This window comes from Flagellimonas yonaguniensis (genome assembly GCF_029193885.1).
Taxonomy (GTDB): domain Bacteria; phylum Bacteroidota; class Bacteroidia; order Flavobacteriales; family Flavobacteriaceae; genus Flagellimonas; species Flagellimonas yonaguniensis.
The window spans coordinates 230,686-288,356 of record NZ_JARFVB010000005.1 but is presented as its reverse complement, the minus strand read 5'-3'; the positions used below and the strand labels follow the sequence as shown (position 1 = coordinate 288,356).

General features: G+C 42.2%; 62 protein-coding genes (2 of these 62 only partly in view). 39 read left to right on the top strand and 23 right to left on the bottom strand.

The genetic code is table 11. The annotated features are described in order from the left end of the window. The 5 genes from PY092_RS11100 to acs form a co-directional block, all read left to right on the top strand. Positions 1–473 carry the 3' end of a sodium:solute symporter family protein gene (locus PY092_RS11100; RefSeq protein ID WP_275615894.1) on the top strand. It extends 1,243 nt beyond the left edge of the window, so only the last 473 of its 1,716 coding nucleotides appear in the window; its start codon lies beyond the left edge, outside the window; the stop codon is at positions 471–473. A gap of 84 nt (positions 474–557) precedes the next feature. Then, positions 558–752: a hypothetical protein gene (locus PY092_RS11095; protein ID WP_275615893.1), complete on the top strand. Its 195-nt coding sequence runs from the start codon at positions 558–560 to the stop codon at positions 750–752. Further along, the gene (locus PY092_RS11090; protein ID WP_275615892.1) at positions 745–3,432 is read left to right on the top strand and encodes an ATP-binding protein; all 2,688 of its coding nucleotides are present in this window, start codon (positions 745–747) and stop codon (positions 3,430–3,432) included. The genes PY092_RS11095 and PY092_RS11090 overlap by 8 nt, the downstream gene beginning before the upstream one ends. Then, positions 3,429–3,797, top strand: a complete 369-nt coding sequence (locus PY092_RS11085) for a response regulator transcription factor (RefSeq protein ID WP_275615891.1) — start codon at positions 3,429–3,431, stop codon at positions 3,795–3,797. Before PY092_RS11090 ends, PY092_RS11085 begins: the two co-directional genes overlap by 4 nt. A gap of 61 nt (positions 3,798–3,858) precedes the next feature. Beyond that, positions 3,859–5,766, top strand: a complete 1,908-nt coding sequence (gene acs, locus PY092_RS11080) for an acetate--CoA ligase (protein ID WP_275615890.1) — start codon at positions 3,859–3,861, stop codon at positions 5,764–5,766. 34 nt (positions 5,767–5,800) lie between these two features. Here acs and PY092_RS11075 read toward each other — a convergent pair whose 3' ends face one another. The 3 genes from PY092_RS11075 to PY092_RS11065 all read right to left on the bottom strand — a co-directional run bounded on the left by PY092_RS11075 (position 5,801) and on the right by PY092_RS11065 (position 8,727). Continuing rightward, the gene (locus PY092_RS11075; protein ID WP_275615889.1) at positions 5,801–6,451 is read right to left on the bottom strand and encodes a 3'-5' exonuclease; all 651 of its coding nucleotides are present in this window, start codon (positions 6,449–6,451) and stop codon (positions 5,801–5,803) included. Next, positions 6,451–8,370 (bottom strand): DUF294 nucleotidyltransferase-like domain-containing protein, encoded by a 1,920-nt coding sequence (locus tag PY092_RS11070; RefSeq protein WP_275615888.1) that lies wholly within the window; start codon positions 8,368–8,370, stop codon positions 6,451–6,453. Before PY092_RS11070 ends, PY092_RS11075 begins: the two co-directional genes overlap by 1 nt. A 168-nt stretch (positions 8,371–8,538) precedes the next feature. Beyond that, positions 8,539–8,727: a hypothetical protein gene (locus PY092_RS11065; protein ID WP_275615887.1), complete on the bottom strand. Its 189-nt coding sequence runs from the start codon at positions 8,725–8,727 to the stop codon at positions 8,539–8,541. Positions 8,728–9,039: 312 nt separating this feature from the next. On the opposite strand from PY092_RS11065, the gene PY092_RS11060 reads away from it, so the two are divergent. The 34 genes from PY092_RS11060 (at position 9,040) to PY092_RS10895 (ending at position 38,177) form a co-directional block, all read left to right on the top strand. Continuing rightward, the gene (locus PY092_RS11060; protein ID WP_275615886.1) at positions 9,040–10,248 is read left to right on the top strand and encodes a site-specific integrase; all 1,209 of its coding nucleotides are present in this window, start codon (positions 9,040–9,042) and stop codon (positions 10,246–10,248) included. 136 nt (positions 10,249–10,384) lie between these two features. After that, positions 10,385–10,654 carry a helix-turn-helix domain-containing protein gene (locus tag PY092_RS11055; RefSeq protein WP_094998964.1) on the top strand — a complete coding sequence of 90 codons (270 nt, stop codon included), beginning with the start codon at positions 10,385–10,387 and terminating at the stop codon, positions 10,652–10,654. Between the two features lie 2 nt (positions 10,655–10,656). Next, positions 10,657–10,950, top strand: coding sequence for a hypothetical protein (locus tag PY092_RS11050; protein WP_275615885.1), 294 nt, complete (start codon positions 10,657–10,659; stop codon positions 10,948–10,950). A gap of 185 nt (positions 10,951–11,135) precedes the next feature. After that, a complete protein-coding gene (locus PY092_RS19685) occupies positions 11,136–11,444 on the top strand; it encodes a DUF6660 family protein (protein ID WP_121848232.1) in 309 nt (102 codons plus the stop codon). 117 nt (positions 11,445–11,561) lie between these two features. Continuing rightward, entirely contained in the window at positions 11,562–15,965 is a 4,404-nt protein-coding gene (locus PY092_RS11040; protein WP_121848233.1) for a CusA/CzcA family heavy metal efflux RND transporter, read from the top strand. A 16-nt stretch (positions 15,966–15,981) separates the two neighbouring features. Continuing rightward, complete coding sequence (locus PY092_RS11035) at positions 15,982–17,226, top strand: efflux RND transporter periplasmic adaptor subunit (protein WP_121850653.1); 1,245 nt, start codon at positions 15,982–15,984, stop codon at positions 17,224–17,226. Between the two features lie 114 nt (positions 17,227–17,340). Beyond that, entirely contained in the window at positions 17,341–17,679 is a 339-nt protein-coding gene (locus PY092_RS11030; RefSeq protein WP_121848234.1) for a P-II family nitrogen regulator, read from the top strand. An 11-nt stretch (positions 17,680–17,690) separates the two neighbouring features. Next, entirely contained in the window at positions 17,691–18,113 is a 423-nt protein-coding gene (locus tag PY092_RS11025) for a Fur family transcriptional regulator (protein ID WP_121848235.1), read from the top strand. Between the two features lie 33 nt (positions 18,114–18,146). Then, positions 18,147–18,497 (top strand): SpoIIAA family protein, encoded by a 351-nt coding sequence (locus PY092_RS11020; protein ID WP_121848236.1) that lies wholly within the window; start codon positions 18,147–18,149, stop codon positions 18,495–18,497. A 14-nt stretch (positions 18,498–18,511) separates the two neighbouring features. Next, entirely contained in the window at positions 18,512–19,282 is a 771-nt protein-coding gene (locus PY092_RS11015; protein ID WP_121848237.1) for an AlbA family DNA-binding domain-containing protein, read from the top strand. Between the two features lie 92 nt (positions 19,283–19,374). After that, complete coding sequence (locus PY092_RS11010) at positions 19,375–19,731, top strand: SpoIIAA family protein (protein ID WP_121848238.1); 357 nt, start codon at positions 19,375–19,377, stop codon at positions 19,729–19,731. Positions 19,732–19,757: 26 nt separating this feature from the next. Continuing rightward, entirely contained in the window at positions 19,758–21,746 is a 1,989-nt protein-coding gene (locus PY092_RS11005) for a heavy metal translocating P-type ATPase (protein ID WP_121848239.1), read from the top strand. A gap of 39 nt (positions 21,747–21,785) precedes the next feature. After that, a complete protein-coding gene (locus tag PY092_RS11000; protein WP_121848240.1) occupies positions 21,786–22,220 on the top strand; it encodes a Fur family transcriptional regulator in 435 nt (144 codons plus the stop codon). 87 nt (positions 22,221–22,307) lie between these two features. Further along, positions 22,308–23,711 carry a dihydrolipoyl dehydrogenase gene (lpdA, locus tag PY092_RS10995; RefSeq protein WP_121848241.1) on the top strand — a complete coding sequence of 468 codons (1,404 nt, stop codon included), beginning with the start codon at positions 22,308–22,310 and terminating at the stop codon, positions 23,709–23,711. 18 nt (positions 23,712–23,729) lie between these two features. Then, entirely contained in the window at positions 23,730–23,939 is a 210-nt protein-coding gene (locus tag PY092_RS10990; protein ID WP_121848242.1) for a hypothetical protein, read from the top strand. Positions 23,940–23,982: 43 nt separating this feature from the next. Further along, positions 23,983–24,783: a cation efflux transmembrane domain-containing protein gene (locus PY092_RS10985; protein ID WP_121848243.1), complete on the top strand. Its 801-nt coding sequence runs from the start codon at positions 23,983–23,985 to the stop codon at positions 24,781–24,783. Positions 24,784–24,819: 36 nt separating this feature from the next. Beyond that, positions 24,820–25,731, top strand: coding sequence for a cation diffusion facilitator family transporter (locus PY092_RS10980; protein WP_081894367.1), 912 nt, complete (start codon positions 24,820–24,822; stop codon positions 25,729–25,731). Further along, positions 25,728–26,564 (top strand): sodium:calcium antiporter, encoded by an 837-nt coding sequence (locus PY092_RS10975; RefSeq protein WP_275615883.1) that lies wholly within the window; start codon positions 25,728–25,730, stop codon positions 26,562–26,564. The genes PY092_RS10980 and PY092_RS10975 overlap by 4 nt, the downstream gene beginning before the upstream one ends. 805 nt (positions 26,565–27,369) lie before the next feature. After that, the gene (locus PY092_RS10970) at positions 27,370–28,212 is read left to right on the top strand and encodes a universal stress protein (RefSeq protein WP_275615882.1); all 843 of its coding nucleotides are present in this window, start codon (positions 27,370–27,372) and stop codon (positions 28,210–28,212) included. A 365-nt stretch (positions 28,213–28,577) separates the two neighbouring features. Then, positions 28,578–29,777 (top strand): di-heme oxidoredictase family protein, encoded by a 1,200-nt coding sequence (locus PY092_RS10965; RefSeq protein WP_275615881.1) that lies wholly within the window; start codon positions 28,578–28,580, stop codon positions 29,775–29,777. Then, positions 29,778–30,218 carry a QcrA and Rieske domain-containing protein gene (locus PY092_RS10960; RefSeq protein ID WP_275615880.1) on the top strand — a complete coding sequence of 147 codons (441 nt, stop codon included), beginning with the start codon at positions 29,778–29,780 and terminating at the stop codon, positions 30,216–30,218. After that, the gene (locus PY092_RS10955; RefSeq protein ID WP_275615879.1) at positions 30,208–31,062 is read left to right on the top strand and encodes a hypothetical protein; all 855 of its coding nucleotides are present in this window, start codon (positions 30,208–30,210) and stop codon (positions 31,060–31,062) included. Before PY092_RS10960 ends, PY092_RS10955 begins: the two co-directional genes overlap by 11 nt. Before the next feature lies 1 nt (position 31,063). Continuing rightward, the gene (locus PY092_RS10950) at positions 31,064–31,423 is read left to right on the top strand and encodes a hypothetical protein (protein ID WP_275615878.1); all 360 of its coding nucleotides are present in this window, start codon (positions 31,064–31,066) and stop codon (positions 31,421–31,423) included. A 146-nt stretch (positions 31,424–31,569) separates the two neighbouring features. Next, complete coding sequence (locus tag PY092_RS10945) at positions 31,570–31,941, top strand: ArsR/SmtB family transcription factor (RefSeq protein ID WP_275615877.1); 372 nt, start codon at positions 31,570–31,572, stop codon at positions 31,939–31,941. A 1-nt stretch (position 31,942) separates the two neighbouring features. Further along, positions 31,943–32,566 carry a mercuric transport protein MerTP gene (gene merTP, locus PY092_RS10940; protein ID WP_275615876.1) on the top strand — a complete coding sequence of 208 codons (624 nt, stop codon included), beginning with the start codon at positions 31,943–31,945 and terminating at the stop codon, positions 32,564–32,566. Further along, positions 32,567–33,913: a dihydrolipoyl dehydrogenase family protein gene (locus PY092_RS10935; RefSeq protein ID WP_275615875.1), complete on the top strand. Its 1,347-nt coding sequence runs from the start codon at positions 32,567–32,569 to the stop codon at positions 33,911–33,913. Positions 33,914–33,929: 16 nt separating this feature from the next. Further along, positions 33,930–34,553 (top strand): class I SAM-dependent methyltransferase, encoded by a 624-nt coding sequence (locus tag PY092_RS10930; RefSeq protein ID WP_275615874.1) that lies wholly within the window; start codon positions 33,930–33,932, stop codon positions 34,551–34,553. 1 nt (position 34,554) lies between these two features. Continuing rightward, positions 34,555–34,770 (top strand): GDCCVxC domain-containing (seleno)protein, encoded by a 216-nt coding sequence (locus PY092_RS10925; RefSeq protein ID WP_275615873.1) that lies wholly within the window; start codon positions 34,555–34,557, stop codon positions 34,768–34,770. 66 nt (positions 34,771–34,836) lie between these two features. After that, a complete protein-coding gene (locus tag PY092_RS10920) occupies positions 34,837–35,199 on the top strand; it encodes a metal-sensitive transcriptional regulator (RefSeq protein WP_275615872.1) in 363 nt (120 codons plus the stop codon). Positions 35,200–35,354: 155 nt separating this feature from the next. Then, positions 35,355–35,624: a thioredoxin family protein gene (locus PY092_RS10915; protein WP_275615871.1), complete on the top strand. Its 270-nt coding sequence runs from the start codon at positions 35,355–35,357 to the stop codon at positions 35,622–35,624. Positions 35,625–35,641: 17 nt separating this feature from the next. After that, positions 35,642–36,511, top strand: a complete 870-nt coding sequence (locus tag PY092_RS10910) for a hypothetical protein (protein WP_275615870.1) — start codon at positions 35,642–35,644, stop codon at positions 36,509–36,511. A 25-nt stretch (positions 36,512–36,536) separates the two neighbouring features. After that, the gene (locus PY092_RS10905; RefSeq protein WP_275615869.1) at positions 36,537–37,022 is read left to right on the top strand and encodes a heavy-metal-associated domain-containing protein; all 486 of its coding nucleotides are present in this window, start codon (positions 36,537–36,539) and stop codon (positions 37,020–37,022) included. A 5-nt stretch (positions 37,023–37,027) separates the two neighbouring features. Further along, on the top strand, positions 37,028–37,369 hold the full coding sequence (locus tag PY092_RS10900) for a hypothetical protein (RefSeq protein WP_275615868.1): 342 nt from the start codon (positions 37,028–37,030) through the stop codon (positions 37,367–37,369). Continuing rightward, a complete protein-coding gene (locus PY092_RS10895) occupies positions 37,359–38,177 on the top strand; it encodes an NHL repeat-containing protein (protein WP_275615867.1) in 819 nt (272 codons plus the stop codon). The genes PY092_RS10900 and PY092_RS10895 overlap by 11 nt, the downstream gene beginning before the upstream one ends. Before the next feature lie 25 nt (positions 38,178–38,202). On the opposite strand, the gene PY092_RS10890 is transcribed toward PY092_RS10895, so the two are convergent. The 20 genes from PY092_RS10890 to PY092_RS10795 form a co-directional block, all read right to left on the bottom strand. Then, positions 38,203–38,709 carry a hypothetical protein gene (locus tag PY092_RS10890; protein ID WP_275615866.1) on the bottom strand — a complete coding sequence of 169 codons (507 nt, stop codon included), beginning with the start codon at positions 38,707–38,709 and terminating at the stop codon, positions 38,203–38,205. Between the two features lie 199 nt (positions 38,710–38,908). Further along, complete coding sequence (locus PY092_RS10885) at positions 38,909–39,361, bottom strand: pyridoxamine 5'-phosphate oxidase family protein (protein ID WP_275615865.1); 453 nt, start codon at positions 39,359–39,361, stop codon at positions 38,909–38,911. 176 nt (positions 39,362–39,537) lie between these two features. After that, complete coding sequence (locus tag PY092_RS10880; RefSeq protein WP_275615864.1) at positions 39,538–40,731, bottom strand: phospholipase D-like domain-containing protein; 1,194 nt, start codon at positions 40,729–40,731, stop codon at positions 39,538–39,540. A gap of 2 nt (positions 40,732–40,733) precedes the next feature. Further along, the gene (locus PY092_RS10875) at positions 40,734–41,993 is read right to left on the bottom strand and encodes an MFS transporter (protein ID WP_275615863.1); all 1,260 of its coding nucleotides are present in this window, start codon (positions 41,991–41,993) and stop codon (positions 40,734–40,736) included. Next, positions 41,993–44,125, bottom strand: a complete 2,133-nt coding sequence (locus tag PY092_RS10870) for a copper-translocating P-type ATPase (protein ID WP_275615931.1) — start codon at positions 44,123–44,125, stop codon at positions 41,993–41,995. Before PY092_RS10870 ends, PY092_RS10875 begins: the two co-directional genes overlap by 1 nt. A 65-nt stretch (positions 44,126–44,190) precedes the next feature. Next, positions 44,191–44,484 carry a phosphoribosylpyrophosphate synthetase gene (locus tag PY092_RS10865; protein ID WP_275615862.1) on the bottom strand — a complete coding sequence of 98 codons (294 nt, stop codon included), beginning with the start codon at positions 44,482–44,484 and terminating at the stop codon, positions 44,191–44,193. A gap of 6 nt (positions 44,485–44,490) precedes the next feature. Further along, a complete protein-coding gene (locus PY092_RS10860; RefSeq protein ID WP_275615861.1) occupies positions 44,491–45,105 on the bottom strand; it encodes a hypothetical protein in 615 nt (204 codons plus the stop codon). A gap of 32 nt (positions 45,106–45,137) precedes the next feature. Then, entirely contained in the window at positions 45,138–46,031 is an 894-nt protein-coding gene (locus tag PY092_RS10855; protein WP_275615860.1) for a ribose-phosphate pyrophosphokinase, read from the bottom strand. Positions 46,032–46,043: 12 nt separating this feature from the next. Then, a complete protein-coding gene (locus PY092_RS10850; protein ID WP_275615859.1) occupies positions 46,044–47,558 on the bottom strand; it encodes a thymidine phosphorylase family protein in 1,515 nt (504 codons plus the stop codon). Continuing rightward, a complete protein-coding gene (locus PY092_RS10845) occupies positions 47,558–47,956 on the bottom strand; it encodes a DUF6010 family protein (RefSeq protein ID WP_275615858.1) in 399 nt (132 codons plus the stop codon). Before PY092_RS10845 ends, PY092_RS10850 begins: the two co-directional genes overlap by 1 nt. A 5-nt stretch (positions 47,957–47,961) precedes the next feature. Then, positions 47,962–49,344 carry an MBL fold metallo-hydrolase gene (locus tag PY092_RS10840; RefSeq protein ID WP_275615857.1) on the bottom strand — a complete coding sequence of 461 codons (1,383 nt, stop codon included), beginning with the start codon at positions 49,342–49,344 and terminating at the stop codon, positions 47,962–47,964. 13 nt (positions 49,345–49,357) lie between these two features. Further along, positions 49,358–49,612 carry a hypothetical protein gene (locus PY092_RS10835; RefSeq protein WP_275615856.1) on the bottom strand — a complete coding sequence of 85 codons (255 nt, stop codon included), beginning with the start codon at positions 49,610–49,612 and terminating at the stop codon, positions 49,358–49,360. 36 nt (positions 49,613–49,648) lie between these two features. Continuing rightward, positions 49,649–50,488: an ATP cone domain-containing protein gene (locus PY092_RS10830; RefSeq protein WP_275615855.1), complete on the bottom strand. Its 840-nt coding sequence runs from the start codon at positions 50,486–50,488 to the stop codon at positions 49,649–49,651. Continuing rightward, the gene (locus PY092_RS10825) at positions 50,481–51,035 is read right to left on the bottom strand and encodes a potassium channel family protein (RefSeq protein WP_275615854.1); all 555 of its coding nucleotides are present in this window, start codon (positions 51,033–51,035) and stop codon (positions 50,481–50,483) included. Before PY092_RS10825 ends, PY092_RS10830 begins: the two co-directional genes overlap by 8 nt. A gap of 20 nt (positions 51,036–51,055) precedes the next feature. Beyond that, positions 51,056–51,886, bottom strand: coding sequence for a universal stress protein (locus PY092_RS10820; RefSeq protein ID WP_275615853.1), 831 nt, complete (start codon positions 51,884–51,886; stop codon positions 51,056–51,058). 57 nt (positions 51,887–51,943) lie between these two features. Further along, positions 51,944–52,939 carry a 2-hydroxyacid dehydrogenase gene (locus PY092_RS10815; RefSeq protein ID WP_275615852.1) on the bottom strand — a complete coding sequence of 332 codons (996 nt, stop codon included), beginning with the start codon at positions 52,937–52,939 and terminating at the stop codon, positions 51,944–51,946. Positions 52,940–52,953: 14 nt separating this feature from the next. Then, positions 52,954–53,928 (bottom strand): ATP-dependent 6-phosphofructokinase, encoded by a 975-nt coding sequence (locus tag PY092_RS10810; RefSeq protein WP_275615851.1) that lies wholly within the window; start codon positions 53,926–53,928, stop codon positions 52,954–52,956. Positions 53,929–53,967: 39 nt separating this feature from the next. Then, complete coding sequence (locus PY092_RS10805) at positions 53,968–54,186, bottom strand: hypothetical protein (RefSeq protein WP_275615850.1); 219 nt, start codon at positions 54,184–54,186, stop codon at positions 53,968–53,970. Between the two features lie 24 nt (positions 54,187–54,210). After that, positions 54,211–56,751, bottom strand: coding sequence for an alpha-glucan family phosphorylase (gene glgP / locus PY092_RS10800; protein WP_275615849.1), 2,541 nt, complete (start codon positions 56,749–56,751; stop codon positions 54,211–54,213). A 37-nt stretch (positions 56,752–56,788) separates the two neighbouring features. Then, positions 56,789–57,671, bottom strand: the 3' portion of a protein-coding gene (locus PY092_RS10795; RefSeq protein ID WP_275615848.1) for an alpha/beta fold hydrolase. Its footprint extends 35 nt past the window's final position; the window shows 883 of its 918 coding nt (coding positions 36–918); the start codon falls outside the window, past its right edge; it ends in the stop codon at positions 56,789–56,791.

The following is a 57,671-nucleotide window of genomic DNA, read 5'->3' as shown; positions in this document are numbered from 1 at the left end:
ACCTTTCTGAAAAAGGGGAGCTTTGGGCTGCAAGACTTTCAGCTGCAGTAGCTGTTGTTATTGCTGGTTACTTCGGAATCAATCCGCCCGGATTTGTGGCAGCAGTTGTTGCATTGGCCTTTGGTCTGGCCGCAGCATCGTTCTTCCCTGCGATCATCTTGGGTATTTTTTACAAAAAGATGAATAGTAAAGGGGCCATTTCAGGAATGATCGTAGGACTTTGTCTCATGCTTTTCTATATGTTGAAATTCAAATTTGGAATTTTTGATGGAGGAAAAGATGCCGTAGCTGGTCTTCAAGAAAGCTGGTGGTTTGGCGTATCGCCCGAAGGTTTTGGAACTATCGCTATGATTGTCAACTTTATAGTGGCTATAGTGGTGAACCAATTTACTCCGGAGCCTCCTGCAGAAGTACAAGAAATCGTAGAGCATATAAGAATTCCTAGTGGTGCTGGAGAAGCAGCATCACATTAATTTAGTTGGTTGTGAAAAAACGGTGCGGGCCTCTTTAACCGCGCCGTTTTTTGTAATTTTAAGACGCGGACCATGCAAATAAAAATGAAGAAAAGGCACCAGCAGAAATTGATACTTATTTCCATCGTATTGTTTTTTTTATGGAATGTGCCCTTTGTAACCATTTTTGATGGAGAAGCACAAATTTTTGGCTTCCCCATGTTCTACGTATTCATATTTCTAAGCTGGTTGGTTTCCATCGTGCTTACCTACATTATTCTAAAAAAGTTCTATGAGTAATTACGTAGTAGGACTTGTCATAATTTTTTATTTGGCCATGCTTTTTGTACTGGCCTATTTTGCTGAAAAGAACCAAAAGAGCAAATGGACCAATAACCCGTATGTATACACGCTTTCTTTGGCAGTGTATTGTACAGCATGGACCTATTACGGAAGCGTAGGTATTGCTTCTAGCTCAGGAATCAGCTTTTTGGCCATTTATCTGGGGCCGGTAATTGCCCTACCACTTTGGATTTTGGTAATGCGCAAGGTCATTCGAATTTCCAAACAACACAAAATATCCAGTATTGCCGATTTCATTTCCATGAGATATGGCAATAACCGACAGCTGGGAGCCTTGGTAACACTAACCTGTTTGTTTGCCATTATTCCATATATTTCCTTGCAATTAAAGGCAGTCTCGGAAACATTTTCCTTGATTTCGGCAAAGGGAAGTTATGAGTCTACTGGTTTTTTTGACGATTCCACTTTTTATATTGCCTTGCTCATAGCTGTATTTGTTGCCTTTTACGGTACATTGTCCACAGATACTTCGGAACACAGAAAAGGTATTGTGGCAACTGTTGCTTTGGAATCCATTTTAAAATTAGGCTTTTTCTTGGCCATTGGTATTTACATCACTTTTTATTTGTTTGATGGGACTAGCGATCTTTATAGTCAGGCTAGCCTACAGGAAAATTTTGAGCAATTGACCACTTTTGGTGGTTTGGAGAATGGATTTAACTGGCTTTTTACCATTTGCCTTTCCATTTTTGCCATTTTTTTGTTGCCCAGACAATTTCACGTAGCAGTAGTGGAGAACGATAACGAAAGCTATTTGCGTAAAGCCATTTGGTTGTTTCCGTTGTACTTGCTATTGTTCAATGTGTTTGTGATTTTTATAGCTTGGGCGGGAAATATCAGCCTCCCCAATACCGTAAACCACGATTATTATTCCCTTTTGTTGCCTTTGCAAGAGAACAATTATGGATTGGCACTCCTTGTTTTTATAGGTGGATTTACCACCGTTATTTCTATGATTGTTGTCTCAACCTTGGCATTGTCCACCATGGTGAGTAACAATATTGTAATCCCCTATGGATTCATTAAAACCTTGGTAGAGGGCAATCCCGAAGAAAACACCAAGCGTATCAAAAACATTAGAAGGGTTGCGATTTTTTTGTTGATAATCATTGCGTATTTCTTTTACATTCGGTTTTCTGCCCAACTCTCTTTGTATTCCATTGGATTGATTTCTTTTGTAATTATTTCCCAGTTGGCACCATCGTTCTTTTTGGGGTTGACTTGGCGCAGGGGAACGGCCAAAGGAGCCCAAATAGGTATTTCAATAGGACTGGCGATAGTATTCTATACATTGCTTTTGCCCATAGTAAGTCAAGTGGCCATGCCCAATGTAAGATTTGTGGAAGAAGGTCTCTTTGGCTATGCATGGTTGCAACCGGCACATTTGTTTGGTCTGGATTACCTAACCCCGGAAAGCAATGCCTTTTTATGGAGTATGTCCTTTAATACCCTAACTTTTGTTGGATTTTCTCTCCGTACCAAAGGCAATTATAGGGAACGGAATTATGCAGAGATGTTCGTAAATCACGAAAACTATGGAAATCTTCAAGAAGGCGGTTTTATTTGGAAGGGAGAGGCATATGTAGCGGATATTAAGCGATTGTTAAGTAGATTCCTGGGGGAAGAACGAACTAATAGGGCACTTCGAATCTTTAACCGAAAATATAATATTTCAGAAACAGAAGAGCGAGCTGATGCTAGGTTGATCAACTTTTCAGAAAAACTCTTGACCGGAAGTATCGGAAGCGCCTCGGCAAAAATCTTGTTGGCCTCAGTTTCCAAGGAAACTCCCATAAGCTTGGTAGAGGTGCTCAATATTCTGGAAGAGAGCAAAGAGACCAAGACAAGCAATAAATTGCTCAGGGAGAAGTCAGAGGAGCTTGCTGCCATGGCCCAGCAATTAAAAGCGGCAAACGAGGAACTCCGCATTCAGGATAAACTAAAGGATGAGTTTCTGGATACGGTGGCCCATGAGCTCAAAACTCCGATAACTTCCATAAAAGCTGCTTCGGAAGTATTGGAGGATGAAGGTATGCCACCCGAACTTAGAAATAGATTTCTTGAAAATATAAACAGGGACAGTGACCGATTGGACACCCTGATCCATAATATCCTGGACCTTGAAAAACTATCGGGGAACAGATCGGAATTGGACATTGGCGAACACAATATGTCCAATACCATTCACAAGGCCATAAAGGGCGTGGAGCAAATTGCATCGAAAAAGGATATAAAAATTGAATTTTTGAAAAAGGAAAAGGTGTTTGCCCCCTATGATGAGGACCGAATTTTGCAAGTATTGACGAATTTGCTCTCGAATTCCCTTAAATTTACGGAACCCCATAACGGAAGAATCAAAATTCTGTTGGAGGACCTCGATGAAGAGGTTTTGGTCACTATTAAGGATAATGGTAGGGGGGTACCTGATGAGGATAAGGATTACATCTTTGACAAATTCTATCAATCTAAAAATCAAAATGTAAAGAAACCACAGGGTAGTGGACTTGGCTTGGCCATTTGCAAGAAGATAGTGGAAAGTCATAAAGGAAGCATAGCGGTTGACAAAAAGTTCAATAAAGGAACCCGCATGATGTTTTCAATACCCAAACAACAATGAAGCAGAAAAAAATACTGATAGTGGATGATGAGCCCAACATTGTGATGTCGTTGGAGTATGCTTTTAAAAAGAAGGATTTTGAGGTGTTTATTGCCCGCGATGGAACTGAGGCTTTGGAAATATCCGATCGAGAAAAACCAGACCTTATCCTTTTGGATATCATGATGCCCGAAATGGATGGATATGAAACCCTAAAACGTGTCAAGGACAACGAAGACCTAAAACATACCAAGGTGGTGTTCCTATCCGCAAAGAGTAAGGAGAAAGATGTGGAAAAGGGATTGAAAATGGGGGCGGACAGTTACATGACGAAACCGTTCTCCGTGAAAAAGGTCATTTCTGATATTGAAGACTTATTGGGTTAAGACCCAACGAAAACAATGAAACTGAACTAATTATTTACATATTAACTAAACGTAGCGTTACATGAGTAATTATCATATCAAGCACTTGGAGGAATATTTTCAGGTGTATCGAAAATCCGTTAGAAACCCCGAAGGATTTTGGGAAGAAGTGGCAGAAGAGCACTTCCATTGGCGAAAAAAATGGGACTCCGTCTTGGAATGGGATTTTACCAAACCAGAAATAAGCTGGTTCAAAGGGGCCAAGTTGAACATAACCGAAAACTGTATCGATCGCCATCTTCGTATCCGTGGAGATAAAACCGCTATTCTTTTTGAACCCAATGACCCTGAAGAAGAAGCAGAGCACATTACATACCGTCAACTGCATGAACGTGTTTGTAAATATGCCAATGTGCTGAAGGGAAAAGGGGTCAAAAAAGGAGACAGGGTGGTGATTTACCTTCCTATGATTCCGGATTTGGCCATAGCATTGCTGGCCTGTGCCCGTATCGGTGCAATTCACTCCGTTGTTTTCGCTGGATTTTCATCTACAGCCCTGGCAACGAGAATAAACGATTGTGGAGCCAAAATGGTATTGACTTCTGATGGGTCTTACCGAGGCAAAAAAGTAATCGATTTAAAAGCCATTGTGGACGAAGCTTTGGAGAATTGTCCAGATGTGGAAACAGTATTGGTTACCAAACGTACTGGCGGCGAAGTTACCATGAAAGAAGGCCGGGATACCTGGATTCAACCACTTTTGGATAAAGCCTATTCCGATTGTGTACCAGAGATCATGGATGCCGAAGACCCATTGTTCATATTGTATACTTCAGGTTCTACCGGTCGCCCGAAGGGTATGGTTCATACTACGGGAGGCTACATGGTGTACACAGCATACACATTTAAAAATGTATTCCAATATCGTGAAGAAGATGTGTATTGGTGTACCGCCGATATAGGCTGGATTACGGGACACTCTTATATTGTGTACGGACCATTGGCCAATGGTGCCACTACGGTTATGTTCGAAGGAGTTCCATCATACCCTGACTTTGGAAGGTTTTGGGATGTGGTACAAAAACACAAAGTAACCCAGTTCTACACAGCACCTACAGCGATTAGGGCATTGGCCAAGGAAAACTTGGATTTTGTGACAGAATATGACCTTTCCAGCTTAAAAGTTTTGGGCACGGTGGGAGAACCCATTAACGAGGAGGCATGGCACTGGTATAACGACCATGTAGGGGAAAAGAAATGCCCAATTGTTGATACATGGTGGCAAACGGAAACAGGAGGCATCCTGATTTCCCCCATCCCATTTTCCACGCCAACAAAGCCTACCTATGCCACTTTGCCCATGCCAGGTATCCAGCCTGCGCTTATGGATGAAAATGGCAAGGAAATCAAAGGAAACCAAGTGGACGGTCGATTGTGCATCAAATATCCATGGCCATCAATCGCTAGAACTATTTGGGGCAATCACCAACGATACAAGGACACCTATTTCTCAGCTTTTGAAGGCAAATATTTCACTGGGGATGGAGCTCTCCGGGATGAGGTGGGTTACTACCGAATTACCGGTAGGGTAGACGATGTGATTATTGTTTCTGGCCATAATTTAGGAACGGCTCCGATTGAAGATGCCATTAATGAGCACCCTGCCGTGGCCGAATCCGCAATTGTCGGTTTCCCACACGACATCAAAGGAAATGCCCTGTACGGATACATTATTTTGAAGGAAACAGGGGAAACCCGTAACCGTGATAACCTGAAAAAGGAAATCAACCAATTGATCACAGAACACATTGGTCCAATTGCGAAGCTGGATAAAATTCAGTTTACCGAAGGCTTGCCAAAAACTCGAAGTGGTAAGATCATGAGAAGGATCCTCAGAAAGATAGCATCCAAAGATACCAGTAACTTAGGGGATACTTCAACCTTGTTGAACCCAGAAGTAGTGGAAAATATTATAAAGGAAAGTCTTTAATAGGATTTCAACTTGTAAATAAAGAAGGGCCTCTTTACTTAAGGAGGTCCTTTATTTTTTTTGGCCTTAGCTTTTCTATGCTCCGTAAAAAGGCAATCGCGGTAATAAAGGCATCTCCCAAGGCTGTATGCCTGTCCTTCCTGGAAATACTGAACTTTTTGGCGAGATCATCAAGGGAATACCGCTCTTTTTTTTGGACAACGGTGGATATCAACAATGTCCTGATGTAAAGTGATTCGGTATCCAAGGTCCTGTTTTTCAATTTCGGTAACCCGTTTCTTTTTAAAGCGGCATTGATCATATTGACATCGAACATCACATGATGCCCCACCAAAATATGGTTTTTGGCATAAGCCAAAAATTGTATCAAGGCATCAAGCTCAAGAATGCTATCTTTTTTGCTTTTCTTTAAAATCCCGTGGATTTCTGCACTTTCCGAGTCGTAGTGCTCTTGCTGAATATAGACTTCAAAACTGTCCTTTACCACGATATTGTTATCCAAAAGTTTCAAGGCCCCGATGCACAGCATCCGATCTCTTGTCAAGCTAAAACCCGTGGTTTCCGTATCCAATACCACAAAAGTGTTCTCATGGATGTCTTCTGGGAGCTTTTCTTTGAAATACTCTTCATACTCCCACCAAAAATCGGGAAGCTCCAGCGGTTTCTTTTTGGAGAACGGCCACATTAACGCAACAGGTTTTTTACTTGGAACCTTACCTCAATCAATGACTGGATTTCCTTTACTGTTTTAAAGGTTCTTTTCAGTTTGATTTTTTCTTCCTTGTTCAATTTGTCCAAGGCAATGTACCTGCCCGAATCGTTGTGCAAAAGGCCCTGTCTAGTCCTAAATTTGAGCAATGCTTTGCTGGCGTAGGAACAGGCCATATAAAGCTCTCGATTATTGGGTTCCAGTTCGGCTAACTTTTCGTAGCGTTCCGCCGTATTGTTTATGGATTTGATGGAATGCGACAGAATCAGTACCCGTGCCGCATCAATAATGGGCATAAGGGCTCGTAGCTTCAAATCAAAGAAGTCCTTGTGCTCCCCATCCTGTTCCACCAAAAAATCCCTGAAAAAACCTGATGGTGAGGGGTTTTGCAATGCACCACTGGCCAAATGCGTAAAGAATTGAGGATAGTGGTTGGCATGGTCAAAAATGCTGTGTGATAATTCATCCGCAAGTGATTTGTCGCCATAGGTAACGTTGTAATCGAAAAAGATGGAGGACAGTAGGATTTCATCAGGCCCAGGGTTGTGAATCCAATGGGCGGTAACTTGTTTCCACTCGGTCAAGCTATGGCACCACGATCGGTTGGATGCCATCATGTCAGCCGGACAATATTCAAACCCGATGGTATTGAGCATTTTGGAAATCCGTTCGCCCAGTTTTAAAAAGTAGCTTCTAGTTTCTTCCAATTTTTCCTCTGGTACATCTTCAAAAATAATGGCATTGTCCTGGTCCGTGTTCAATAATTGTTCCCCACGACCTTGGCTGCCCATGCTGAGCCACGTAAATTTCGCAGGGGGTTCTTCATCCATTTTGGCTAGAGCAAGCTGGATGGCCTGTTTTGTGGAAGCATCGTTCAGTTCTGAAATAATTTTGGATACCAATCCCAAAGGGATGTTTTGGTCCAGATACCCTTGCAAGAGATTCATGATGCCATGCCGTATCCCACGTAATCTTTTGGCACTGGTAGCTCTTTTGATGGCCCGTAGCAAAACGGCAGGATTGTTTCCGACCGCAACCATAATATCATGTTTGGACAGAATCCCGACCGATTTCGTATCCGTTGTTCCATCCTCCGTAAGAATCAAATGACTGATATTACTTTTCATCATGGCCATTTGGGATTGTGCGAGGGTAAGCCCTTTTGGATAGGTAATAATCGGCGAGGACATGATGGTCTTTGCCGTTGCTGTGATGGGAAACAGTCCCGTGGCCACTTTTTTCCTTAAATCTTTATCGGTAATAATGCCGACGGGGAGACCATCCCTTTCAACCAAAATACAGCTTACATTATGTTTGGTCATTTTGTTGGCAATCGTCTTGATTTTGGTGCCTTCTTTACAGGTAATGAGGTCCGTGGAATATTTGATGGGCTGTAAATCCAGAATCTTATCGCTGGAATATTGATTGGAATCACTGCTGGCACCGTATAATTTCCCGCGGTGTTTAATGGAGTAGGGGTTTCCTGTATTGGAAGCAAAGCTTTCTATCAAAAAGTTTCCGATACGTTTATTTTCTAGGGCCAAGGGTTTAAAGTCCTTGATCGGAATGGCATAGAGAATGGTCTCTTCATAGGCCTTGGCCTCTAATTTATAACTCTCATTGGCCAATAGGGGCCGGAGTCCGAATACATCACCTTCGTCACAGATATCCAAAATTTGACTAGATCCTGCTTTGGATAGGGCCACGGCACCTTTGTTGACCACGTAAAAATTGTCGTGCGGATTCTCGTTTTGGGAAAAAACTAGGGTATTGGTCTCCTTGTGGATAATCACTACCTCAAGGGATAACTGCTCCAGTTGTTTGGCATCCATGGCGTTGAATGGAGGGTAGCTTTTAAGGAAATCGGCAATACGTTCGGATATGGTGTTTTTCATGGTACTTTAAAAGTACGGGTAAATTCTAAATTTTTTTACCGTATTGCATAGATGATAGTATCAAAACCCGCTTATTTTCTGTTGCTAGCCTTATTGTAAGCACGAATCATAAGTATGGCCCAAATGGCGACCAGTACAATGACTATAATGGAAAACCATAAAACGATATCATTTGCTGTCATTGTCCACAAGTTTTAAGTAAATCATGACACCTAAAAGGGTAGGGGCCCACAGCCCTACAAAAAGGCCATGTTCGGGGTATCCATTAAGAAATAGGTATTCTGCCACAAGTATGATCAATGCACAAAGAATCAGCATCAATAAATTGGCTGTTCCTAACTTTTTGAAGTAATTCATTCGAAGGTTGGTTTGAAAGCTTGAATTTAGGAAAAAAAATACGGATAAAACAAAAAAGCCATTCAACTGAAAAACAGCTAAATGACTTTCGTATTTGTAGCGAGAGGGGGACTTGAACCCCCGGCCTCCGGGTTATGAATCCTGAGACATTTGAACCCATTTGGTCTAATATGAATTGATAATCAATTGTTTATGAGTTATTTGACTATTTCTATTTGCTCAATAAAGTCATAAAAATTCAAGAAAAACCACCAAATGTTTTACCTATGTTTTACCTAAAATTTGTATCTTTAGGTAATAAAATAGGGGTTTATGGCTACTATACAATCATTTTTAATGAAAAAACCAAATAGCGCTGGCCTTTTTCCAATCGCTATTCGAATTACCAAAGATAGAAGGTCGTCATATTTATTCACTGGACAGTATATTGAAAGCAAATTTTGGGATGATAAATTTAAACGCGTTAAAAAATCTCATCCCAATTCAAAACGTCTAAATAGTTTAGTCGCAAAGAAGATAGCGGAAGCAAACGACAGATTAATTGACAATGAAAATCAAAACAATTCCCAGTCCGCAAAAAAGATAAAGAAAAAGATTATTGGAAAAACCAAAATGGATTTTTTTGAAGCTAGTAAGCTGTTTTTGTCCAATCTCTTAAAACGAAAGAAATTCAATCAGCACTATAATCAAGAAAAAAGACTAGACATTTTCAAAACATTTTTAGGGCGTAAAAAACTTTCTTTTACGGATCTGGACGTTACTCTGCTAAAGGATTTCAAAGCATATCTCTTGTACGATAGAAAGGTTGCTGAAAGGACTGCGATAAATTACCTGATGCTTATTCGAACCATCTATAATTTTGCCAGAAAAGAATATCATGTAGATGATGGCAATTATCCATTTGGTAAAGGTAAAATACAGATCAAATTTCCCGAAAGCGAAAAGATTGGATTGAATAGGGAAGAGGTTCTATTGCTTGAAACGGCTAATAATTTAACAAAAGCACAACTTCATGCCGTCTACGCTTGGCTAACTAGTTTTTACTTTGCAGGTGTTCGTGTCGCCGATGTCATAAAGCTAAAATGGAAAGATTTTAAAGATGGTCGTTTATATTATCGTATGGGGAAGAACAGAAAACTTGTCTCATTGGTCGTTCCAGATAAGGCCAAAGAAATACTAGCATATTTTGCTGCTCAGAAGACAGGAAAGGATGATTTAGTTTTTCCTTTTTTAAAAGGTACCGATTTGAAAGATGAGAAAAGGGTGGCAACCAGAGTTAAGACCATTACCCGTAATCTAAACCGTCGATTGGAAATTGTCGGCGAAAAGCTTGGTATTGAGAAGAAGATATCTATGCATATTGCGCGGCATAGTTTTGGAAATATTTCCGGTGATAAAATACCTATTCAAATGCTCCAAAAATTGTATCGCCATTCTTCGATTACAACTACGGTTAATTATCAATCGAATTTTATGCACAAAGAAACTGATGACGCTTTGGAAAAAGTCATCAATTTCTAAATCGCTAAAGTTCCATACAACCAATAAATCGACCGATGGACTTCTTTACGGGGAACAGATTTCGGAAAATCTTTAGATTACGGGGATAATAGACCCAAAAAAATGGGGTAATCCATTTTGGCAAAGAATTAATACAATGCAAGTAGTTTGCCTACAAGAAGAAGCTTTCTACGCCTTATTTGATAAGGTAATCGAACATGTAGAATCCAAAAGAAAAGATAAACCTGACAAATGGATCGATGGGGAAGAGGCAATGTTCCATCTAAAAATAAAGTCTACCACTACTTTGCAAAAGCTTAGGGACGAAGGTAAAATTAGATTTTCCCAACCTCAAAAGAAAGTAATTCTATATGATAGGGATTCTATTAATGAATATATCGAGGCACACGTTCGTGAAACTTTTTAGCCATGGAAGAAAATATTAAAATTGATGAGGAGTATAAAAAGGCATTTAATCTTGGCTATGAATTGGCGAAAGAGTTGAATCTAACAACTCCGATGTTCAAAAACGTTGCGTCAACCGACGATCACATGAATGCTATGCAAGCAGGAATGATGCAATACAGTAACGAACTAAATAAAAATCTACATAAAGGAAATGTCCAACATCAGGAATCAAATGTAAAACCACAAAATATTGCCATTGTTGAATCAAACAAGAATAATAAGGATATAGGAAAGGGATTAGACTTTTCCAATTGAGAAGACCATTGCTAAATACCCTATATCCTGATATCTTGAATTGAAACATGATGAATCTGTATGGTAGTTGAATTAGCACCAAAGGATTATTTCTTGTGTTTTGATGCGTAATCATAAATTGCCAATTCTTCAGTCTTTCAAGTTTTTGCATAGCCGTTGCATCAATTTTTTTATATTTTTGTACCGTGAAATTTTTAACAATCATATTGTCCTTTTACTTTTTGGCACTCAATGTAGTGCCCTGTGGCGATTCGGGAACGGCTAAAGACGATGCCCAGGTCGTTTCGGTAATGGACTATGATGGCGACCACGATCAAGATTGTGAGCTGTGTTCCCCATTCTGCCAATGCCATTGCTGTCACGTACATACGATTGATTTTGGTATAATCGCTTTCACACCCTTACCAAATCCTATTTCACAGGAAAACTTCTCGCACTTCGAGAGCGTTTCCGATGGAGTAGTATCTTCAGTATTACAACCACCTAGAGCTTAATTCAGTTTTTTTAAGGATAGCTATGTCCTAACGTGATGCTTTTCAAAGCAAGCATCGCATCATAAATGCATTGCATCTCTTGTATTGCGAAGTTTAAACTGAATTAAATCTCTTTCTATGATTAACAAAATCATTTCATATTCCATTAATAACAAGTTCATTATTGGGCTTTTTATAGTGGCTCTTGTGGGCACGGGCATTTGGTCTATGGCCACTATAAATCTGGGTTCCGTACCCGATATTACTAATAACCAAGTACAGGTTATCACAGTTGCACCAAATTTAGGAACTGAAGACATTGAACAATTTGTAACGTACCCTGTTGAGTTGGCAATGGCCAACCTTCCTGACGTTATCGAGCTGCGTTCAGTATCCCGTTTTGGACTGTCCGTGGTTACCATCGTCTTTGAGGACGAAGCAGGCACCTATCTTCCTCGGCAATTGGTACAAGAGAAATTAACCGAAGTCGCCGGGGAAATTCCCGAAGGTTTTGGTACGCCATTTATGGCCCCCATTACTACAGGTTTGGGAGAAATCTTTCAATACACCCTAAAGGTAAAAGAAGGTTACGAAGATAATTACGATGCTATGGAGCTTCGTACCATTCAGGATTGGATTGTTAAACGCCAAATGGCATTAGTGCCTGGAGTTGTCGAGGTCAATGCTTTTGGTGGCTATGTTAAGCAGTACGAAGTGGCCATAAATCCTGATAAACTAAAAAGTTTTGGCATTACAATGAATCAGGTTTTTGAAGCCCTGAAAGTGAACAATGCCAACACGGGCGGTGCTTATATCGAGAAAAACCACCAAGCAAATTTTATCCGCGGCGAAGGTTTGGCTCGTAGTCTAGCCGATTTAGAAAATACGGTTGTTACCTCACAGAACGGTAGCCCTGTTTTAGTTAGGGATGTAGCCGAAAAAGTGGGCTACGGGAATCAAGTGCGCTATGGTGCGTTTACCCAAGATGGACACGAAACTGTTGGCGGACAAATTTTAATGCTGAAAGGCGAAAGTCCTGGCACTGTTATAGATAATGTACAAAAGCGTATCGATGAAATTCAAAAATCACTTCCAGAAGGCGTTTACATTGAACCATTTTTAAGCCGAAGTGAACTTATTGGAAGGACCACAAGCACCGTTGAAAAAAACCTTATTGAAGGTTCATTGATTGTGATTTTTGTGCTTGTCCTGCTTTTGGGAAGTTTCCGTGGCGGTTTGATTACGGCGTCGGTAATTCCGCTATCATTACTCTTTGCCTTTATTTTGATGAAACAATTCGGTGTGTGGGCAAATTTAATGTCCTTGGGAGCAATCGATTTTGGGATCATTGTGGATGGTGCGGTGATTATTGTGGAAGGAATGGTATTCCACATTCATCAACGGATGAAAAAAACCACAACCGCCATTGGCCAATCTGAAATGGATGAAATCGCCTATGAATCGGCGAGTACGATGATGAATTCGGCATTTTTCGGTCAGCTTATTATCCTTATTGTATTTACACCGATTCTCTTTTTGACCGGTGTGGAAGGAAAAATGTTCCGTCCAATGGCATTTACTTTCGGATTTGCAGTTTTAGGAGCGATTATCCTATGTCTTACTTACGTGCCAATGATTTCGTCAATGTTCCTTAAACCTGCTAAAAATCAGAACAGTTGGTTTGCCAAATTTGAAAACAAGATTGATAGGTTCAGTGATAAAATAATGTCCGGTTTAAACAAGGCGTATGTACCGTTTCTCAATTTCGCGCTTCGGTTTAGGGCTGGTGTCGTTATTGTTGCGGTCGGGTTGTTGTTGATTGCAGGATTTATTTTCAGCAATATGGGTGGCGAATTTATCCCAAAATTTGATGAGGGCGATATTGCGTTTCAGGCCTTGATAAAACCGGGGAGCAGTCTTACAGAATCCATTGAGGCTTCAAAAAAACTTCAAAATTTAATCAATGAATTTCCAGAAGTAAAAACAGTAGTTTCAAGGATTGGCGTGGCCGAAATCCCTACGGACCCAATGCCTATGGACATAGCCGATAGTTACATCATTCTTGAAAAAGATAAAAGTAAATGGACTTCAGCAGATAGCAAGGAAGAACTCATAGAAAAAATACAGGAAAAAATTTCAGTAGTACCCGGTGTAAATTTCGTATTTACGCAACCTGTTGAACTTCGTTTTAATGAACTGCTTACAGGTGTTCGGGAGGACGTGGCTATAAAATTGTACGGAGAAGATTTGGATGTGTTAGCTGACAAGGTGCAAGAAATCGCCGCCGTCATCAGAACCGTTCCCGGCGCAGCGGACCTCAATGTGGAGGCCACGAGCGGTTTACCACAAATGACAGTGGAATACAATCGCGCGAAAATGGCACAATACGGTATAACGGTTAATAAGCTGAATGATTATGTGAGTGCTTCATTTGCTGGAGAGCAGGCAAGTGTAATCTTTGAAGGCGAAAAACGGTTCGATGTGGTCATTCGTTTGGCAAAGGAATTTAGACAGGATATCAACAACCTTAAAAATCTGTATATAGACCTGCCCAGCGGCAACCAAGTACCCTTAAAAGAAGTGGCGGAAATCAGTTACAAACCTGGCCCGATGCAAATTTCAAGGGACAATACCTCGCGTCGTATTTCGGTAGGGGTAAATGTTCGTGGGCGCGATGTAAAATCAATGGTCGAGGAAATACAGCAAAAACTGGAAGCACAAGTAAAATTGCCACCTGGTTATTTTGTGACCTATGGCGGTTCGTTCGAAAACCTGCAACGTGCGACCGACCGATTGATGATCGTAGTGCCCATTGCACTCTTCCTAATATTCATATTGCTCTACTTTGCGCTGAGTTCGTTCTCGCAATCACTTATGATTTATATGGCAGTACCGCTGGCAGCTATTGGTGGTGTATTTGCCCTTTGGATAAGGGGAATGCCTTTTAGTATTTCTGCAGGTGTCGGTTTTATCGTGCTCTTTGGAGTGGCGGTATTGAACGGATTGGTACTGATCAACAAATTCAATGAATTAAAGGAAAGTGGAATGACAGACTTAAAAAAACGCATATACGAGGCAACTCACGAGCGCTTGCGCCCAATTTTGTTGACGGCAACGGCAGCTATTATGGGCTTTATACCAATGGCGATTTCTACCTCGGGAGGTGCTGAAGTGCAGCGACCATTGGCAACCGTCGTTATTGGCGGATTGCTTACGGCAACGTTTTTAACGCTTGTTGTCCTTCCGGTATTATATTATTGGCTGGAAGCCCGCAAAGAGCGTAACGGTAAAGGAGATGATCCAAGCTATATCAACAAAAGCACAACAGTTCTGGTGGTGCTATTGTGCTTGGGAGGATTTTTCACTTCCAATACAGTAAATGCACAGGAAAGTGGAATCGCCCAGACCGTAACATTGGAGGAGGCTATTTCCCTAGCAAAACAGAATTATCCATCGCTTAAGGAAAGCCAGGCTTTTATCGAGCGCGAGCAGGCGATGAAAGGAACAAGTTTCGATCTGGGTAATACCCAAATCTTTACGGGCAAGGAAGAATATGGCAATGACCTGCCCGGGGTACAGACCACGATCGGGGTGCAGCAGCAAAATGTTGATTTGCTCTCTGGGTTTTCAAAATCCAAGTTCTATAAAGAGCGTGTTCAGCTCGGCGAAAAGTTCTATGCCCTCAACGAGCAACAGTTGATCCGTAACGTGATGCAGGCCTATGACCGTATCAATTATAACAAGGCACAATTGCGCTTCGCGGAACAGTTGGACAGTGTTTACGCCAATTTCAGGACGGCCGCGGAACTACGTTACGATACGGGTGAAACCGGAAAACTGGAGTTTATTGCGGCGTCCTCGGAGTATCAACAGATACAGGTGCTCAGACAACAGGCCTATGACGATATCGAGATTGCAAAGCGCGCGCTAAAGCAATATTTGGGTATAAACCAAGACATCGAAACGGTGGGCCGATCCTATACACCGCTAAATTATCGGGCCGTTTTGGATTCCACATCAGTGGCCGACAACCCAATATTGCAATATTCACTGCAAAATGCCAAAGTGAGCAAAGCAAACGTGGGCGTGGAAAGATCACAGTTCCTGCCCCAGTTCAACCTCACGTACGGAAGGCAGATCGTAGACGATGTATCAGGGTTCAACACCTATCAGGCGGGTATCAGCATTCCGCTCTGGTTCTTCCCTCAAAAATCCAGGGTCAAAGCCGCCAAAGCAGACGCAATGGTAGCCGAAAATCAGTATCTGGAACAGAAGGCCATAACCGAAAGTAGGGTTTCCCAACTTTTAAAATCCTTGGAGAAGACCCAAAAGACGCTTGATTATTATCAAGAAGGGGCTTTGCTCTTGGCGGAAGAACAGATAGCAACGGCGGAACTGGCCTCAAGGGAAGGGGAAATCGATTATGTGAACTATATCACGATCCTGAACAGTGCCATAAGAATCAAACAAAACCATCTACAATTTATAAATCAGTATAACCAGCAGGCCATTGAGCTGCAATATCAATTGGGCAATCTATAATCTTAAAAAAGGAAAAATGAAGAATATAATCTTAATAAGCACCGTATTATTTACACTTATGTTCATGAGTTGTAACGATGCCCCAAAATCTGAACTTGGGCATAATGAAGCTGAAGGTGTATCAAAAACCGAAGCAGGTGGGGAAGAAGCCCACGGCGAAGAGGAAGGCGGCCACGGGGAAGAAGGAGAAGAAGGTGTTGTAGTACTTTCTACACAACAAATAGAGACCATTGACCTGGAGACCAGAACCTTGGAAAAAAGAAACCTCGGTAACAATATCAAGGTAACCGGAAGGCTTGAGCTATATCCTCAGGACAGGGCCAATATTAGTCCTTTCGTAGGCGGAAATGTACGTTCCATCAAAGTAATCGAAGGAGATGAAGTGCGAAAAGGAGAGGTTTTGGCCTATTTGGAACATCCCGATATTATCAGTATGCAACAGGAGTACCAAGAAAAAAACGATGAACTCGTTTTCCTTAAACAGGATTTTGAGCGAAAGCAGACCTTGTACGACAAAGGCGTTTCTTCCGGGAAGGAATTTCAGATGGCACAGTCAAAGTTCCGTTCCACTACCTCAAGTGTCAACGGCCTAAAATCAAAATTGCGCTTGCTCGGTATCGATCCTTCCAAGGTGGAAGAAGGACAGATCTACTCGGCCATACCCATATCGACACCTATATCCGGTTTTGTGGATGAAGTAATGGTAAGCCTGGGGGATTATGTGGCCCCACAATCAAAAATGTTTACGGTTAGCGATAATTCAGAACTCCATTTGGACCTTAAAGTGTATGAAAAGGATATCCCAAAGGTTCAGGTAGGTCAAAAAATCCATTTTACCGTTGCCTCGAAACCGGATGAACTGTTAACTGCAGAAGTGCACTCGATAGGTAAAACCTTTGAGGAAGATCCAAAAGCCCTGCACGTCCACGCGGATATCGATAACAAAAATGGCGACCTCTTACCAGGAATGTATGCAGAAGGAAGAATCGTGCAGGGAGAGAAATCGGGCTTTGCAGTACCCGAGGAAGCCATTGTCAAAGAAGGCGAACAGTCCTATGTTTTTATCGTGGATGAGGATGGGGCACCAGAAGAAAATAAAATGAAATATAAACGCATTCCCGTGAGTACAGGGGTCAACGACTTGGGTTTTGTAGAAGTAAACCTGCCTGCAGGAACGCCCGAAAATGTCAAAATAGTAACAAACGGGGCCTACACCCTTTCTTCGGAAATGGTCAAGGGCGAACTGGAGCACGGACATTAAACAACAATATAGATAAAGGTTTTGATTCCGGGTTTGTTATCGTCTTAATTAGTTAGTTGAAAATCAGAAAGCAGGCCCGGTTCACAATCGATTAAAAATCTAAATAGTATCATAATGAAAGAAATAAAAGCATTTGTAAAACCAAACCGCATCCAAAGGGTCATCGAAGCCCTTAGCGACAATGGTTTTAAAAGTATGACGCTTTCACAAGCGGAGGGTACCGGGGCGTTCAAGGCAAAAGGCGCGAAACCCTCATTGGATTTTCACGTATCCGATAGCCCGGTGGTAAAAGTGGAGCTGGTGTGCCAAAATGAGGAAGCACAAATGGCAATCGAAATTATTACGGAAAACGGAAAAACGCCCGACCCGGGCGATGGGATTATTTATCTATCTAATATTGAGGATGCCTTCCAGATCAAAACAGGCGAATCCTTAAAACGCTATGACCTTTAACCCCTTTTAAAATGGAAAGAATTGTCAAAAAACTGGAGAGCAAGGGAATACGGCCCACGCCGATGCGACTGTTAACCTATAAAAAGCTGCTGGAAAGCGAGGTAGCCATCAGTTTGGGAGAGCTGGAGAATTTTTTCGAGAAATCGGAACGGAGCACCCTTTTCCGGACGATGAAAACCTTTGAAGAAAACGCCATCGTACACCAAATTGAGGATGGTACAGGAGTTATAAAATACGCCCTTTGCGAAGAGAATTGTGAATGTGAGGTGGGCAACGACCTGCACCTGCATTTTCATTGCACCCGGTGCAACGAGACCGTTTGTTTGACCGACCGTAAAATTCCACAGGTCAATCTGCCCCAAGGATATATGGCAGAGGATATCAATCTGGTCGTAAAGGGTATATGCAATAAATGCAGTGACAATTTGGATTAGCCTTCAGGCGCGGAACATTAAAAGAATACAACGATGATAGCAATCTATAAAAAAGACCGAATCATATATACCATCGCAGATAAAGAGCTGGATACCGATGATAGGGCAACCCTGATCAAAGCTCTTAACGAACATTTAAAAGAAAATGAACAAGCCGCTTGGTATATGGAAATGGGCCTTCCCGAAAAAAGGGTATGGAAAAGTAGCGTTGAGAGGTTAGATTTTTCATTTTCCGAAGAGGCACGGTTTAAGAAAATAGCCTTGGTAGGCGATAAAATATGGCAAGAACGGTTTACCGAATCGTTATTGCCATTTAGCGAGGCTCATATAAAATTTTTCGGGCCGGAAGATGGAGATATGGCCAACAACTGGCTCGAACGATAATAACACCCCTATCGATGCAAAGAGGTAAAATAGGGATATGGCTTTTGGCAGGTTTTGCCTTTGGGGTCTTTATACTGCAACCCTTGGGCCTATCCCTTTTTCTCTTTGACCGGTCGGGCGATTCCGGTCACTGGCCAAGCTATTTTGGCGAGGCCTTCAAAACCGCATGGAACGTTGCCGATGTTGACCAAATTCTTGGAAACCTGTTGTTCGGGACAATGGGAAGCAGCCTTGCCCTGATGTTCTTCCTCAGAAAAAAGATTTTTCAACTGAACAGGCAACGGATGGACAGGCAAACCGTTCTCGAACTCATAAACAAGGGAGAGAGCAGCCGGGTGGAATTCAAGTCAAGCTTGCGATGGGACGTGCAGCAGGGCAAGGTCAACAAACAACTTGAGTTTATCATATCAAAAACCATTGCCGGGTTTATGAATACCGAGGGGGGCAAGTTGCTCATAGGTGTTGATGACGGGGGAACCATTCTGGGCCTGCAACAGGATTTCGATACGCTTAAAAAGCCGGACAGCGATGGCTTTGAGCAGTATTTGATGCAATTGATCGCTCTAAAACTGGGAACCCATCTTTGTACGCTAGTGAACGTAGCATTTTTTGGGTTTGGTCTAAAGCAAGTGTGCTGTATCGAGATTTTACCAGCCCAAATGCCGGTATATGTGACCCTTGAGGGACGGTCACGGTTTTATATACGCACGGGCAATGCCACACGCGAACTCGATTTGCCCGAAGCCCTGGTGTATATAGGTAAGGAAAAGGCACAGTACAACTAAAAACGGGAGGTTATTGGGCCATGCAGGAAGGATTATTTGCACTTCCGTTGCACAATTGTTTTAATTAGATTGATTTAAAAAAATATACAAATATGGTACAGATAATAAACTTGGAACAGGAACACCTAATTGCCGCTAAAATCAGTGGAAGACTTACAGAAAAGGATATGGAAAAGATGCATCCGCTTATCCACAACATCATAGAAAAAGGGCATAGAGTGGATTTCTATTTTGAAATGAAAGATTTTGAAGGCTATACCCTTAAAGGCTTTTGGGAAGACCTAAAGATTGATTCGGCTCACTTGGGAGATTATGGCAAGATGGCCTTTGTGGGCAACAAAAAATGGCAGGAATGGGCCGCGAAGGCAACTGATTTTTTCATAAAGTCTGAAGTTAAATTTTTTGATATTTCCGAGAAATCACAAGCCCAAAAGTGGATTAAATCTTAATTAACGATAACAAAACCATTAATAATATGAAAGACAAGGAAAAACACAGCAAAGGCGATGGCCACAATCACGACCACGGTGGCATTTTCGGCAAAAACACGGAGCTCTATTTTGCAATTTTAAGTGGGGTCACACTAATAACAGGTTTCCTGTTGGAAAAGTATTCAGGGGTTTCAGCTAACATCCCTTTTGGGCTCTATATTGCAGCCTACTTTTTTGGAGGTTATTTTACCCTAAAGGAGGCCATTACCAAAGTGTCCAAAGGCGAATTTGAAATCGATTTCCTGATGCTGGTCGCAGCTGCAGGAGCCGCCTATTTGGGTGAATGGGCAGAAGGTGCCTTGTTGCTCTTCCTTTTCAGTCTGGGTCACGCACTTGAAAACTATGCGATGGGCAAGGCCAAGAAATCCATTGCAGCGTTAACAGACCTAGCGCCTAAAACCGCACTATTAAAGAAGGATGGCGATACTGTTGAAGTAGGTATTGAAGAGTTACAGATAGGTGATATCATCGTGGTACGCCCAAACAGTAAAATATCTGCTGATGGTGTTATTGTAAAGGGCAATAGTAGTATAGACCAGTCACCCATTACTGGGGAAAGCGTTCCTGTGGACAAAACACCAATAGAAAATCCCGATAAGGAATATACAGCAAAAAGCGATATTCCCGACGAGAACCGTGTTTTTTCAGGAACCATCAATGGCAACAACACCCTCGAAATAAAGGTGATTAAAGAGGCAAAAGATTCTACCCTCAACCGCTTGGTCACTATGGTTCAAGAGGCCCAGGACCAAAAATCGCCCACACAATTATTGACCGACAAGTTTGAGCGGTACTACGTGCCATCGGTAATCTTATTGGTCATACTATTGAATTCTGCTTTCCTGGTCATTGATGAAACGTGGAATGAAAGCCTGTACCGTTCCCTGGCGGTACTTGTGGCAGCCAGTCCTTGTGCCTTGGCTATATCTACGCCATCTGCTGTATTGAGTGGTGTGGCAAGAGCAGCACGAGGCGGGGTTTTGATAAAAGGCGGTCGCCCCTTGGAAGACTTAGGGGTACTTACCGCTCTCGCTTTTGACAAAACGGGAACACTTACCGAAGGAAAACCAAAACTTACCGATGTCGAAAGTTTTGGCAACATAGATAAAAATGAACTGTTGGAAATTGCTATTGCGGTTGAGGAACTGAGCGACCATCCCCTGGCAAAGGCTGTTGTACGTGACGGAATGGAACGGCTTGGGAAGGACGCCAAAATTCCCGATGCCGATGATTTGGAGGCCGTACAAGGCAAGGGCATAAAGGCAAACTATCAAGGGGATTCCATTTACATAGGCAATCTTGAGCTTTTTGAGGGTATTGATAAGGGCGTTCCCAGCGATGTATCAGAAAAGGTAAGAACTCTTGAAGGGGAAGGAAAGACCACGATGCTAATAAAAAGGGGCGATGAATTTATAGGGATGCTCGGGCTGATGGACACCCCACGGGAAAAAGCCAAGGAGACCCTTGCCCAACTAAAGGAAATAGGCATCAAGAAAATGATAATGCTTACCGGAGACAACCAGAAAGTGGCCGACGCTGTAGCCGAGGAAATTGGGTTGACCGAAGCACGCGGAAGCCTGCTTCCCGAAGAAAAAGTGGAGGCCATCAAAAAACTTGCGGAACAGGAAAATAAACTGGCAATGATAGGTGATGGGGTCAATGACGCCCCTGCTATGGCAAACAGTACCGTTGGTATTGCAATGGGTGCGGCGGGAAGCGACGTGGCTTTAGAAACCGCAGATATAGCACTAATGGCAGACAAACTGGAAACCTTGCCTTTTGCCATCGGTTTGAGCAGAAAAGCGAAGGCGATAATCAAGCAAAACTTATGGGTTAGCTTGGGGGTTGTTGCCCTTTTAATTCCTGCGACAATTATGAGTTGGGCAAGTATAGGGATAGCCGTGGCCATTCACGAGGGCTCTACGTTGGTAGTGGTGGTCAATGCATTGCGTTTGCTCGCCTACAAAAAATAAATTCAATAAAGGAGATTGCCTTTGAATCAAGATTAAAAAATGAACAAAACGGAAAAAATATTGTCAAGTCACGGTATTCGCCCTACTCAAATGAGGTCCAAGATATACAGGTATCTGAGAAGGAAGCAAAGTGCCGTGTCCTTTTCCGATTTAAAAAAGGTCTTTGCCGAAAAGAGCGAAACCAATAAGACAGCAAACAGAACGACCTTTTATCGCAACCTTAAGATTTTTGAGAATAAAGGACTTATTCATCAGATAAATGATGGAACCGGAGTGGCAAAATTTGCGATTTCTAATGAAAACGTTAAAGGTAAGTATGGTTCAGATTTACATCTGCACTTTCATTGTACCGAATGTAAGAAAACAATCTGTTTGCCAAATAAAATACCAGAAGAAAGTTTGCCAGATGATTATAAAATAAACGATGTCAACTTGGTATTAAAAGGGATATGCGTGAAATGTAAGGAAAAATAACAGGTGGGAGTTCCAGAACTTTGAACCCTTGCGCCCAAGAGTCAAGTTCAAGGTTCTTCCACCTTATTTAACCAAAAAAATACAATTATGGAAAAATATGATATAACAATTATTGGTTCCGGTCCAGGTGGCTACGTGTGTGCCATACGTGCTGCACAACTGGGCTTTAAAGTGGCCATAATCGAAAAGTACAGTACCCTTGGCGGCACTTGCCTTAACGTGGGCTGTATCCCTTCAAAAGCCTGGCTGGAAGCATCGGAACATTACCACAAGCTCAAACACCAATTCGAGGATTTCGGCATTGATGTCAAGGAGGCGAATGTAGATATTGTAAAAATGAACCAAAGGGTTCAAGACGTCGTGGGGGAAATCATCAACGGGGTAGCCTACCTGATGAAAAAGAACAAGGTTACCGTTTATGAAGGCCACGGAAACATCAAGGACAAAAACACCATTGAAATTAAGGGCGAGGACAAAACACAAACCATAGAAACCGATAAAATGGTCATCGCCACCGGGTCAAAACCTGCATCCTTGCCCAACATAGAAATAGATAAAAAAAGGATTATTTCCTCTACGGAAGCCCTTGCCCTTAAAGAAATCCCCAAACACTTGATGGTCGTTGGAGGTGGTGTCATTGGGGTCGAGATAGGTTCGGTTTTCGCCAGGTTAGGTTCAAAGGTTTCCATCGTAGAGTATTTTGATGGGCTTATTTATACAATGGACAAATCCGTAGGGCATCAATTGTACAGGTCCCTAAGAAAACAAGATATCGAGTTCTATCTGGAACACAAGGTCACAAAAGCTTTGGCAGCAGATGATAAAGTAACCCTTACGGCACAGAACAGGAAAGACGACAAGGAAATGCAGTTGGAAGGAGACTATTGCCTGATGGCCATTGGGAGAAAACCTTTTACATCAGGTCTTGGCCTTGAAAACGTGGGAGTGGAAACCAACGAAAAAGGACAAATAAAAGTAGATGATAACCTGGAGACCAATGTAAAAGGGGTCTATGCCATTGGAGATGTAGTCCGTGGGGCGATGCTCGCCCATAAGGCCAGTGAAGAAGGTGTTTTTGCGGCCGAACGCATTGCGGGACAAAAGCCGCATATCAATTATTCCCTCATACCAAACATTGTCTATACACAGCCCGAAGTGGCCGGTGTAGGACGTACCGAAGAGGAACTTAAAGAAGCAGGAAGAGCAATAAAAACGGGCTCGTTTCCCTTTAAGGCCAATGCACGGGCCAAGATAAGTATGGACACTGACGGCTTTATAAAAGTGATTGCAGACAAGGAAACCGATGAGATTTTGGGCGTGCATATGATAGGTCCGCGCATAGCCGATAGTTATACGGAAGCTGTCGTGGCGATGGAATTCAGGGCAGCGGCAGAAGATATTGCCAGAATGTCCCACGGACACCCCACATTTTCAGAAACCTTTAAGGAAGCCTGCTTGGCCGCTACCGAAGACAGGGCGTTGCATATATAAAAATATAAAAAAACGAAGATGAGGAAAATTCAAAAACTAACCCAAGAAATCAACGAATTGACAGTAAGGATTGAACACGAATATCCCGAACTCTATCGCTATTTGGATGAGAATCCCATAACTATTCCCATAGATGATGAAGCAAAACTGACTTATAAATCGTTCGCTGATTATTTGGAGAGCTTAAAATCGATTTTGGAAAAATATATGGAATACCATAATAAGTAAAGATTTAAAACACCAAACTTAGAATTTAATACAGATTATTTAAATGTCCACTATAAACAAAAGCACTTTTAAGGTAAGTCAAATGGATTGCCCTTCCGAAGAACAGATGATAAGGATGAAACTGGAGTCAAATCCTCAAATCAAATATCTGGACTTTGACATTCCGAAAAGAAAATTAGATGTGTACCATCAGGGGAATGCCCAAGAAATAAATGTGGCATTGGGTGCATTAAAGCTGGGGGAAAAACTCTTGGGAACAGAAAAGGCGGAAACACCTATTGCCGAAGACGAGACCAAACAAAAGAAGATACTCTGGTGGGTCTTGTACATCAATTTTGGGTTTTTCGTTATCGAAATGACCACGGGATGGATTTCTTCCTCGATGGGCCTTATTGCGGATTCACTAGATATGCTGGCCGATTCCATTGTGTACGCATTGAGCCTTTTTGCCGTAGGCGGCGCTATTTCCAGAAAAAAGAAAGTGGCGAAGTTCAGTGGCTATTTTCAAATGGCCTTGGCCCTGCTGGGATTTTCGGAAGTCGTGAGAAGGTTTTTGAGCAGTAGCGAAACCCCTTTGTTCCAATGGATGATTATCGTTTCCATTTTCGCCCTTATCGGCAACCTCGTTTCCCTATGGTTGATAAACAAGGCCAAAAGCAAGGAAGCGCATATGCAGGCAAGTGCCATCTTTACCTCAAACGACATTATTGTGAACGGCGGGGTAATACTGGCAGGGGTGCTGGTTTATTTTTTAGACAGTAAATGGCCCGATTTGGTCATAGGCGGTATTGTATTTGCCTTTGTGATGCGAGGAGCCATTAGAATTTTAAAATTGTCCAAATAACGTATTGGGAAGAAAAGAAATAGCAAAAGAAAGATTTTGGAAAGGAATCCAAATGCCATATCCCGAATAGGACTCAAAACTACCCTCGTAGGTATTTTGATCAGTGCATTATTGGCATTGATCAAAGGTTTGGGCGGGGTGTTCGGGCATTCTTATGCCCTTATTGCCGATGCGATCGAATCCGGGGCGGATGTGCTGACATCCGCACTATTATGGGCCGGGTTGAGATGGTCGTCAAGGCCACCGGATGAAAACCATCCCTACGGACACGGTAAGATAGAGGCCCTGGTGGCGGTGGGTATTGCCATAGCCCTAACCATTGCAGGTGGTATAATCATAAGGGACAGCATCGACCATATTCTGGTACCCCACAAAACTCCTGCACCCTTCACACTCTTCATACTGGTATTTGTTGTCCTCACGAAAGAGGCGTTGTATCGCTATGTCATGAAAACAGGTGATGAAATCAATAGTTCGGCCGTCAAGGCCGATGCATTTCACCATAGGAGTGATGCCATTACGTCGATAGCCGCTTTTATAGGGATTTCCATAGCATTGATCGGTGGCGAAGGGTTTGAGATAGCGGATGATTTCGCGGCACTCATTGCAGCGGGCATTATTCTGTTCAATGCCTATAAAATAGCTAGGTCATCGGTAAGGGAGTTGCTGGACGAAGCTGTTGAGCCCGAATTTCGAAATGAGGTTATCCGACTGGCCGAAGCCGTTCCTGAAGTGGTAAGGGTAGAGCGCTGCCATTCCCGAAAGATGGGAACGGCCTTTCATATCGATATGCATATTTGGATCGATGGGGAATTAACTGTGACCGAGGGCCATGATATTGCACACAAAGTAAAGGAGAGATTGTTCAGGTCATATTCCGAGATACTTGACGTGCACATCCATATCGAACCTAGCAAAGAGAGAAATGTTAAAATGACAGAATTATGAACATATGGCCATGGGTACTCGTTTTGGGCCTAGCGGCCTGGGCAGCACACTGGGGTGCGGATCGATTGTTGACTCCTTTAAAGTTGCTCCGCAAGCAATGGGGGCTTACCGCATCCGCTGGAGCCGCTTTTCTTGCCCTTGTAACGGCCAGTCCTGAAGTTGCCATCAATATAACCAGTGCGGCACGGGACGTTTCCGATATTGGCCTGGGCAACTTATTGGGTTCCAATATTATTTCCATTCCCTTGATGGTGACCATAGCTTATTTTGCTTCCAGGAAACAATTCAAGAACAACAAGGAACATCAAGAACATCTTGATAAAAACATTCTGGCGTTGAACAAACGTTCGGTTTCCGTACTGTCCCTTCCTTATCTGGGCATTATCGCCCTTGTGGCCATTTTAACTCTGCCAAAGCCCTGGCGTGGCCTGCAACCTGTGGACGGGTGGATTATGCTGGCGGCCTATGCTGCGTTCTTGACCCACGCAATCATAAAAGGCAAGGAAAAGGGCAAAAAAGTAGAATGGAACAAAAAACAGGTCTGGTTATCGATTGCCGGGGCCTTTGCGATAGCAGTTGGCGCTTTTTTCATAGTGAAGGCGACCGAAAATATTGTTTCTGCCCTAAATATTTCTGAAATCGTGGGAGGCCTTTTCATCACGGGCATAATGACCACGGCACCGGAAATATTCAAGACCTGGAGCGTGGTAAAAGGGGGCGAGGTGACAGCGGGCACCACCAGTGTTATTGCAGACAATGCCGTAACGATGACGGTGGCATTTTTTCCGCTGGCTTTGGTAACCACCCCCATTGAGGACTTTGAACTGTTCTAGGTCAACCTGGCCTTTGTCGGGCTTATGCCGCTGCTTTACACATTGTTTGTGCATCAAAGCAAGGGACTACACGGTTTCGCAAAGTGGCAGATTATTGTGTTTGACGCTACGTATATCGCCTATTTACTGGTCATGGTTTTTTACGTGTTGAAACTTTTTTGATAGATGAAAAATAAACTTTTAAAGATTGCTCGATGAGGCTCAATATGCTGAATGAAAACATCCGCAAATTGGCCGTAAAGTATGCTGAAGAATACTATTGAACAAACCTATGTTCCAAGGAGGAAGCCCTTGAACGCGGCATTGTAAAAGCAGAAATGGAAGGGCGAAAGCTCTAAAAAAAGTATAGAATATGGACTGGACATTTGAAGATTTCAAAACAAATCTTGATGGCTTACAGCCGTCAGTTCGGAAGAAGGCCCTCAAAATTGCGCAAGAATTGGTAAAGGAGAATGGGTATTCTCGTGAGAAGGCCCATTACGGAGGGAATCAAAGGTGCAGAAGAATGGTTTTATGACCTTAGGGGATAGCATTGGTGCGTTGATTTAAATAAAGCACAGTATATTATGTCACGGGAAAGGAGAAAGCGGAGAATAGAGGAAAAAAAGGGTAATTCAATAAACAGGAAAGTGAAAACCAGAAAGGAGAAAGGGTATTGCCTGTTGGTATTTGTGGCAATGTTCCTTGCGGTGCTGACAATTGCCTTTCTAGATTCAATTCTATATGGTTTTTTCCTGCTTTTCAATTGAATAATTAAACCTAAAAAGAAAGATTAATGGAGTCAAATCAATAACAACAAAATGATATGAAAGATAACGGTATTTTAATACCTGTAGATTACACACAGGTTTCAAAAAATGCGGTGAGCTACGCAATAGGGCTAGCACAAGAATTGAAATCAAAACTGGTTTTTGTCCACGCCTATTCAGTGGTAGATCCATCAGGTACGCCCATCGGCATGGCAACTATGGCACACAATGTAACAGATACCACAGCATCACAAGAGAAAATCAATAAAGAAAAATTGGATAAGTTTCTAAGGGGCTTTCCTGAATTGGACAAGTTGAAATTTCAAGCAATGGTCGGTTTCGGGGCAACGGTCGATATGATTTCTGGCCTGGCTAAGGAAATGAATACCAGTCTTGTCGTTATGGGTACCAAGGGTGCGTCTTCGGGATTTGATGAAATTTTTATTGGAACCGTTACCGAAAAGGTGACACAAAAGGCACCTTGTCCGGTACTGGCCGTACCTGAAGATGCCAGCTATACTGCATATAAGCGTATCGGGGTCGCAGTGGATACGGATAGTATGGATAATAAAATAGATTTTGAAATGTTGTCCAGATTATTGGAAAACTATAATGCACAGTTGCACTTTGCACATATAGCGGACAAACAGGAAAGGGTGCTGGAGAAAGCATTTATTCGTGAAAGATTTGGCAAACTTCTTGTACCTAGGCAATGGTCTTTTACAGTTATTCAGGAAGACAAAACCGAAGAGGGTATCGATGAATTTTTGACTGAAACCCCAATTGACCTATTGGTTTTGCTTTATAGGGAACACGGATTTTTTGAGGCACTTTTCAAAAAGGGGCTAAGAAAAAAAATGTTGTATGCCTCTAAGGCCCCATTGCTGATAGTTAAGTAGCCTTTCTACCTATGTGCTGCTCTAGTAAATATTAGGTATAGCTTACTATGCGAAATTATCGTGCTTATTCTTGGCGCAGGTGGATTGGCTACGATGTGGGAAGCCGTTTTTGCGGATGTTGGTGTGGTGTTGTTAGCGATATTGAATGCGGTGCGGTTGCAGAAGATGAAATGGACTTAGGAATAGTAAGTATCGAAATATAGTATTTTATTCTAGCCAACTATCAATATCCGATAGCACAGGATTTGCATAATTAAATCAACAACCCTTTTAAGATGTAAACACTTCCTTCTTGGCAAATTACTATAAATAAATTTAGACTAAACTAAAAATATATTTATATTTACAAAAATATAAATATAGTAATGCCTAAAATCATTCAATTTTACATTGGCCTGTCCTTAATCGCTCTACTTGGCTGTGAAAATTTCGGCCCCGAAGAACCTATGGAGTTTGAGTTATTGGATGGGCCGTTGGATGGATTGTCCGTTAGTGAGCAACAGCGTTTTTTAGCCGGGGATATTGCCTTTAACGATGATGTTTTTACCGTTGAAAAAGGCCTTGGTCCCTTGTTTGTTGGCACCAGCTGTGCAAGTTGCCATTCAGGGGATGGAAAGGGTCATCCTTTCAATCAACTTATCAGGTTCGGTAACAATGACTTGAACTTACCCTCGATGTTATCCTTTGGTGATGGCAGGAATCAAATTCAAAATAAAGCCATACCGGGTTTTGAACCGGAGACCGTGCCAGACGGCTTCCCATTTTCCATTTTGGTCGCTCCGGCAGTGACGGGATTGGGTTTGTTGGATGCTGTCCCTGACACGGATATTTTGGCTCTCGCAGACCCTTCTGATGCAAATCAAGACGGTATTAGTGGAAGGCCTCACTACAATATTCCTCCTGAATTCACCAAGATTCGGAATAATAGTGTTCCCCAGGGAAACAATTATATCTTCAGGTTTGGAAAGAAAGCGGGTAGTTATGATTTGTTGCACCAAAGCGTCAGCGCATATAACCAGGACATAGGAATTACATCCCTTTATGACCCTATAGACCCGTTCAGTGGACTTGAAGAGGATCCTGAAATAAGCACCCAGACCTTGAACGATGTCGTTTTCTACCTTAAAACCTTAAAAGCACCAATTCCCAGAAATCAAGCAGACCCCGATGTCATTGCTGGAAAAGAACTCTTTGAATCGGTACAATGTGCTGTCTGTCACACCCCCAAGTTGACCACAGGATTTTCCCCAATTGAATCGTTATCCTTTAAGGAATTTCATCCCTACTCGGATTTGTTGTTACATGACATGGGGCCTGAATTGGATGATGGATTCACCGAAGGAATTGTCGAGACTTCGGAATGGAGAACCCCACCGCTGTGGGGAATCGGTTTATCGGCCAATTCCCAAGGGGGGCAAATGTTCCTGTTACATGATGGAAGGGCTTCGAGCATTGAAGAGGCTATTGAATTGCACGGCGGCGAGGCCGATAATTCAAAAGCCCGGTATGTGTCCCTGACCCCAAAAGAAAAATCACAACTGATAAAATTCATTAATTCCCTATAGGTGCATAGAAAAGATTTTATTAAACAATTTGGATATCTGATTGCAGTCCTGCCAGCTTCCTCCGCTTTACTCAGTAGTTGCGCAGGCCTGTATTATGCATCCTTTGTTGAAGAAGGAGGAGTGCTACGAGTTTCAAAGGGTGAGTTTCAGCAGGTGAAAGGGGGAAAGCAGATTGAACGAGATTTCGTGGTCATCCAGGGCGATTCCATGCGATACCCCATCGGAATTTTCAAAACACAAAACAATGTTTATCTGGCCAGTTTGATGCAATGTACCCACAGGGGCTGTGAACTCAACATTGGCGGCGGCATATTCAATTGTCCATGTCATGGCAGTGAGTTCGACCGTTCAGGCAGGGTTTTAGAAGGGCCGGCCGAAGAAAACCTAAAATCATTTGAAACAACCGCCGATAATGAAAATATTTATGTGCATGTCTCATAAAATATATGCAGCCCTTGCTTTAATGAACATTTGCGTTTCAACCCTAAGCTCGCAAACTAGCGACAGGGACAGTATTCAGGAATCGATGAATATGGATGCGGTTTATGACCGTCCGTTTTTGACTTTCGATAAATTTCCAGTCAATCTGGGTGGTTATCTAGAGGCGAACTCAATTTACAGTGTTGAGGACGGATTGTCGGAGGGGCTTTCTTTTCAGGCCCGAAGATTGACCCTTTTTGTCTCGGCTTCTATTTCAAAGCGCATTAAGTTTTTGACCGAATTGGAATTTGAAAACGGGACAGAGGAAATTGCCATTGAATTCGCCTCAATGGACATTTCCTTGCACCCCTTGTTGAATCTTAGGGGAGGTATCGTACTGAATCCAATAGGATCCTTTAACCAAAACCACGACGGTCCAAAATGGGAGTTTGTCGAACGGCCAGATGTCAGCACCAATTTGTTGCCCGCCACTTTCTCCAATGCCGGATTTGGTATATATGGAAAGGCATATAAGGGAGCTTGGACCTTGGGATATGAAGCATACCTCACCAATGGCTTTGATACAAGCATTATAGATAATGAGGAAGAAAGGACATTTTTGGCCGCAGTCAAGGAGAATTCCTCGCGTTTCGAGGAGAATTTTAGCGGCAATGCGCTCCTCAATGGAAAGTTCGCCATCAAGCACAGAAAATTAGGGGAATTGGGCATTTCTTATATGGGCGGGGCATACAACAGGAAAGAAGTTGATGGGCTTCAGGTTGATACAAAATCAAGAAGGGCAGATGTTCTTGCGCTGGATTTAAATACTGCCATAAAAAAAAACGGGAACAAGGTTTATTGGTGAAATGGCCTATATATGGGTTGATGTTCCGGACACTTTTACCCAGCAGTTTGGCAATCGGCAGGTTGGTTTTTTTGTGGATATTGTTCAACCGGTACTAAAGACCGAAGTATTGGACTGGGAAGATGCCGTACTCAACCTGTCGCTCAGAACGGATTATGTGGACTACAACATGGGCAAGTTTGCCCAAACCAATACGAATATTGGGGATGACCTGTTCGCTATAACACCGGCACTAAGCTTTAGGCCCACGCCACAGACCGTTCTAAGGATCAACTACAGATACCAACGGCAACAGGATATTCTTAACAATCCAGCCTCAAGAACGGCTACATGGTATTTTGGATTCAGCACCTATTTTTAATAAAATATTCTACATAGCTGCTTTGATTTCATATCGGGTAGAATGTACTTAAGTAAGGTGTGATTTTAAAAGAGCATCGATGGATAATATTATTTAAGTATTTGCTTAAATAATTATATTAATATATCTTTGTCAAAAACAGTACTATGGCACTTGAATTAAGTTGTACGCGCGCCGAGGCCGACCAAAAGCAGCTAATGCGTTGTCGCGAAACCTTGGGAACAAACTCAGAGGCGATTGTCGAAATCAGCAAAGTGCTAGCCTTGGCCGGTAACGAAACGCGATTAAGGATACTATTCCTGTTAAATGAGGAAGGCGAGCTTTGTCCCTGCGATTTTGCCGATATACTTGAAATGAGTGTCCCTGCGATTTCCCAGCATATCCGTAAAATGAAGGATGTGGGATTGATTACTTCGAGACGTGAAGGGCAAATCTTGTATTATTCATTGGTCCAGAATCATAACGAAGTATTGGACAATGTATTTACCAAAATTCAGAAAAACAAAAAGGTAGCATAAAATGGAAACAGGAAAAACCTCGAACAAGGTCGCCTATGCAGGAATATTGACGGCCATAGCGGCATCAATATGTTGTATAACCCCAGTTTTGGCATTGATTGCCGGAACCAGTGGAATCGCATCCACGTTTTCTTGGGTGGAACCATTTCGGCCTTATCTTATCGGCATCACTATACTCGTTTTGGTCTTTGCCTGGTACCAGAAACTACGACCAAAAACACAGGAGGAAATTGACTGTGCCTGTGAGGATGATGCAAAACCCTCCTTTTGGCAATCCCAAAGCTTTCTTTTAATAGTTACAGTTTTCGCGGGATTGATGCTGGCATTTCCATATTACTCCAATATGTTTTATGCACAGCCCAGTAAGGACATTGTCTATGTCTCGCAATCCAATATTGTAAAGCACACTTTTAATGTTGAGGGAATGACCTGCGCAGGGTGTGAAGCCCACGTAGAGAGCGAGGTCAACAAACTGGGTGGCATATTATCGGTCAAGGCAAGTTACGAAGGTGCGAATACCGTAGTGGAATATGATAAAACCAAAACCGATTTTGTCGCAATCCGAAAGGCCATTAACAGCACAGGTTATAAAGTAATCGATGGTGAAAATAAAGAAAACGAGTAGATGAAAAAGTACGATGTCTTTGTTATCGGTTCTGGGATGGCAGGGATGACCGTTGCAAATAAATGTGCTTCCAAAGGCCTTAGGGTAGGCATTACGGATGAATTGCCATATGGTGGAACCTGTGCGCTAAGAGGTTGCGACCCCAAAAAGGTAATCATCGGTGCGACCGAAGTAAGGGATTCTGCTATGCGCCTAAAAGGAAAGGGTATCGATACGGTTCCCGTTGTCAATTGGCGGGATATAATGGCTTTCAAGCAGACCTTTGTTGACGAAATGCCGCCCAAAATAGAAAAAGGAAACAGGCATAATGATATAGACACCTATCATTCTTCGGCAAAATTTCTGTCCAAAAATACCCTACAGTTGGGAACAGATACTATCGAAGCCGACAAGATTGTGATTGCAACGGGCGCAAAACCAAGGGTACTGGATTTTGAAGGTGGGTACTTGGCACTTTCGAGTACCGATTTCCTCAATCTAAAGGAGCTGCCCCAATCCCTGCTCTTTATTGGCGGAGGTTACATCGCCTTTGAATTTGCACATATCGCCGCCCGTTGTGGTGCCGATGTAACTATTGTACATAGGGGCAAACGACCTTTGGAAAACTTTGAACAGGATATTGTAGTACACTTGATAAATGCCACGAAGGAATTGGGAATAAAACTGGTTCTAGCGACCGAAGTTTCTAAAATCGAAAAGAGAGATAACCACTATACAGTTACAGGAACTACCGACGGTAAAGAAATGACATTTAGAACGGAAACCGTTTTCAATTCGGCCGGTCGCCAGCCTGCAATTTTTGATTTGGAGCTGGACAAGTCCGGAATATTCTTTTCAAAAGAAGGGGTTGCCGTCAACGAATATCTTCAAAGCGCATCGAACCCAAATGTTTATGCGGCCGGAGATGCGACAGATTCAAAAGGACTGCCCCTGACACCTGTAGCCGTTATGGAAGGACATATTGTAGCTTCGAATATCATCAAGGGGAACACGAAAAAAGTGAGCTATCCACCGATGCCCTCCGTGGTTTTCACTTTGCCAACATTAGCAGCCGTAGGTCTGACCGAGGCAGAGGCCAAATCACAAAAAATCGAATATCAGGTCAATTATAACGAGGTGGGCAATTGGTTCAACGCAGAGCGGTTGAATGTTAAGGAATATGCCTTTAAGACTATTGTCGATAAAGAATATCATACGATACTGGGAGCACATTTAATTGGTCCCAACGCCGAGGAAACCATTAATTTGTTCGCAATAGCGATAAAGACCAAGATGAGAATCAACGATTTAAGGACGATGATTTTTTCTTATCCAACATTATCCTCGGATATTCCCTATATGCTTTAACAAACTATCAAAATTTATGAAAAGTGATGAATACACTAAAAAGCACTGGGAAGAGGTTTATACCGGAAAAAGTGATGAAGAAGTAAGTTGGTTTGAAGGGAAACCCTCGACTTCATTGGATATTATAGCTTCCCTTGACTTACCCAAAGATAGTTCAATTATTGATATTGGCGGGGGGAACTCAAACCTTATAAGTCATTTGTTGGAAAATGGCTATAACAACCTGTCCATTCTTGATATTTCAGAAAATGCACTTCAGCGTACCAAATCAAAATTAGGCAAGTCAGCCGCAAAGGTGCAGTGGATAAATTCGGACATATTGAATTTTGAACCGACCCAAGACTTTGAGTTATGGCACGACCGGGCTACTTTTCATTTCTTCACACGGGAAGAAGATATCTTAAAGTATATTGACATACTGGGTCGTTCCCTTAAGACGGGAGCGTATTTTATACTGGCAACTTTTTCGACCACCGGGCCAAAAAGATGTAGTGGATTGGAGATTACCCAATATTCTCCTGAAAAACTAAAGGAATTGTTTAAAGTAGATTTCACCCTATTGGAATCCTTTGAAAAAATTCATAAAACCCCTTTTAAAACAGAGCAAAATTTTATTTATAACCTGTTTCAGAAAAAATAATATGAACTACGAGAGAATCCTTTTAAATTCAACCATTACCTGCCCTAAGTGCAGTTTTAAAAAAGAGGAAGAAATGCCCACAACGGCCTGCCAATTTTTCTACGAATGCAATAATTGCAAAGCCCTGTTAAAGCCGAAAGAGGGGGATTGTTGTGTATTTTGTTCCTATGGTACGGTAGCCTGCCCACCAATACAAGAAGGCTCTGGTTGTTGTTGAATAATTTCAGGATAAATTTGTAGAGCACCCCCAGTACAATTATATATTGCCAAAATTTTAAAATCGATGATACCACGAGATTTAAGCAAGGACATAAAAACGAGGTTGCAAAGTATCAATGGGCAAATTGGTGGCCTCATTAAAATGCTCGATGAAGATACAGACCCAGAGAAGATTTTAATACAGTTCAAGGCAGCACAGAAAGGATTGGATAAAGCCCATTTTCTGTTACTGGACGAAGTTTATCGAAAAGCTTTGGCCATAAAAATATCCGAAACTGTCAAGGCCTGCCCCGGAAATTGTGGCAATGAAGACCGTATCGAATTTATAAGAAAACAGTTTCCAGATTTGGAATTGGACAACCTAACTGAAAAGATGAAGGAAATCGATGTGCTCAAGGCCAAGCTTGAAGCATACAAAAATGGTTGAATCCTTCCAATTAGCATAGCATTTATGGCCCACGAAACGTGGGTCATTTTTTTTGAAATTTTATTTGGAGACCACCCCACCCACCATTCTACCTTTAAACTGTTGTTATGATTTACTAACAATGAAACGATTTATGAATAATTAAAATTGAAAGAATGAAACGTCAAGTAGAAGTTTTTACGGCCAATTGTCCAGTCTGCGACCCGGTGGTCAAAATGATCAGGGAATTGGCTTGTGATAAATGTGAGGTAACGACCTATGATTTGGTCCAGCAGTGTGAAGACAAGATTTGTCTTGATAAGTTGGATGAATACGGCATAAAGAAAGTTCCCGCTGTGATAGTGAACGGCAAATTGCTGGACTGCTGTAAGGACTCGGCCATTACCAAGGAAAGATTGATGGAAGCAGGAATTGGACAATCATAATTAAAAAACGGTTAAGTATGATTCGCAAAATATTCCCGAAAATATCGCTGAACATTAGCTATCTACTATTGATATTGCTATTGGCCGTAACAGGAATGGCGATGGCCCAGGGTCACGGCCCTTTATATGGTTTGCAGACACCGACTTTGGCCAAAGGTGGTGTAGATTTGAACGTGGCAAGTATGAGTTTGAGCACGGAAGATGAAACGTCTTATATGCTCCGCTATCTGTTTTCCTATGGCATTACGGAAGACCTGCAGATCAACCTGACCACCCCCACGATGATAGAACGGTTGGGTGATGCACCAAGGACAAGGGGCAATAGCAATATGCCCGCCAACGGTGATATTGAGGCTTCTCTTTGGTACCGTTTTTTCTCGAATGCTTTTGGGGTGGGAAAGCGTTTTGAGTCCACGGCCATCGTGGGTGTTTCTGCACCAACCGATGATGTCAGGGGACAGGTCAACGTGGGCAACTCGGTACATGCGGCCATTTCAACGGGCTATGCCTCGCGCACATGGTATGGATGGATTGGGGGTGGTTATCAATATTATTTTAAGAAAGGTGGCGAACAATTGGGCGACCTGCCCTACGCCAGTGCGGTAGTGGGGTATCGCCCCAATATATTTATGGGGGATTACCCAAAGCCCGATTGGCGCATCTTTATCGAATCGCTGGCCGAATTCCCCGGCGACAATAAATTTGAGGGGCAAATGGACTTTACAGATTCGCGCAGTACAAAAATACTGGTCGGGCCCTCTTTTCTTGGACTGTATGGTGCTTGGGGAATATCGTTCGGTGCGATGTTTCCGGTCGTACAGGACTTGACACTTGGGGCAGTGAAAGAAAGGTATCGATTGGCCATAAACTTAAGCTATTGGTTATAAAGCAAGAATTTTAAAAATGTATAGAATGAGAAATATATTTAGAATTATGATGATAGGTCTATTCGGAATTGGCACAGCATCGGGGCAAATTACCAAAGTTGACCAAGAAGTTTATGGAATGGATTGCGCCCCTTGCGCCTATGGCCTAGAGCGGGGACTGAAAAAGATGGATGGGCTTCAGGAAGTGCGTGTCAGCCTCAATGACGGAAAGGCATATATGGGATTGGCTGCCGAGAACGGACTTAAATTACGTAGCATTCAGGAAGAGGTAAAAAAGAACGGTTTTTCGGCAAAAAAAGCTGAAGTGACCCTAATTGGAAACGCAACGAAAGAAGATGGCCAATGGTACATTGAGACCGCTAATGAACGATTTTCGGTATCGCAGGATACTCCTAAGGCGTTGTTACAAAAATTAACCGTTGGAACAGCAACCATAAGCGGAACGGTACAGGATGAGGAAGATGATAACCTCTCTGGCCAATGGTCCATCGTACTAACCAAAATCGAATAGGTTTTATGAAGACTATTTCCAAAATGGTATTGGGAAGCAGCTTGGTTGCCGTCCTTCTTCCCTTGATATGCTGTTTTTTGCCTGCTCTGCTATCGGTCGGCGCGGGATTTGGTTTCTTGGGCTCAACTTTTGAATGGGTACATCCTGCCCAACCCTCTCTGACCATCTTTTCGGCCGGTGCCCTTGGGTTCGCCCATTTAAGGAATTTTCAAAATTCAAGAAAATGCAGTGGAGAGGAAACCTGCCAAAACGACAAAAGGAAACGCATTATCAACACTTGGTTTCTCTGGACATTTACCTTGCTGATTCTTGCTCTTATGATTTTAAACTACTGGTATGAACTTTAGAAAGTTATTCATTTTTTCGGTTTTTGCTTTGGTTCTTCTCACATCTGGTTGTGAAAGAACGAAAGAACAATGGCAGTTCGAACGGAAAATTATACTTCCCAAAGAAGCCCGCCCCTTGGCTTTGGCCAAGGACGAGGAGGCCATTTGGTTTTCAGATCCGGATTATTTCCGCTTGTATAAAATCGACCTGAATGGAAAGGTGTTGGATTCCATCACGGGGATACAACGGCCGATGAACATCCATATGGATAAGGAAACACTTTACATACCCGAATTCTTGACCGACACCATCTGGCAATATAAAAAAGGTAAAACCAGTCCGTTGAAAATCAACAAACGACCACAGGCCCCGGCGGGTGTTTCTGTATATGGGGATACCATTCTGGTAGCCGATTTCTATAACCATCGTATCATCGTTCAGACACCAAATTATAGCTATACTATTGGAAAGCAAGGCCATAATGAGGGCCAATTGTATTATCCAATAGATGTAAAACTAAAGGATGGTAAGGTATTCGTGGCCGATGCGTACAACCATCGGGTTCAGGTCTTTGATTTTGATGGAAACCACATCAAGACTATCGGCTTAAATGAAAAAATGAATGTGGCCTCCGGCATTGCTTTGAGCACTAATGAATTAGCCATCACCGACCAAGAAAATAGCCGGATATTAATTTTTGATTATCAAGGAAAGTTGCTGCAAATATTAAAGGAAGGCATTTTCTATCCAACAGATATTCACTTTGACAAGGGAAGGCTTTTCATCGCCAATTTCAAGGACAATTCTATATCCCATTATGGCAAGTAATATCAATTGGATATTATTATAAAAGCTATCTTATGCGTTCATACTCCGTAAATTCGAACGTAGTCTCGCCATTTTCGTTTTTATCCGATTCAGTTCTGACAAGTAATTGTTGGGCATTTAATTGAATTACAATATGGTATTCACTTGTATTAAAATTAACATGGCTCAGTTTTCCTGATTCTTCGAGAGACCAAGTGCCAATTTCAGTGAAAGTTTTTGATATCTGGCTATGACAGGCAATTGCCCCGATTCCCCAGAAATAGCGGTTATCTTCTTGCTCGTCGCCCTTAACATATCTGATAATGTCATCTTTTCGGCAATTTTCGAATTGGGCAAACAAATCTTCCAAGGGCTCCAATATGCCCAATGAATCATTGGGTTGTCCTCTAAATTCTGCAATTCTTTTCCAATCTCCTGCTAAATTATTTTCGGTAAACAAAAGGTTGACTTGTTGTGAACTTTGGTCGTCTTTTTTGCAAGACCACATAACCAACAAGGAAAGTGATAATATGTAAATTGTTTGTTTTGGCATTACTTGATTGACATAAAGTTACATCTTATCCTAACATTAAGTACATCTATTTTAAAGAACTATAGTTAGATAGGTTCCAAGTTGTTTTAAATGGCCATTCACTAAATAATTTCAAAATACAAATAAGATTCTTGCATTGGAATTTAGACCTGTTGGGTTGTTAAGGCCAAAAAAGTCTATCCGATTAGCGATGTTGCTTTTACGTTTCCCGTCGTTTTCCTGAAATCTCAAGTATTTTGATCTGATAGACAATCGGATTTCCCCTTTCGTATAATTTGCTCGAAAATTCATTGATAAACTCAACCTCTCTCCGTTCTTTTCTACGGATAATGCTCTTCACGCCTTCTGTAAAAAGGTGTAACTTTTGTTTGGCAATGTTGCCCTCAAGTTCTTCGAATGTGCCGTGCACCATGGCCGATTCCCAATTGAACATCGATTGTATTTCTTCTACCTGTACGGTAACCGAGTTGTTATTTCGCATTGCATTGATTTTATGGCCATCCGAGGTATAGCTAATGATCGTATTGTCGGCAGGATCAAAATAATAGGTGATGGGAATCAAATAAGGCTTCCCTTGCCATAGATAGGCCAAGTGGCCGAGGTAATTGTTTCTGAGGACACGCTCAATCGCACTAGTTGTTAAATCTGTCATTGCTATTGTTTTTGAATATTACTGATGGCTTATATGTGTTTTTCAAAGTGTGGTTTCTGCTTGTATTCTATCATCGATTATATATTTCCTTTTTTAAGTTGTTGTGCCTCATGATTTATCGCCTTGGCCGTATAGACAGATAAACAAGCCAAACCATTTAACCACTTGCCAACATATTATAACCTATAATTTTTCAAAAACCTTAAATGCGGTAGAAAGGTTAGAAAAAGCATGGTTGAACGTACCATTTGATACGAAATCCAATTACCCAACTTATTGAGTATATCGGCTCTTTGTCTGAGAGTTCCCTTTGTAATTTCGCTACACTGGCTTATAACCATTTCAAAGTCGGCCCGAAGGTTTTCGGCAAATTCTCCGGAGTGAACTTCTACGTTCATTTCAATACTGCCATAGCAACTAAGACTGTTCAAGTTAAATGAGCCTACGGTAGACCATTTGTTGTCAACCACCGCAGCTTTACCGTGTACTACGGATTTGTTCCACTCATAGATTCTCATATGGTGGTCTAGAAAAGAGGAGTACAAATGTTCGGTAGCCCTACTTACCAAAGGCACATCGCTAATGCCCGCTAAGATTACCGTTGTTTTTATTCCTCTTTTACAGGCCTTTTTCAATGCCTTTGCCAATCTGCTTCCAGGCAAAAAATACGAGCTTATGATAACTATTTCCTTTTTAGCATGAATGAAGGCGTTCGTGTAGGCATCACAGACTTCCGTTTTTTGCTGTAGCCAGTCGTTTTGTAAAATTCCCACGAGTGCGCTACCGGCCGAATGTAACACGGGTGGTATTTTTTTTGAGCTTCCCCTTTTATAAAAATAATCGCTACATAATATTTGCAGATTCTTAGCTGCCGGGCAGTTCAACTGAACGGCGTAATCTAGCCAAGGCTCTTCATCTTGGGTTCCATGGTATTTATCGGCAATATTGATACCTCCTATCAGTGCCATTTTTTCATCGGCGACCGCAATTTTATGGTGCATTCGCCTACCTAAATAGAAATTATTATAGGAAAAAAGAGGAGAGAAAAATCGAAGGGAGATACCATGCTGCACCAAATCCTGTACAAAACTATCGGGTAATGCCGCACTACCAAAGGCATCCAATAAGACATATACTTTTACCTTTCGTTGAGCGGCTTCCTTCAAACAGGAGGATATGCGGTTTCCCGTGTCATCGTTTTCAAAAATATAGGTTTGTAAATGGATTTCCTTTTCCGCCTTATCGATTAACTTTTCCAACCGCAAAAAATAGTCTTCTCCCGAATGGACCAACTCAACATATTTTGAATTGTCTGTGGCATTTTGAAATGCTGTTTTACTGTGTTTTCCAACTGCATATTTATGGTCCATCGCTACCCTTTTTTATGCTGGTCGGCCAATAAGATTTGATCAACCTCATTATCTTGTTTCCTCAAAAAATAAACCAATCCCAAAGATGCCAAAACGGTTGTCCCAGCAATAATGAAAGGGTAATAAAACCCTCCGGCAATCAGCCAAGTCCCCAATACCGGACCCAAAATTTGACCGATACTGTTCGTGGAACTTTGAATGGATATATTCCTTCCCGTGTTTTCCTTGGATATCAAAGAAACTGCCGAAAGCAGGTTTGGTGTCACCATGGCTCCCCCGGCTGCGAAAATTATTATAGTAACATAAATGTATAGTTCACCACTCACAAAAGGGAAGACGATTAACGAAACACCCGATATCAATAACCCCAATGTTATTTGCTGTTTAGAGGTCAATATTTTTTCGCCATAGGTTGCGAATACCGGTTGCAAAACGGCCATCACGGAACCACAAAGCATAAAACCAATACCCACCTGATTGGTTGTAAAGGCCAACTCATCCTTCCCATAAATTGAAAACACGGTCTCAAACAGGGTAACCACGAACTGCATCACAAAGGATAAGAGCAACAAAATGATAAAATAGTTACTAAGGGAAAAGCTGAATTTGACTACCTCAGAAGCAATACGACTTTTTACTTCCGTATTCTTTAGCCATTTTATGATTATCAGCAATACCACAAAGCCCAAAAGAGCGGCCAAAATAAAGGGAACCGAAAAACGGTCTAGATGGAACACTCCAAAAGAGTATGTATAGTGAAGGTTCGTTCGCGACAGAAATCCCCCCAGAACAGGGCCAAATATGACACCGGAACTGATAGCGACCCCAGACCAGGCCATTATTTTTGTCCGTCGCTTTTCTGAGGTAATATCACTTAAATAGGCATTACTGACGGGAATGACCGCTGACGTAAAGATGCCCCCTATGATACGGGCTATATATAGCATCGACAGGGAAGTGGCAAGACCCGTTAGCAAGTTCATCACGACAAAACCTACAAGCCCCAATAGTATAATAGGTTTACGGCCGCATTTATCGGAAAGCTTGCCCCAGACGATAACGAACAAAAGCTGGAACAGGGGATAAATACTGGTCAACATTCCAATATGGAAGTTGATCAGATCCGTGTCCAGATTGTCCTTTAACGCCAATCTTTCCGTATAATACGGGAGGGTAGGCAATAAAATCCCGTACCCGAGCATTACCACAAATAAACTCAACAAGACTAAAAATATCCTGTTGCGTTTTTCCTTTTTGTTCATTATTTTTTCCCTATTTTCCTTTTCAATAACTGTGCATTAATAGCCACAATAACAGTACTCAAACTCATAAACACTGCACCAACGGCTGGACCCAGAACAAAGCCCGATGAGTACAATACACCCGCTGCCAGGGGTATGGCCACTACGTTATAGCCCGTAGCCCATATTAGGTTCTGAATCATTTTGTTGTAAGTGGCCTTGCCGAATAAAATCAAGTTGGCAATATCCTGTGGGTTACTGTTTACTAGAATAATGTCCGCAGTCTCGGCAGCGACATCGGTGCCGGAGCCTACGGCGATACCTACATTAGCTTTAGCAAGTGCGGGTGCATCATTGACCCCGTCCCCAGTCATAGCTACGAACTCTCCTTTGTTTTGTAGCTCTTCTACGATCTCCACTTTTTGATGGGGTAGTACCTCGGCATAATAGCCATCCAATCCTAGTTTGTCGCTCACGGCCTTAGCGGTTTTTTCATTGTCACCTGTGGCCATCAAGACTTTGATGTTGTTCTTTTTGAATATTTTGATAGCTTCCGCAGATTCTGGTCTTATTTCATCGGCAAGAGCAATGTATCCTGCTAGCTGTCCATCGATTAATACAAACACAACAGTTTCAGCAGCGTCACTATAGGCATCTTCAGGTATAGTGATTTTTTCATCCCTTAAATAACCCGGACTGACCACTTTTACTTTTTTGCCCTCTACATTTGCTTCCACCCCTTTGCCGGTAATCGCTTTGAAATTTTCAGGTTTTGGGATGGCAACTTTATCTTCCTTTACCTTTTTTATTATTCCAACCGCGATAGGATGTTCTGAACTTTGTTCCAAGGCACTGGAAAGCCTTAGGACTTCGTCAGTTGAATACTTTTCATCCACCGATTCAATACGGGTAACGCCAAAATCCCCTTTGGTCAATGTTCCTGTTTTGTCAAATAGTAAAGCGGATATTTTACGAGATTCTTCAAAGGCAGTTCTGTTACGGATCAATAAGCCGTTTTGAGCAGATACCGCGGTGGATATGGCCACTACCAGCGGAATGGCCAAGCCCAGGGCATGAGGGCAGGCAATGACCATTACGGTAACCATTCTCTCCAAGGCGTATACAAATGGGAAGCCTAAAATCAACCAAACCGCCAATGTGCCAAAACCAATTGCCAGGGCTATGTATGTCAACCATTTTGCAGCCCTATCAGAAAGGTTCTGCATTTTAGATTTGGTCTTTTGCGCTTCCTCAACCATTGTGATTACTTTGTTGAGATAACTATCCTTACCGGTATGTTCAACCTTTACTTTCAAAGTGCTATTGCCATTTACTGAACCACCGATTACTTTATCGTTCTCATCTTTTTTTACGGGCTTGGATTCCCCTGTAAGCATTGATTCATTTAAGTAACTCGAACCATCTACTATAATCCCATCAGCTGGGACTTTTTCACCTGGCTTTACTAAAATCACATCGTCTTTTAACAAATCTTCCAAGGGAATATCTTCTATAGTATCACCCTTTACCCTGTGGGCTTCGGCTGGCATCATACTTACTAAAAGCTGTAAGGCCTTTGATGCACCTAATACACTTTTCATTTCTATCCAATGGCCTAAAAGCATAATTGCGATCAGTGTTGAAAGTTCCCAGAAAAAATCTTCGCCCCTTAGTCCGAATACTGTGGCAGTACTATAAAAGTAGGCAACGCTTATGGCCATGGAAATTAGGGTCATCATTCCAGGTGCGCCCTTTTTGACCTCTGACCAAAAACCTTTTAAGAAAGGCCAACCTCCAAAGAAATAGACGATGGTAGATAGTGCAAATAGGATATATGGGTTTCCTGGTAAGAGAAATTCATATCCGAAAAACTCCTGTATCATTGGCGAGAAGAACAATATGGGAATGGTTAGCACGAGCGTTACCCAAAACCGTTTTCGAAAATCGGCAATCATCATTTTGTGATGGTCGTGACCCATTTGACCGTGACCTGGATTATGACCTGAATGGTCGCCAGAACCGTGATCCATTTTACTATGATCCATCTTGATATGGTCGTCGGATTTTAAATCTTCCATTTTCGAGTGATCCATTTTTGAATGGTCATCTTTGTCGTGATTCATTTTAGAATGGTCCATTTTTGAGTGATCCATTTTGGAATGATCTATTTTTTTGTTTTTTTGCTTTTCGTGATTGTCCATAGTATTCTATTTAAGGGTTATCGTAATTTTTTTCGCATTGCTTCCGAGATATTTTCAGCATAGACCCCATAGGCATCTACCAAAAGCCCCTTTTTACCATCTTTTGATGAAATGGCATAAAGAACACTGTTATCGTCCGTACTGCTCATACCTTCAAAACGATGGGTTTCATCCACATCAAAATCTTCGGGATGGATTTCCAATTCCAATGAAGCACATTTTATACAGTCGGGGGCCAAATTAAAATCATAGGTATATCCCCTGATCTGTAAATCATTAATTGCCTCTGATAGGGTGTCATAGTTTCTCATAATTTATTATTTGTATGCCATCGTAAAATAGCTGCCGTCTTTCTCGGTAAATTTCTGGAATGATAACAAGTTCTCATTTGTAAGTTTTTCACTTGCAACATAGTCCAATTGTTTAATTCGTATTCCTATGGCGTAGGCCTTTATGTTGATTTTGGATTTGATTGTTTTCCCACTTCCGTTAGATACCAATACCCGGTCATAAATTTTAATTTTACTGTTGGAACCAAAGAAGTTCAACAATCCCGAATCAAAGCTCATTTCGAGTTCAACATTCTCCAAGTTCGCTAGATCATAGAGTTCCTTGAAATTTTTGGACACTGTATTGATTTCGGTTTCCTTTGATTTTGGGTTTGAAAACGGAAATGCCATTACCAAAATACTGGATTCATCCGGTTTACATCGGTAAGTGGTGGTATATTTATCGGTCGAGGTGCCATTTTCATCAAAAAGTTCGGTTACAACCTCAATTTCATAATATCCATTGGCTTCTTTTAGCCTTCCCGCTTTAAAGGTTTGCTTGTTCAGAAAATCGCCATTGTTATTGAAATTTTCCCGTACCACCAGTCTATCGGACAATTGTCCAATCAACATTTTATCTTGTGGGTATGCGGAAAAAATCATAAAAACGAACAGTATTAAGTGCAATCCTATTTTCATATGTGGTGCATCAATTCTTTTACTTCCTTGGCGATGACATCGCTCAAATCAATTTTATTTGACTGGTGTGGAATAGTGTTGCAGGTAATGATATCCTCCACATAAGCGTCCCATAAATCCTGATAGGCATTTCCTGAAAATACGGCATGGATACCTATGCAAATCGGTGGTTTCATTCCTGCATTTTTTAAATGTTCCGTTGTTTCTATCATGGTCCGGGCAGTTGAAATAATATCATCTACCAAAAGTGGTGTTGCCCCCTTATACTTATCTACATCCGGCACGGAAACCTCAACATCGCGGTCTCCATGACGGATTTTTTGCAAGACGGTAAAAGGGGCATTTGCCTTTTTCGCCACATCGGAAACCCATTGCTCGCTCTCGGAATCGGGTCCGATGAGTACTGGATTATGAATGTTTTCCTTGATGTATTTGGAGATTTCGTCAGCAGCATGGATGACCCTGTTCGGAATGTTGTATACTTCGCCCAACGAATGTATTCTATGCAAATGGGGATCGATGGTGGTGATGCTATCGGCAAAACCCGAAATCAATTTCCCGAAGAAGCTAGAGGTGACGCCTTCCCCTTCATTAAAGACCTTGTCCTGTCGCATATAGGCCAAATAGGGAGCCACCAAGCAAGTGCACATAGCGCCCAAAGATTTTGCGGTGTGGCTTAAAAAATACAATGGCAATAGTTTTTCATCGGGTTCGTGCAAGGTGCAGACCATGACCACACATTTGTCTTTCACATCGGAAAGGATACGCGTGTAGGATTCCCCGTCAGGAAATTTGCGTATGGTGCATTCCCCGATTTCCGCTTTCATTTTCTCCGCTAACAATTCCCTGAGTTCTTGGTTTCCCGGAAGACTGAATAATATAGTTTTCATTTGTCCTTTTTTTTATTCTATTGTTATAATATCGTTATGGCTCTCATAATATTCCAAGGCATAGTTCAACTCCCCTTGCGATTCTGCAAAGAGCGTATACAGCAACTGGCCTTTTTCTATTTCATCGTTTAAATGAACGTTCAATAAAATACCGGCAGATTTAGATTGAGGGGCACCCGAAAGTTTGGCGAGCTTTGCTATTTTTCGATTATCAATACGCTTTAGACTACCTGATTTTTCTGCTCTGATTTCAATTTTATAAGGTGCTAAAACAGGTTTTGAAAAGCGGCCTTGGGCCTTACAAATGGCAAGGAATTTTTCATACGCTTTACCAGATGTAATCACTTCTTTGGCGGTTTCCGTTCCTTTTCCTTTTTCGACTTTGCCCGAAAGCTCTATAAGTTCGCCAGCCAAAAGCAATGCTCTTTCCATTAGGTCGATTGGCGCATCTGTCTCATTTTTCAAAACCTTTAGTATATCGATGGCTTCCAAAGCTGGGCCAATTCCTCTCCCTACAGGTTGCGTACCATCTGTAATGACCACTTTCACATTAAGCCCAACAGCGTTACCGACTATTTCCATATGGTTTTTTAGTTTTTGTGCCATTTCTTCACTTCTAACTTTTGCAGTTTTTCCCACGGGAATATCTATAACAACGTGGGTTGAACCTGCCGCAGATTTTTTTGAAAGTACCGAAGCTATGAGCTGCCCTTCACTATCGATATCCAAGGCCTTCTCAATCTTAATCAGTACATCATCGGCAGGGCTTAATTGCGCTGTACCCCCCCAAACAAAACAACCTCCTTCTTTTTCTACCACAGCCGTTATTTCTTCGGAAGAGAGCGTTACATTGGTCAGAACTTCCATAGTATCTGCTGTACCAGCGGGCGAAGTAATGGCTCGCGAGGACGTTTTTGGCATTGTAAGTCCATAAGCAGCAACAATGGCAACTACTAACGGGGTTGTTCTATTGCCAGGTAATCCGCCAATACAATGTTTATCTACTACTATTTCTTTGTTCCAATTTAGTTGCTTTCCAGAGGCAATCATGGCTTTTGTGAGATCCGAGATTTCATTGACATCTAATCTATTTCCGGCACAGGCCGTAATAAAAGCCGAAAGATGAATGTTGGAGTAATCTCCTTCAACGATATCCGTAATGATTTCATCAAAGGCCATATAATCCAGTTTTTGATTGTAGATTTTGGCCCGTACATAGCTTAACGAATCTATAGGTTCCAAGTGCGACACCCTTAGTGTTTCATTTCCGGACACTTTTAATTTTTTCGCCGCCGCTTCCGATAAGCCTATCTCTCCGTCTAGCAGCACATCCGACGTTATTACATTAAGACTGGCAACGATGGAAGTATTGAAATTGGAAACTCTGATTCTGGTCAATGCTTCAAAACCTTCGGAAACACAGACATGGCAATCTTCCCGCATATAGACCACATGTTCGTTCTGTGTATAAATGCCCAAGTGTTTATATTTTAAAGTACTTGATTTTTCTTCCATACTATTTTTCATTATTTGGTTTTTAAATGTTTCGATGAAGTCCAAAGAAGCCAAATACCGAGAGTTACATCAACCCCCAAACAGAAAAGTGGCCACCATTGAGGTGGGTTTGTCGAGAACACAATATTACCTTGAAAAAGGTCATATATCCCGTGGAATACCAGTGCGATGCCAACTATTTTTAGGTTTCTATGATGCCCTAATATTGCAATTACCGAGAATAGCAAAGCAATGCTTGTTTCGAATATAATTTCGTAAGTATTGTTAGCTTGAAAAGCAAAAAGAACATAGTAGAAAGCAATAGCAATCAATAATACAGGATAGAAACTGCTGTCCTTATCAAAGCCCGTTTTTATTGCAAGTAATACAATGGAAATTCCTAATAGTACCCCAATGATTAGTTCGACCATATCAGTTAATTAAGTATTATTTCTTCAATATTGTATAGCTGAGAAATCTCGGAATCCCAGTCATAGGTTTCCTTAATGCCTTTTTGCAATGCCTCCGCACCTTCTATCTCTCCATGAACAATAAATATCCTTTCAGATTTCTGTTCGACCTTGCTTAGCCAATCCAATAGTTCGGAATGGTCGGCATGTGCCGAAAGACCTTCTATTTCTGCCACCTCCATTTGAAAGGATACAGTTTTTCCGTACACTTTTAATTCCTTCTCGCCTTCCAACAATTTTCTCCCCCGAGTGCCTTCCGCTTGATAGCCCACAAAAAGCAAGGTGTTATTGGCGTTTTGTGCCTGGGTTTCGAGGTAATTGAGCATTCTACCTCCTGTGAGCATTCCGCTTCCGGCTATGACGATTTTAGGTGTATCGTCGCTTCTCAATTCCATAGTTTCACGATAACTGCTTACTACCGTAAAATGTGAACACATTTCGTCACACTCAGCATCTTCCAACCTATGCCAGTCCCTGGTACGATGGAACAGTTCCAGTACGTTGGCACCCATCGGGCTGTCCATAATCATCTGTACTTTGGGGATTTTATTTTGTTGTAACAACCTCCAAAATATTAGCATCATCAATTGGGCACGCTCTACGGAAAAACTTGGTATGAAAAGGCTTCCGCCCCTTTCAATGGTTTTGTTGACCAATTTTTCAATTTCGGGAAGTGCCTCTGCTTCTTCGGGATGAAACCTGCCGCCATAGGTCGATTCTATAAAAAGAACATCCGCCTTTTTTGGTTTTAGCGGTGGATATAGCAATAAATCGTTCGTTCTGCCGATATCCCCTGAAAAAACAAAACGTTTTCCGAGAACATCCAATTCAATGTAGGTGGCACCAAGAATATGGCCGTTGTACTGAAATCTAGCTTTTATGTTTTTCATCAAGGGCAGCCATTGGCCGGGCGGTACTCCCTTAAAAAAGGGAACGGTTTTTTCAACATCCTTTAAGTCATAAAGTGGTTCGGCGGGACTATGTTTGGAATAGCCTTCCTTATTGGCCCGTTCAGCTTCCTGTTCTTGAATCTTGGCACTATCGTTCAATATGATTTTGGCAATGTCCAATGTGGGGTACGTTCCATAGATGGGGCCATTAAAACCATGTTTGACCAATCTGGGCAGATAGCCTGTATGGTCCATATGTCCATGTGTTAGTAAGACCGCATCAATTTCCGAGACTTCAATGGGAGGATGCTCCCAGTTTTTTAAGCGTAGTTCTTTTAATCCCTGAAAAAGGCCACAATCAATCAAGATTTTGCGTTCGCCGGTATCCAAGAGATATTTTGAACCAGTAACGGTTCCAGCAGCTCCTAAAAAGTGAATGTTTATTTTGTTGTTTTTCATTTATAGTACCTGTTTAGTGTCCCCCACAGCAGGAAGGTGTGTTCCCTTTATCTTGGTCCGGTTGGCATAACTCCGCTATTTCTTTGTAGAGACCATGAAAATCCTTTTTAATGAGAGCTGCCATATTCTTGGCAGATTTCGGATCGGTGCTTACCATCTCCAATAGTATTTCAAAAGCTTCTTCAAGTAATTTGGAATCATCCTCCAATGCTTGGTAAAATGGCTCTAGGTCAATACTCTCCTGTTTTTTCAGTTCTTCCGTTTTCATATGTTTTCTTTTTAGGATTAATTAATGTTTGTTGGTTTAATGCGCTGTGCATAATTCTTCCGAATCTTCGAGAATTTTTTTTTGTCGTTGCTTGACGATACCTATTTGCTCCAATAGTGATGGGTTTTCGTTAATATCCTTGCAAAGCACAATGCCTTTATCCAATAATTTGGATTTCTCGGCTTTTGTCAATGTTGTTAAAGAGGTTAAGGGATGAAGGCCGGATTTGTCTATCCGTTCTTTCAGACCGTTCCCTTTCGGGTAATCCCAACTTGTAAGCATCAGCCCAACACAGGTACCATATTGTATGGCATCGGTGGTAAAACGTGTATTGGTATAAACTCCTCCTTGATGAAACTTGGTTTTATGGCCTTGCTGTTTTCCCCATTGTTTTTCCACATCCAAAAATCTTGAATGGATATAGAGCGGGATTTTCACATTACAAAACCTCCCCTGATCACTATGGTATTTACATTCGATCATATAGTGTTTATTGTCTTTTTGGGCAATCACATCTACTTCGTGCTGAACACAATTGCCTTGTACCATTACCCCGACCTTTGTATCAAAACCCTCATGACTTAAGAGGCCACCAACAAATTTTTCAAAAGGATAGCCCGAAGGCCCCAATTCCATAAGGGCTTTTTTTAGTTTGTATTTTGAAGCACTTACTCTAGATTTTTTCCTTAATATTTTAAACGCCATTTGATATATCTTTTTGGTGGTCATTCCCTCGTAAACTGCCTTATCAATTTCTTGAACTATCTCTTCGACCAACAATTTATCGGTACCGGCCCGTTCTAATGAATGCCTTAATTTACCTATTTCAAAAGGAGCTTTCTCCCCACTTGCCTTTATGATATGTATCTTATCCATTGATGTGTATTTTTTTAATATTGGCCAAAGCAAATACGATTAGGAAAAAACTTAAGAATATTTCGAGCATGACAACGAACCGGGCTACATCGGACGTTGGAATTATATCGCCGTATCCTACCGTTGAAAAAGTAATCACACTGAAGTAGAAAAAGTGGTACAAATTATACAAGTACGAATTTGAATAATCGGGAACTCCTTCAAATGTGGTATGGCTGAATTGAAAAAGGCAGGCATAATCGGTTGCAAAGGACAATATGCTTATGACGATTATCAGCCCAAAAACCCAAAGCAATCGCTCCAATGAATGACAGATCTTTATCAATTTCGACAATCGCTTCAAGGTAGTCATCGTAATCAGGATGGTCTTACCCAAGGCCGCCGTTGCAATGATAATGTGGAATGGCAAAGATTTATGATCGACCATTGACATTAAAATAACATACAAGATGCCGATACCCAAAATGGTAACGAGGGGCAATACCGTTCTTCCCAACAATAACTTGTAAAAGGGCTTTTCTCGTATTTGATTTAAGTTATTCGACATCGTACTATCTATGTTTTTTTTTAAATTTTGATTGTCATTACCGGAAGTGCCGAATGATTGGCCACACCCTCGGCGATGCTCTTGGAAAACAGGCTCAAAAAGCCTGTACTACCATGGGTGGACAAAGCAATCAGATCCGCAGGTTCGTGTCTTAGGAACGTGTTTATACCCGTTTCTACGGACGGTTCGTTATTGACGTACATGGAATAATTATTCAAATGGGGAAACTTTTCCAAGAATCTTTTAATCGGATTTAATCCTGCCGCGATGCTATTGGTATCCGTTTGGGTGTTGATGCGCAACAAACGAATATGTGCATTACATTTTTTTGCGATTGAGATTACATGTTCGAAAGCACCACTCACATCCTCCATAAAATCAGAAACAAATACAATGTCTTTAAAAGGAAAGGAAACTTCGTCCTCTTTAACCACGATTACGGGGACATCTGATTTTCTTACAATTTTTTCCACATTGCTGCCAAACAGTTCCCGCGCTGTGCCTTTGGTGCCGCTACTCCCCGTGATAATAAAATCATGTTGAAAATGACCGGAATGTTTTAAAATATTGGTGGTCTCAATCTGGTACTCCAAGAAGGTGCGACACTTTAGGTTTTCCTTCTCCGCTTTTTTTTCCAATTCCCGCAATGCAGATTTGGCCGATCCGATTTCCTTCAAGGTCTTAGGATATCTTTTTTCCTTTAGCTTGTCGAGTTTGACCCAGTCTACGGGAGTATGTATCAAGTGAAAGAAATGAATTTCCGCATTATATAGTTTGGCCATTTCAATGCCCAAATCGGCGGCTTTGTTACAATTTTCGGAGAAATCAGTGGGTACTAATATATTTTTCATAGTGCTATTGTTTTTAGGTTTATATGTATTTTAAAGCTTACAATTGGAGCCTGTCCTTTATTCATTGGAGACTTCGTTTCCCGATTCGATTTGTTTTTCAAAACAATCCAGATTATATACGGTAGTGTCCGCAATATTGGTCAATGCGGTATCGGTCAAGAATGCCTGATGGCTTGTTATTAGAACATTCTTGAAGGTCATCAAACGCGCAATTACGTCATCCTGAAGTATCTCATCGGAATGATCTTCAAAAAACAATCCTTCCTCTTCTTCATAAACATCCATCCCAAAATATCCGACTTTTTCTGTTTTTAAACCTTCAATGACCGCTTTGGTATCTACCAGGCCGCCCCTGCTCGTATTGATGAGCATAACACCTTTTTTCATGACCCCAATTTGCTCGGCATCGATTAAATGTTTCGTGTCGGTAGTCAAAGGCACGTGAAGACTGATAATATCCGATTCGGCACATAATGTTCTACAATCGGTATAGCGGGCACCAAATTTTTCTACTAGGTCTTCATCCTTGTTGACATCATAGGCTAGAATTTTACAGCCAAAACCATGAAGTATTTTGATTAGGACCCCTCCAATTTTTCCAGTACCTATTACACCAACTGTTTTCCCGTTCAGATCAAAACCAGTGAGCCCGTTCAAGGAAAAGTTCTGTTCGCGCACCCTATTGTTGGCCCGTATCAATTTTCTGTTCAAAGCCAATATGAGTGCGACCGTGTGTTCTGCAATGGCGTAAGGCGAATATGCGGGAACACGAGCCACCTTGATGTTCATTTCATTCGCCTTTTCCATATCCACATGGTTGTAGCCTGCCGAACGAAGAGCTATGTATTTGACTTCGAACGCACCTAGTTTTTCTAGTATGTTGGCGGATGCATCATCGCCTGTAAATAGGCTTATGGCCTCCGAGCCTTCTGCCAAGGGAACGGTATGCTCGGACAGTCGTTCCTCTAGTAGCCTCAATTCATGTTTGCCGTCATTGGCGGATGTCAAATACGATTCTTCGAATTTATGGGTGCTGAATACCGTTGTTTTCATTTACTATTGTTATTTTATTTGCTAAAAATATTTACGAGTTCGTACAATTCATTATTTACTTGGTGTTGTTTTACCACCTGTTCAAAAGGCGTAAGACTTAATTCATTATTCAAAACCCCGACCATAACATTCTTCTTTTCGCTCAGAATTGATTTTACGGAAGCCACACCTAGTCTTATCCCCAACATTCGATCGGCAGCCGAGGGGTTTCCACCTCTTTGTACGTGACCCAACTTGGTTATACGCAGGTCTACATCAGGCTTCAGTTCCTTGATTTTCGATGCGGCAATCTCGGCACCCAATTCATCTCCTTCAGAAACAATTACAATAAATGCATCTTCACGATTGTAGTTGGCGGCCCTTTTTAAAAGTTGGACAAAATCCTGCCCGCTTTCAGGAATTAAAATGGCATCCGCACCAGTACCCAAAGCTGAATGAATGGCAATGTAGCCCGAATCCCTTCCCATTACTTCCACTATGAACACGCGGTTATGCGATTCAGCGGTGTCCCTGATTTTATCAATATTTTCAATGGCGGTGTTAACGGCAGAGTCAAAACCCAACGTAAAATCCGTGCCTGCCAAATCATTGTCTATGGTTCCAGGAATGCCTATAAATGGGATGTCACATATTTCCGAAAAAACCAATAAACCTTTAAACGTTCCATCACCACCTATCGCTATCAGAGCATCTATATCATTTTTTTGAAGATTTCTCAAAGCCCGCTGTCTTCCTTCCAGCGTTAAAAAGCGTTTGCTTCGGGCTGTTTTTAAAAATGTTCCTCCCCGATGTACCATCTTTTGCAATTTGTGGGCGTCCAAGAGAACTAAATCGCCATCTACTAGGCCCTCATATCCTTTTCGGATACCACTTAACCTGATACCACTTTGTTCTGCTTTTTTTGCAATTCCGTATAAAGCCGCGTTCATCCCCGGGGAATCACCTCCCGAGGTAAATACTGCTATATGTTGACGTTTTATATTCTTCATCTTCTAAGTTTTGTTTCGATAATTTTTAGCGGAACCCTATCATGAATCCGACTCTTCAAAAGCACAGCTCTTATTTTTCATAAAAACGGCAGCCATTTTTTTGTATTCCTCGCCAAGGTGCTCTCCGCACCATTCAAGAAGCACTGGCTGTTCGGAACAAGTGGTATTGCGAACCGCCTTTTTCAGTTCCATCTTTAACAACCTCTTGTCGAAGCTGACTTTTTTTAATATGGTTTCGTGATATTCCAGTGTTTTCATTTGTCCAATTACTTGAAATTTGATTTAATGCTGCCATAGTATCAAGCTATTCTCCAATGGTACGGATACGCTTTCGTAGTTAGGTAAGATGCGAACGGTAAAGTGATCGGTAGGTCGGTCAGTGATTACCTGTGCATAAAAGTTATGTTGCCCTTCTTCGCCCATCCAATCAAATTTCATCGTGTTTCTTTCGGGCGTTTTGCCGTTAACACCTTCTGCGAACAGTTCTACCTGAATATGCTTGGGGTCAATACCATTCAGCCAAATAGGTACTCTAACATGATGTTTTTGGCGCTCGCTTTCAATCTGAACTTTTCCGAATTTTATGGTATCCCATCTTTTTATGAGTTCGTTTTGCGTGTCTAAAATCCTTTTTCCCGCAGCTCCCTTTTTTGCCGCACGCCTCTTGTATTTTGCTGCTGCAGGCAGATAAAATTGTTCTGTGTACTCCCTTACCGTTCGATTGGTCGAAAAACGGGGCGTTAGGGTCGCCATACTTGTTCGCATTCGCCCTACCCACTGTTCAGGGATGCCTTTTTTGTTACGTGCGTAGAATTCGGGGACGACCTGCTGCTCCAGTATTTCATATAGTGCTGCTGCCTCGTGCGCGTCCCATGCGGGATCGTCGCCATGTTCTTGGCCATCACCCAAGGCCCAGCCTACTTCGGCACTAAATGCCTCGGCCCACCAACCGTCCAGTTCCGATAAGTTGAGGCCACCGTTTACAAGTACTTTCATGCCACTGGTACCACTGGCTTCCCAGGGCCGTCTCGGAGTATTGAGCCATACATCAACGCCCTGGACCAAATTTTCCGTCAACATCATGTCATAATCACTTAGAAAAAGGACATGCCTGTACAAATTATGTTGTTGGATGAACTGCGCCCACTTTTGTATCAACCCTTTTCCCGCTTCATCAAATGGGGGCGCTTTGCCGGCCAAAACCAATTGTACCGGATGTTCCGGGTTGGTAAGGATTCGTACAAACCGCTCGGGATTGTGTAACAAGAGATCCGGTCTTTTATACGGCACAAACCGGCGGGCAAAGCCCAAGGTCAATGTGTCCGGGTCAAGAACTTGGTCGGCGATTTCGACCACTTCAGATGGTAGGCCCGAGACTATTGCCTGTCTCTCAAACCTTTCCCTTATAAAATCGACAAGACAATTTCTGGATTGGTTCCTAAAATCCCAAAGTTTTCCGTCGGATAGCTTAGAAATATGTGCCGAATGGTCATCGAGTTCGCCCCGCCAGCGATCTTTTCCGCAGGCTGCCGTCCATACCTTGTCCGCATATTCAGAATCCCAAGAGGGCATATGAACCCCGTTGGTGACATGGCCAACAGGTATTTCTTGTATCGGCCATCGCATAAAGAGATTTCGAAAAAGATTTCTGCTAACCTCGCCGTGCAAACGACTGACGCCGTTCACCGCACCGCTACCGCGAATGGCCAGATAGGCCATGTTGAAGCTCTCCCAATGATTATTGGAATCTGCCCTGCCCAAGGCCATCAGGTCATTGAAATCGATACTCAATTCGTTTTTGGCGTATTGGCCAAGAAACTGTTCCATTAGCATTGGACTGAAATGATCAAAACCGGCGGCAACCGCTGTATGCGTGGTAAACAGGTTGCCTGCCCGGGTAACGGCAAGTGCCCGTTCAAAAGAAGTTCCATTCATCTTCATAAAATCGTTGGCACGTTCCAGTACGAGAAAGGCTGCATGGCCTTCGTTCATATGGCATACTTCTGGCTGGATATTCAGGGCCTTAAGTAATTTGTAGCCCCCGATACCCAGAACAATCTCTTGTTTTATGCGATGGTCGGGGCCACCTCCATACAGCTCGTCGGTAATACCACGATGGAGGGGCAAATTGGCGGCATCATTGCTATCCAATAGATATAGCTTTGACCTTCCTACCTGTACCTGCCATGTCCTTAGCCATAGCGGGTGACCGGGCAACGATACCTTTATGCGAAGCCACTCCCCGTTGGGTAGGCGTAAGGGTGTAACGGGCAATTGCCCTGGGTCATTGTGCGGGAACAAGGCATTCTGTGAGCCAAATTTGTCGATTTCCTGACGGAAATACCCTTTGGCATAGAGTAGCCCAACGGCCACGACCGGTACGCCCAGGTCACTTGCCGATTTCAACTGGTCTCCGGCCACGTTGCCTAGCCCGCCTGCATAAATGGGCAGTGCCTCGCTCAGCATATACTCCATGCTGAAATAGGCAACACACTTAAGCTGGGTCTTGGCATAGTTTTGTTGAAACCAGTTCGGGGCCGATAGTGCTTTTTCGTTCTCATTCAAAAGGCTTTTGATTTTCGCCCGGAATTCTAGATCGTTCAAATGCCCCTCAAGCCGGTCGCGTGAAACGGTCTGCAAGATTACCCATGGATTTTGGGTAAGTTCCCAAAGTTCGGGGTCTAATTGTTGCCATAGTTTATCCGAGGCATGGTTCCATGACCAGCGAATGTTCAGGGCAAGTTCCAAAAGGTCATCGATTCCCTTGACATCAGTATGTATCAATCCGTAGAGTTGATCTGTACTGTATTTTTGTTTTTTCATCTTTCTATTTCATTTTCAGATTAGTATTCATTCCTGTTCATTGTGATTTTCCGTCAAAATAATTATCTATCGCTTTCCAGACTTTCAGTGGTTGCTTCAGAAAGAGCTGGTGGTCACCATCCTGTATTTCCATTAATTTTGCACGGGGAAAAGACTTTGCAAACTTTTCCACGTTGACAAAGGGTGCCACTTTATCATCGGTGCCTTGGATAAACAGGATCTTTCGATTGATTATGTTCTTCGTAAGGGCGTAGAGATCCGTTTTTAGAATGACCTCGTTCAACGAATTGTAGTAGCTCTGCCAGGTATGCTTTTTCGAGTCCCTAAAAACATCATCGGTCAGATTTTTAGGCTTAAACCATTTGACAATGTATAAGGGGTGGAGCATACAGAACACTTTCCCATAGGAGCTTACGGCAAGCTTGTCAAAAAAGGAATTACTGGACATCTGTTCCAAAAATTGGTCTTTGCCTTCGAAAACGGGGAGGCCTATGACCGTAGCCCCTCTAAACCAGTCGGGGCGTTCCGCAAAGAGGGCCAAGGAAATTACCGCGCCCATGGAGTGGCCCAAGATAAGGGTGTTGCCATTATTAAAGCCCTCGTTCGTGATGATGTTCTCAAGTGCCGCAAGCTGAATTTCGAGGGTATATTCACTTTGGGGTTTTGGCGAATCGCCGAAACCCAACAAGTCGACCAAAAGAAGCCTGTACGTTCGGGTAACTTGTTCCAAATCCTTTTTCCAATAATCTTTAGTACCTGCCATGCCATGGATCAGGATGATGCTCCTTTCGCCCGAGCCCACTACTTCATAGTTCAACAGCATAGTTTCTGGATCATATTCAGGTGCTAAAGCGACGGTTAGGTATTGATATCCTGCAACAGAGATGAAGAGTATCAATACTACCGACACTGCCACCAGA

Bases quoted from the DNA above. Each gene is read 5' to 3' on its own strand.
- PY092_RS11095 (WP_275615893.1), top strand. From the start codon at position 558: ATGAAGAAAAGGCACCAGCAGAAATTGATACTTATTTCCATCGTATTG.
- PY092_RS11090 (WP_275615892.1), top strand. From the start codon at position 745: ATGAGTAATTACGTAGTAGGACTTGTCATAATTTTTTATTTGGCCATG.
- PY092_RS11085 (WP_275615891.1), top strand. From the start codon at position 3,429: ATGAAGCAGAAAAAAATACTGATAGTGGATGATGAGCCCAACATTGTG.
- acs (WP_275615890.1), top strand. From the start codon at position 3,859: ATGAGTAATTATCATATCAAGCACTTGGAGGAATATTTTCAGGTGTAT.
- PY092_RS11075 (WP_275615889.1), bottom strand. From the start codon at position 6,451: ATGTGGCCGTTCTCCAAAAAGAAACCGCTGGAGCTTCCCGATTTTTGG.
- PY092_RS11070 (WP_275615888.1), bottom strand. From the start codon at position 8,370: ATGAAAAACACCATATCCGAACGTATTGCCGATTTCCTTAAAAGCTAC.
- PY092_RS11065 (WP_275615887.1), bottom strand. From the start codon at position 8,727: ATGAATTACTTCAAAAAGTTAGGAACAGCCAATTTATTGATGCTGATT.
- PY092_RS11060 (WP_275615886.1), top strand. From the start codon at position 9,040: ATGGCTACTATACAATCATTTTTAATGAAAAAACCAAATAGCGCTGGC.
- PY092_RS11055 (WP_094998964.1), top strand. From the start codon at position 10,385: ATGCAAGTAGTTTGCCTACAAGAAGAAGCTTTCTACGCCTTATTTGAT.
- PY092_RS11050 (WP_275615885.1), top strand. From the start codon at position 10,657: ATGGAAGAAAATATTAAAATTGATGAGGAGTATAAAAAGGCATTTAAT.
- PY092_RS11040 (WP_121848233.1), top strand. From the start codon at position 11,562: ATGATTAACAAAATCATTTCATATTCCATTAATAACAAGTTCATTATT.
- PY092_RS11035 (WP_121850653.1), top strand. From the start codon at position 15,982: ATGAAGAATATAATCTTAATAAGCACCGTATTATTTACACTTATGTTC.
- PY092_RS11030 (WP_121848234.1), top strand. From the start codon at position 17,341: ATGAAAGAAATAAAAGCATTTGTAAAACCAAACCGCATCCAAAGGGTC.
- PY092_RS11025 (WP_121848235.1), top strand. From the start codon at position 17,691: ATGGAAAGAATTGTCAAAAAACTGGAGAGCAAGGGAATACGGCCCACG.
- PY092_RS11020 (WP_121848236.1), top strand. From the start codon at position 18,147: ATGATAGCAATCTATAAAAAAGACCGAATCATATATACCATCGCAGAT.
- PY092_RS11015 (WP_121848237.1), top strand. From the start codon at position 18,512: ATGCAAAGAGGTAAAATAGGGATATGGCTTTTGGCAGGTTTTGCCTTT.
- PY092_RS11010 (WP_121848238.1), top strand. From the start codon at position 19,375: ATGGTACAGATAATAAACTTGGAACAGGAACACCTAATTGCCGCTAAA.
- PY092_RS11005 (WP_121848239.1), top strand. From the start codon at position 19,758: ATGAAAGACAAGGAAAAACACAGCAAAGGCGATGGCCACAATCACGAC.
- PY092_RS11000 (WP_121848240.1), top strand. From the start codon at position 21,786: ATGAACAAAACGGAAAAAATATTGTCAAGTCACGGTATTCGCCCTACT.
- lpdA (WP_121848241.1), top strand. From the start codon at position 22,308: ATGGAAAAATATGATATAACAATTATTGGTTCCGGTCCAGGTGGCTAC.
- PY092_RS10990 (WP_121848242.1), top strand. From the start codon at position 23,730: ATGAGGAAAATTCAAAAACTAACCCAAGAAATCAACGAATTGACAGTA.
- PY092_RS10985 (WP_121848243.1), top strand. From the start codon at position 23,983: ATGTCCACTATAAACAAAAGCACTTTTAAGGTAAGTCAAATGGATTGC.
- PY092_RS10975 (WP_275615883.1), top strand. From the start codon at position 25,728: ATGAACATATGGCCATGGGTACTCGTTTTGGGCCTAGCGGCCTGGGCA.
- PY092_RS10970 (WP_275615882.1), top strand. From the start codon at position 27,370: ATGAAAGATAACGGTATTTTAATACCTGTAGATTACACACAGGTTTCA.
- PY092_RS10965 (WP_275615881.1), top strand. From the start codon at position 28,578: ATGCCTAAAATCATTCAATTTTACATTGGCCTGTCCTTAATCGCTCTA.
- PY092_RS10955 (WP_275615879.1), top strand. From the start codon at position 30,208: ATGTCTCATAAAATATATGCAGCCCTTGCTTTAATGAACATTTGCGTT.
- PY092_RS10950 (WP_275615878.1), top strand. From the start codon at position 31,064: ATGGCCTATATATGGGTTGATGTTCCGGACACTTTTACCCAGCAGTTT.
- PY092_RS10945 (WP_275615877.1), top strand. From the start codon at position 31,570: ATGGCACTTGAATTAAGTTGTACGCGCGCCGAGGCCGACCAAAAGCAG.
- merTP (WP_275615876.1), top strand. From the start codon at position 31,943: ATGGAAACAGGAAAAACCTCGAACAAGGTCGCCTATGCAGGAATATTG.
- PY092_RS10935 (WP_275615875.1), top strand. From the start codon at position 32,567: ATGAAAAAGTACGATGTCTTTGTTATCGGTTCTGGGATGGCAGGGATG.
- PY092_RS10930 (WP_275615874.1), top strand. From the start codon at position 33,930: ATGAAAAGTGATGAATACACTAAAAAGCACTGGGAAGAGGTTTATACC.
- PY092_RS10925 (WP_275615873.1), top strand. From the start codon at position 34,555: ATGAACTACGAGAGAATCCTTTTAAATTCAACCATTACCTGCCCTAAG.
- PY092_RS10920 (WP_275615872.1), top strand. From the start codon at position 34,837: ATGATACCACGAGATTTAAGCAAGGACATAAAAACGAGGTTGCAAAGT.
- PY092_RS10915 (WP_275615871.1), top strand. From the start codon at position 35,355: ATGAAACGTCAAGTAGAAGTTTTTACGGCCAATTGTCCAGTCTGCGAC.
- PY092_RS10910 (WP_275615870.1), top strand. From the start codon at position 35,642: ATGATTCGCAAAATATTCCCGAAAATATCGCTGAACATTAGCTATCTA.
- PY092_RS10905 (WP_275615869.1), top strand. From the start codon at position 36,537: ATGAGAAATATATTTAGAATTATGATGATAGGTCTATTCGGAATTGGC.
- PY092_RS10900 (WP_275615868.1), top strand. From the start codon at position 37,028: ATGAAGACTATTTCCAAAATGGTATTGGGAAGCAGCTTGGTTGCCGTC.
- PY092_RS10895 (WP_275615867.1), top strand. From the start codon at position 37,359: ATGAACTTTAGAAAGTTATTCATTTTTTCGGTTTTTGCTTTGGTTCTT.
- PY092_RS10890 (WP_275615866.1), bottom strand. From the start codon at position 38,709: ATGCCAAAACAAACAATTTACATATTATCACTTTCCTTGTTGGTTATG.
- PY092_RS10885 (WP_275615865.1), bottom strand. From the start codon at position 39,361: ATGACAGATTTAACAACTAGTGCGATTGAGCGTGTCCTCAGAAACAAT.
- PY092_RS10880 (WP_275615864.1), bottom strand. From the start codon at position 40,731: ATGGACCATAAATATGCAGTTGGAAAACACAGTAAAACAGCATTTCAA.
- PY092_RS10875 (WP_275615863.1), bottom strand. From the start codon at position 41,993: ATGAACAAAAAGGAAAAACGCAACAGGATATTTTTAGTCTTGTTGAGT.
- PY092_RS10870 (WP_275615931.1), bottom strand. From the start codon at position 44,125: ATGGATCACTCAAAAATGGACCATTCTAAAATGAATCACGACAAAGAT.
- PY092_RS10865 (WP_275615862.1), bottom strand. From the start codon at position 44,484: ATGAGAAACTATGACACCCTATCAGAGGCAATTAATGATTTACAGATC.
- PY092_RS10860 (WP_275615861.1), bottom strand. From the start codon at position 45,105: ATGATTTTTTCCGCATACCCACAAGATAAAATGTTGATTGGACAATTG.
- PY092_RS10855 (WP_275615860.1), bottom strand. From the start codon at position 46,031: ATGAAAACTATATTATTCAGTCTTCCGGGAAACCAAGAACTCAGGGAA.
- PY092_RS10850 (WP_275615859.1), bottom strand. From the start codon at position 47,558: ATGAAAAATAGTATGGAAGAAAAATCAAGTACTTTAAAATATAAACAC.
- PY092_RS10845 (WP_275615858.1), bottom strand. From the start codon at position 47,956: ATGGTCGAACTAATCATTGGGGTACTATTAGGAATTTCCATTGTATTA.
- PY092_RS10840 (WP_275615857.1), bottom strand. From the start codon at position 49,344: ATGAAAAACAACAAAATAAACATTCACTTTTTAGGAGCTGCTGGAACC.
- PY092_RS10835 (WP_275615856.1), bottom strand. From the start codon at position 49,612: ATGAAAACGGAAGAACTGAAAAAACAGGAGAGTATTGACCTAGAGCCA.
- PY092_RS10830 (WP_275615855.1), bottom strand. From the start codon at position 50,488: ATGGATAAGATACATATCATAAAGGCAAGTGGGGAGAAAGCTCCTTTT.
- PY092_RS10825 (WP_275615854.1), bottom strand. From the start codon at position 51,035: ATGTCGAATAACTTAAATCAAATACGAGAAAAGCCCTTTTACAAGTTA.
- PY092_RS10820 (WP_275615853.1), bottom strand. From the start codon at position 51,886: ATGAAAAATATATTAGTACCCACTGATTTCTCCGAAAATTGTAACAAA.
- PY092_RS10815 (WP_275615852.1), bottom strand. From the start codon at position 52,939: ATGAAAACAACGGTATTCAGCACCCATAAATTCGAAGAATCGTATTTG.
- PY092_RS10810 (WP_275615851.1), bottom strand. From the start codon at position 53,928: ATGAAGAATATAAAACGTCAACATATAGCAGTATTTACCTCGGGAGGT.
- PY092_RS10805 (WP_275615850.1), bottom strand. From the start codon at position 54,186: ATGAAAACACTGGAATATCACGAAACCATATTAAAAAAAGTCAGCTTC.
- glgP (WP_275615849.1), bottom strand. From the start codon at position 56,751: ATGAAAAAACAAAAATACAGTACAGATCAACTCTACGGATTGATACAT.